Annotated in this window: 42 protein-coding genes and 9 pseudogenes; 25 read left to right on the plus strand and 26 right to left on the minus strand. The window is 68.8% G+C overall.

What is annotated here, in order from left to right; all coding sequences use genetic code 11:
* Positions 1-156: 156 nt before the first annotated feature.
* The 6 genes and pseudogenes from ACZ51I_RS14840 to ACZ51I_RS14865 all read right to left on the minus strand — a co-directional run bounded on the left by ACZ51I_RS14840 (position 157) and on the right by ACZ51I_RS14865 (position 4100).
* A pseudogene (locus ACZ51I_RS14840) lies at positions 157-984 on the minus strand (DUF1295 domain-containing protein).
* A gap of 17 nt (positions 985-1001) precedes the next feature.
* Positions 1002-1428 (minus strand): annotated as a pseudogene (locus ACZ51I_RS14845) (class I SAM-dependent methyltransferase); the annotation flags it as partial.
* A gap of 717 nt (positions 1429-2145) precedes the next feature.
* The gene (locus tag ACZ51I_RS14850; RefSeq protein WP_468875524.1) at positions 2146-2484 is read right to left on the minus strand and encodes a hypothetical protein; all 339 of its coding nucleotides are present in this window, start codon (positions 2482-2484) and stop codon (positions 2146-2148) included.
* Between the two features lie 90 nt (positions 2485-2574).
* Positions 2575-3111: a hypothetical protein gene (locus tag ACZ51I_RS14855; RefSeq protein WP_468875526.1), complete on the minus strand. Its 537-nt coding sequence runs from the start codon at positions 3109-3111 to the stop codon at positions 2575-2577.
* Between the two features lie 107 nt (positions 3112-3218).
* Positions 3219-3311: pseudogene (locus tag ACZ51I_RS14860) on the minus strand (IS5/IS1182 family transposase); the annotation flags it as partial.
* Positions 3312-3896: 585 nt separating this feature from the next.
* Positions 3897-4100, minus strand: coding sequence for a cold-shock protein (locus tag ACZ51I_RS14865; RefSeq protein ID WP_215030177.1), 204 nt, complete (start codon positions 4098-4100; stop codon positions 3897-3899).
* 385 nt (positions 4101-4485) lie between these two features.
* Between ACZ51I_RS14865 and ACZ51I_RS14870 the strand changes: the two genes are divergently transcribed.
* Complete coding sequence (locus tag ACZ51I_RS14870; RefSeq protein ID WP_468875529.1) at positions 4486-4761, plus strand: early set domain-containing protein; 276 nt, start codon at positions 4486-4488, stop codon at positions 4759-4761.
* Between the two features lie 84 nt (positions 4762-4845).
* Positions 4846-5262 carry a CBS domain-containing protein gene (locus ACZ51I_RS14875; RefSeq protein ID WP_468875531.1) on the plus strand — a complete coding sequence of 139 codons (417 nt, stop codon included), beginning with the start codon at positions 4846-4848 and terminating at the stop codon, positions 5260-5262.
* Positions 5263-5686: 424 nt separating this feature from the next.
* Here the strand turns inward: ACZ51I_RS14875 and ACZ51I_RS14880 are convergent, their stop codons facing one another.
* Complete coding sequence (locus ACZ51I_RS14880) at positions 5687-6259, minus strand: ArsR/SmtB family transcription factor (protein ID WP_468875533.1); 573 nt, start codon at positions 6257-6259, stop codon at positions 5687-5689.
* Positions 6260-6333: 74 nt separating this feature from the next.
* Between ACZ51I_RS14880 and ACZ51I_RS14885 the strand changes: the two genes are divergently transcribed.
* A complete protein-coding gene (locus ACZ51I_RS14885; RefSeq protein WP_468875534.1) occupies positions 6334-7065 on the plus strand; it encodes a hypothetical protein in 732 nt (243 codons plus the stop codon).
* A gap of 527 nt (positions 7066-7592) precedes the next feature.
* On the opposite strand, the gene ACZ51I_RS14890 is transcribed toward ACZ51I_RS14885, so the two are convergent.
* Positions 7593-7802, minus strand: coding sequence for a hypothetical protein (locus ACZ51I_RS14890; RefSeq protein ID WP_468875536.1), 210 nt, complete (start codon positions 7800-7802; stop codon positions 7593-7595).
* Between ACZ51I_RS14890 and ACZ51I_RS14895 the strand changes: the two are divergent.
* Positions 7784-7960 (plus strand): annotated as a pseudogene (locus ACZ51I_RS14895) (IS5/IS1182 family transposase); the annotation flags it as partial. The gene ACZ51I_RS14890 and the pseudogene ACZ51I_RS14895 overlap by 19 nt on opposite strands.
* A gap of 86 nt (positions 7961-8046) precedes the next feature.
* On the opposite strand, the gene ACZ51I_RS14900 reads toward ACZ51I_RS14895, so the two are convergent.
* Positions 8047-8487: a hypothetical protein gene (locus ACZ51I_RS14900; protein ID WP_468875538.1), complete on the minus strand. Its 441-nt coding sequence runs from the start codon at positions 8485-8487 to the stop codon at positions 8047-8049.
* A gap of 79 nt (positions 8488-8566) precedes the next feature.
* The gene (locus tag ACZ51I_RS14905; RefSeq protein ID WP_468875540.1) at positions 8567-8965 is read right to left on the minus strand and encodes a YybH family protein; all 399 of its coding nucleotides are present in this window, start codon (positions 8963-8965) and stop codon (positions 8567-8569) included.
* Positions 8966-9162: 197 nt separating this feature from the next.
* Between ACZ51I_RS14905 and ACZ51I_RS14910 the strand changes: the two genes are divergently transcribed.
* Complete coding sequence (locus ACZ51I_RS14910) at positions 9163-9780, plus strand: dihydrofolate reductase family protein (protein ID WP_468875542.1); 618 nt, start codon at positions 9163-9165, stop codon at positions 9778-9780.
* Between the two features lie 4 nt (positions 9781-9784).
* Positions 9785-10213, plus strand: coding sequence for an alpha/beta fold hydrolase (locus ACZ51I_RS14915; protein ID WP_468875544.1), 429 nt, complete (start codon positions 9785-9787; stop codon positions 10211-10213).
* A 117-nt stretch (positions 10214-10330) separates the two neighbouring features.
* On the opposite strand, the gene ACZ51I_RS14920 is transcribed toward ACZ51I_RS14915, so the two are convergent.
* Positions 10331-10588, minus strand: coding sequence for a hypothetical protein (locus ACZ51I_RS14920; protein WP_468875546.1), 258 nt, complete (start codon positions 10586-10588; stop codon positions 10331-10333).
* A 658-nt stretch (positions 10589-11246) separates the two neighbouring features.
* Here ACZ51I_RS14920 and ACZ51I_RS14925 point away from each other — a divergent pair.
* Positions 11247-12128: a hypothetical protein gene (locus ACZ51I_RS14925; RefSeq protein WP_468875548.1), complete on the plus strand. Its 882-nt coding sequence runs from the start codon at positions 11247-11249 to the stop codon at positions 12126-12128.
* Between the two features lie 257 nt (positions 12129-12385).
* Here ACZ51I_RS14925 and ACZ51I_RS14930 read toward each other — a convergent pair whose 3' ends face one another.
* Positions 12386-12817 (minus strand): ATP-binding protein, encoded by a 432-nt coding sequence (locus tag ACZ51I_RS14930; RefSeq protein WP_468875550.1) that lies wholly within the window; start codon positions 12815-12817, stop codon positions 12386-12388.
* Positions 12818-13075: 258 nt separating this feature from the next.
* On the opposite strand from ACZ51I_RS14930, the pseudogene ACZ51I_RS14935 reads away from it, so the two are divergent.
* Positions 13076-13867, plus strand: a pseudogene (locus ACZ51I_RS14935) (IS5 family transposase); the annotation flags it as partial.
* A gap of 66 nt (positions 13868-13933) precedes the next feature.
* Here ACZ51I_RS14935 and ACZ51I_RS14940 read toward each other — a convergent pair.
* Positions 13934-14674, minus strand: coding sequence for a class I SAM-dependent DNA methyltransferase (locus tag ACZ51I_RS14940; protein WP_468875552.1), 741 nt, complete (start codon positions 14672-14674; stop codon positions 13934-13936).
* A 703-nt stretch (positions 14675-15377) separates the two neighbouring features.
* Here ACZ51I_RS14940 and ACZ51I_RS14945 point away from each other — a divergent pair.
* The gene (locus ACZ51I_RS14945; RefSeq protein WP_467185656.1) at positions 15378-15656 is read left to right on the plus strand and encodes a GlsB/YeaQ/YmgE family stress response membrane protein; all 279 of its coding nucleotides are present in this window, start codon (positions 15378-15380) and stop codon (positions 15654-15656) included.
* 902 nt (positions 15657-16558) lie between these two features.
* Here ACZ51I_RS14945 and ACZ51I_RS14950 read toward each other — a convergent pair.
* Positions 16559-16843 (minus strand): hypothetical protein, encoded by a 285-nt coding sequence (locus ACZ51I_RS14950; protein ID WP_468875555.1) that lies wholly within the window; start codon positions 16841-16843, stop codon positions 16559-16561.
* Positions 16844-17148: 305 nt separating this feature from the next.
* Here ACZ51I_RS14950 and ACZ51I_RS14955 point away from each other — a divergent pair, with 305 nt between their 5' ends.
* The 3 genes from ACZ51I_RS14955 (at position 17149) to ACZ51I_RS14965 (ending at position 19722) form a co-directional block, all read left to right on the plus strand.
* Complete coding sequence (locus tag ACZ51I_RS14955) at positions 17149-17376, plus strand: hypothetical protein (protein ID WP_384149285.1); 228 nt, start codon at positions 17149-17151, stop codon at positions 17374-17376.
* A 48-nt stretch (positions 17377-17424) separates the two neighbouring features.
* Positions 17425-18414 (plus strand): cyanobactin maturation protease PatG family protein, encoded by a 990-nt coding sequence (locus tag ACZ51I_RS14960; protein WP_468875557.1) that lies wholly within the window; start codon positions 17425-17427, stop codon positions 18412-18414.
* Between the two features lie 369 nt (positions 18415-18783).
* Entirely contained in the window at positions 18784-19722 is a 939-nt protein-coding gene (locus tag ACZ51I_RS14965; protein WP_468875559.1) for a S8 family serine peptidase, read from the plus strand.
* Positions 19723-19788: 66 nt separating this feature from the next.
* Here the strand turns inward: ACZ51I_RS14965 and ACZ51I_RS14970 are convergent.
* Positions 19789-20058, minus strand: a pseudogene (locus ACZ51I_RS14970) (transposase); the annotation flags it as partial.
* A 935-nt stretch (positions 20059-20993) separates the two neighbouring features.
* Between ACZ51I_RS14970 and ACZ51I_RS14975 the strand changes: the two are divergent.
* The 6 genes from ACZ51I_RS14975 (at position 20994) to ACZ51I_RS15000 (ending at position 28943) form a co-directional block, all read left to right on the plus strand.
* The gene (locus ACZ51I_RS14975; protein WP_468875561.1) at positions 20994-21401 is read left to right on the plus strand and encodes a hypothetical protein; all 408 of its coding nucleotides are present in this window, start codon (positions 20994-20996) and stop codon (positions 21399-21401) included.
* Positions 21398-25186 carry a type VII secretion system-associated protein gene (locus ACZ51I_RS14980; protein ID WP_468875563.1) on the plus strand — a complete coding sequence of 1263 codons (3789 nt, stop codon included), beginning with the start codon at positions 21398-21400 and terminating at the stop codon, positions 25184-25186. The genes ACZ51I_RS14975 and ACZ51I_RS14980 overlap by 4 nt, the downstream gene beginning before the upstream one ends.
* Before the next feature lie 493 nt (positions 25187-25679).
* The gene (locus tag ACZ51I_RS14985) at positions 25680-26027 is read left to right on the plus strand and encodes a hypothetical protein (RefSeq protein WP_468875565.1); all 348 of its coding nucleotides are present in this window, start codon (positions 25680-25682) and stop codon (positions 26025-26027) included.
* Between the two features lie 248 nt (positions 26028-26275).
* On the plus strand, positions 26276-27211 hold the full coding sequence (locus tag ACZ51I_RS14990) for a hypothetical protein (protein ID WP_468875567.1): 936 nt from the start codon (positions 26276-26278) through the stop codon (positions 27209-27211).
* A gap of 89 nt (positions 27212-27300) precedes the next feature.
* Positions 27301-27750, plus strand: a complete 450-nt coding sequence (locus ACZ51I_RS14995) for a hypothetical protein (RefSeq protein ID WP_468875569.1) — start codon at positions 27301-27303, stop codon at positions 27748-27750.
* A 188-nt stretch (positions 27751-27938) separates the two neighbouring features.
* Positions 27939-28943, plus strand: a complete 1005-nt coding sequence (locus ACZ51I_RS15000) for a hypothetical protein (RefSeq protein WP_468875571.1) — start codon at positions 27939-27941, stop codon at positions 28941-28943.
* Here the strand turns inward: ACZ51I_RS15000 and ACZ51I_RS15005 are convergent.
* Positions 28903-29144 (minus strand): annotated as a pseudogene (locus ACZ51I_RS15005) (ATP-binding protein); the annotation flags it as partial. The gene ACZ51I_RS15000 and the pseudogene ACZ51I_RS15005 sit on opposite strands and share 41 nt — an antisense overlap.
* Positions 29145-29315: 171 nt before the next feature.
* Positions 29316-29870, minus strand: coding sequence for a hypothetical protein (locus ACZ51I_RS15010; protein ID WP_468875573.1), 555 nt, complete (start codon positions 29868-29870; stop codon positions 29316-29318).
* A 276-nt stretch (positions 29871-30146) separates the two neighbouring features.
* Between ACZ51I_RS15010 and ACZ51I_RS15015 the strand changes: the two genes are divergently transcribed.
* The 4 genes and pseudogenes from ACZ51I_RS15015 (at position 30147) to ACZ51I_RS15030 (ending at position 32627) form a co-directional block, all read left to right on the plus strand.
* Entirely contained in the window at positions 30147-30521 is a 375-nt protein-coding gene (locus ACZ51I_RS15015) for a DUF8189 domain-containing protein (protein ID WP_468875657.1), read from the plus strand.
* 714 nt (positions 30522-31235) lie between these two features.
* The gene (locus ACZ51I_RS15020) at positions 31236-31457 is read left to right on the plus strand and encodes a hypothetical protein (RefSeq protein WP_468875575.1); all 222 of its coding nucleotides are present in this window, start codon (positions 31236-31238) and stop codon (positions 31455-31457) included.
* A gap of 65 nt (positions 31458-31522) precedes the next feature.
* Positions 31523-31813, plus strand: a complete 291-nt coding sequence (locus tag ACZ51I_RS15025; RefSeq protein ID WP_468875577.1) for a hypothetical protein — start codon at positions 31523-31525, stop codon at positions 31811-31813.
* Positions 31814-31855: 42 nt separating this feature from the next.
* Positions 31856-32627 (plus strand): annotated as a pseudogene (locus tag ACZ51I_RS15030) (IS5 family transposase).
* 658 nt (positions 32628-33285) lie between these two features.
* Here the strand turns inward: ACZ51I_RS15030 and ACZ51I_RS15035 are convergent.
* Both ACZ51I_RS15035 and ACZ51I_RS15040 read right to left on the minus strand, forming a co-directional pair.
* A complete protein-coding gene (locus tag ACZ51I_RS15035; protein WP_468875659.1) occupies positions 33286-35538 on the minus strand; it encodes a DNRLRE domain-containing protein in 2253 nt (750 codons plus the stop codon).
* Positions 35539-37209: 1671 nt separating this feature from the next.
* A complete protein-coding gene (locus tag ACZ51I_RS15040) occupies positions 37210-37953 on the minus strand; it encodes a hypothetical protein (protein ID WP_468875579.1) in 744 nt (247 codons plus the stop codon).
* 209 nt (positions 37954-38162) lie between these two features.
* Between ACZ51I_RS15040 and ACZ51I_RS15045 the strand changes: the two genes are divergently transcribed.
* The gene (locus tag ACZ51I_RS15045) at positions 38163-39044 is read left to right on the plus strand and encodes a hypothetical protein (protein ID WP_468875581.1); all 882 of its coding nucleotides are present in this window, start codon (positions 38163-38165) and stop codon (positions 39042-39044) included.
* A gap of 34 nt (positions 39045-39078) precedes the next feature.
* The gene (locus ACZ51I_RS15050; protein ID WP_468875661.1) at positions 39079-39504 is read left to right on the plus strand and encodes an SMI1/KNR4 family protein; all 426 of its coding nucleotides are present in this window, start codon (positions 39079-39081) and stop codon (positions 39502-39504) included.
* Positions 39505-39617: 113 nt separating this feature from the next.
* Here the strand turns inward: ACZ51I_RS15050 and ACZ51I_RS15055 are convergent.
* The 6 genes and pseudogenes from ACZ51I_RS15055 to ACZ51I_RS15080 form a co-directional block, all read right to left on the minus strand.
* Positions 39618-39910: pseudogene (locus ACZ51I_RS15055) on the minus strand (tyrosine-type recombinase/integrase); the annotation flags it as partial.
* A gap of 235 nt (positions 39911-40145) precedes the next feature.
* A complete protein-coding gene (locus ACZ51I_RS15060; RefSeq protein WP_468875663.1) occupies positions 40146-41126 on the minus strand; it encodes a TniB family NTP-binding protein in 981 nt (326 codons plus the stop codon).
* 61 nt (positions 41127-41187) lie between these two features.
* Positions 41188-43299, minus strand: a complete 2112-nt coding sequence (locus tag ACZ51I_RS15065; protein WP_468875583.1) for a Mu transposase C-terminal domain-containing protein — start codon at positions 43297-43299, stop codon at positions 41188-41190.
* Positions 43296-44027, minus strand: coding sequence for a TnsA-like heteromeric transposase endonuclease subunit (locus ACZ51I_RS15070; RefSeq protein ID WP_468875584.1), 732 nt, complete (start codon positions 44025-44027; stop codon positions 43296-43298). Before ACZ51I_RS15070 ends, ACZ51I_RS15065 begins: the two co-directional genes overlap by 4 nt.
* 190 nt (positions 44028-44217) lie before the next feature.
* Positions 44218-45156, minus strand: a complete 939-nt coding sequence (locus ACZ51I_RS15075) for a DNA-binding protein (RefSeq protein WP_468875586.1) — start codon at positions 45154-45156, stop codon at positions 44218-44220.
* Positions 45157-45460: 304 nt separating this feature from the next.
* Positions 45461-45589, minus strand: coding sequence for a hypothetical protein (locus ACZ51I_RS15080; protein ID WP_468875588.1), 129 nt, complete (start codon positions 45587-45589; stop codon positions 45461-45463).
* Between the two features lie 63 nt (positions 45590-45652).
* Here ACZ51I_RS15080 and ACZ51I_RS15085 point away from each other — a divergent pair, with 63 nt between their 5' ends.
* Positions 45653-45991, plus strand: coding sequence for a hypothetical protein (locus tag ACZ51I_RS15085; RefSeq protein WP_468875590.1), 339 nt, complete (start codon positions 45653-45655; stop codon positions 45989-45991).
* Between the two features lie 204 nt (positions 45992-46195).
* On the opposite strand, the gene ACZ51I_RS15090 is transcribed toward ACZ51I_RS15085, so the two are convergent.
* Positions 46196-46597 (minus strand): hypothetical protein (locus ACZ51I_RS15090; RefSeq protein WP_468875592.1); only part of this gene is annotated, 402 nt, incomplete at its 5' end.

Below are 46597 nucleotides of genomic sequence, written 5' to 3' on the forward strand. Positions count from 1 at the left end.
CAGGTTGAGCGTGGAGGGTGTCTGCAGTGCGTCCGCGCGGCCGCCGTGGAGGACGAGGACGGCGGCCCGTGCTCCCGGTAGCGGGCGGTGGACGAAGAGCGGAGCCAGCGCCGGAGTGGTGCTCGTATCGCGGAAGGGCGGCGTCGGGGGCACGTCTCACCTCCTCGGCTTCGCGTGTGCGCGCCCTCGGCGGGGCGGCAGGGGCAGGAAGCCGCTGGTGCGGGCGACGTAGTCGTCGTATCCGGGATGGTGGGCCATGTGTCTTTCGAGGAGGCGTTTGCCGCTGCCGACGGTGAGCAGCAGTGTCATGACGATGGGCGAGACCGCGCTGATGAGGGCGGCCTGCCAGCTGGTGCAGGCGAGGAGGAACAGGCCCCACCAGACGAGGCTGTCGCCGAACTAGTTCGGGTGACGGGTCCACGCCAACAGCCCGCGGTCCATGATGCAGCCCCGGTTGGCCGGGTCGGTCTTGAAGCGGGCCAGCTGGTGGTCGCCCACGGCCTCGAAGCCGATCCCCACCGTCCATACGGTCAGCCCCGCGGCATCGAGCCACTCCCAGGGGCGCGGTGCTGTAGGAGGCTGTCTGGACGGGCAGGGAGATCAACCAGACCAACGCGGCCTGAAGGAGGTACACGGTCCGCAGCGCATGCCAGGTGCGGCTTCCGCGAGCTTTCCCGAGAAGCTCGGCGTACCGCGGGTCTTCGCCGTGGCCCCGCGAGCGGCGGGCGATGTGTGCAGACAGCCGCAGCCCCCAGACGATGGTCGCGACGGCGACGAGCAGGCGCCGGGCGTCGTTGCCTTCCCCCGCGGAGAGCAGATAGCTGACGGCCGCGACGGCACTGAAGGCGACACCCCAGGCGATGTCGACCATACGGTGCAGGTCCCGTCGTACGGGATAGCGAACGTGGCGAGCAGCACCCCCGCCGCCACAGTAGCGGTGGTCGCGAGGTCCGAGGCCGGTGGTCCCCATGCGAGGCCGTTCACGACAGCTCCTCCGTCGGCTACCGGGTGGCGGGGGTCGCGGGCATGGCGGAGCCGCCCCCGCGGGCGGGGCGGACGGAAAGGATCTGGTCGACGCCCATGCGGCGCTCGGCGAAGGCCAGGGACGCGTCGGCCAGGTAGAGGCGCCACGGCCGGTGGTCTCTCCGACAGGTCTTCGACCTCCGACCAGTGGTTTTCGAGGCGAGCGCGCCAGGCGTCGATGGTGAGCGTGTAATGCTCGCGATGGGACTCGACGAAGCGGACTTCCAGGCCGGCGGCCTCCAGCAGGCCAACGGTCCGGCCGACGGGTCGCATGTGCATGTCGGGAGCGATGTACGTCTCGATGAACGCGCCACCACCGGGCGCGTCGCCGCCGCGCGACATCTGCTGGATGAGGAGGCGTCCTTCGGGACGCAGAGCGTCGTGCAGGAGGGCGGCGAAGGCGGGAACCTTGCGGGCACAGTCCGGGCACAAGAGGTAGCCGGGGAGCCCTCCAGCGCCGTCAAAACTCGTCGACATGATGAGGTCCAGTGATCACTGATTGCTGCCCAAAGTCATCGACAAACGCTGTCCGCCTTCAGGTTCTGGCTCAGCCTTCGTGGGCGCGCTCCTTGCCACCGGCTTTCCAGCCGATCACTCGGAGTCGCTGCAATCCCCTGCTGCTACAAACGGCTCCTCACACTGACCATGTAGGACACGGCCAAAGCGGATTGTGGTGCGTTATCGACGCAGCAACCCGTCACCAGCACCGTCCGCCTCACGGTCGACGACATCCTCGGCGACGGGGCCACCGTCGCCGCCCGGCTGGGCGATCCGCGTCCCCGCTCCCGGAGCCCGTCGCTGACCTCATGCGGGCCTACATCCAGTCCCGCCAGCACCTGCCCTACGTCAGCAGCAGAAGTTCACAGTGGCTCTTCCCCGGCCGCCAGCCCGGACAGCGCATGAACCCGGTGAGCCTCCAAGTCCACCTGCGAGAGATCGGCGTCCCGCCGCAGCGCGGCAGGACCTCCGCGATCCGACAACTCGTCCTCCAGGCCCCGGCTCCCGTCATCGCGAAGGCACTCGGCTACTACGACAAGACAGCCACCCGCCTCCTTGCCGGAGCCGGAGGAACTGAAGCAGATATGCCCCTGGCGACCACTCACGGTGACGTCAGGATTGACCTCACTGAATCCAATTGTGGAAGCGCGCCCGCCTGGGACCGCACGCGCCGTCGGCGAGGGCCTTGTCGTAAGCCCGCTGCACGGCGGCGTCGGTTTCGGCCTTCGGCGCATTCATGGGGATGTATGCCCCAGAGTAGACGACGCACGACGAGTCGTAGACCGGCCACAGCGCCCACGAACCGAACGCGACGACGGCGGCCATCGCTGTGAGCACGGCTGTGAATCGGCGGCGCGGCGTGGAGAAGAGACGGGATATCACCAGCGGATGGTACGGAACGGCGCACAGGCAGCGGACAACCGGGGTCTTGTGCCAGCAGATGACGGCACCTTCGACGAACACACACGGTGACACCACGACTGACCTCACCGAGGAATACGCGACACCTCAACATGCGGCCTACCAATCCCGAGGCCGGAGAGGTCGGTGGGTTCAGGGAAACCGAAGTCTGTTCAGCGGAATCTCACGGGTCTGTCCGTGCGCATCAGCTGGGCGAATCCGTGGGTTCGGCGGGAACCGCGGGGTGGGCTGCGAGGCGGCGGGCTTCGGCCGTGACCTGGGCATTGACCTGGCCCACGGCTCTGTCACCATATTCGAGGAGTCGTACTCGTCGTCGAGTTCAGCGAGGCGCTCGGTCAAGGGCATCTCATGTCCATGGCGCTGATGGATCCGGAAGGCGAACTCCCGAGCCGTGAGCTCTCCGGCGAGCATGCGGCGGGCGAGTGTGCGGGCGGCGGCCTCCTGACCAGTCTCACTGCCGACCGGGTAAAAAGTGAGGGCGAGTTCGTCGAGTGCTGCGGGAAGCAGGTCGTGGACGTCGTGGCCCGCCTCGGCACGCGTGCAGGCGGCGAGGACTCGAAGGCCGGGGGTGTCGAGACCGGCGACGAGTGCATCACAGGCGGCACTCACGACTTCGCTCGCGCGGATTTCCCCCCTCCCGCTGACGGTGGTTCGCCGCCACCTGCGCACGGGCGACACCCTGCCGCCTTACGCCGGGACCTCACCGAGCAGTGCACGACGGCACTCGTCCTGGAACGAGGCGAAAACGTGTACTGCTCGCTGCCGTGGGCGTCGACTCGGATGCGTAGGAGTCGGAAGCCGTGGAGCCAGGCGATTGTGCGTTCGACGACCCAGCGGTGGGCGCCGAGGCCGTGCGGGACGCCCCGGCGGGGCGACTATCAGCCTCCGCTCGGCTTCCGCCTACGACTTCTGAACGATCTCCATGCTCCTCAGAACACCGAGATCACTGACGCAGCGTGACCGATCACATGTCTTGTGCCAGACGCCAAAGAGACCGCCCTCAACACAGCGGGGCGAAGTCGAGAGCCCGGAGGATTCGCCAACAGCGTCAGCACACTGGCCGGGCCAGAAGACGCACATCGGCATGAGTTGCTCACGGACCAGTCTCTGGTGAACTCACTCAGGTTTACGGGACAGCCCTTAACCTTCTGCTGTGGACCTCTGCTTCTATCCGGTACCTGTGCGCGGCGATGCCCAGCCGCGGGGCGAGGTGGAGGGCCGTCTCACGGATTGCCGGAAGACCGGTGGACGTGGTGTGGAGCCCTGGAAGTCGCAGCTCAGCCTCCAACGCAGCTGACCTGCGCCTTGGGGATGCTGAACAGCCGCCAGGATGCCCGCAGCCGCGCCTCCGGCCCGGGCGGCTCGCCATAGCGCGACCAGGCCATTGCACCGCTCCAAAACGCACGGCACCCGCCCGGCGGGCATCGCGGGGCGGGTGCCGTGTGGGCGCAAGGTCAGGCGGGGGTGATGTTCTCCGCCTGGGGGCCCTTCTGGCCCTGGGTGACGTCGAAGTTCACCTTCTGGCCTTCCTGGAGCTCACGGAAGCCCGAGCTGGCGATGTTGGAGTAGTGGGCGAAGACGTCGGGGCCGCCGCCGTCCTGCTCGATGAAGCCGAAGCCCTTTTCTGCGTTGAACCACTTCACGGTTCCGGTGGCCATGTCGTCCTCCAAGGGGACTGGGATTCGGTCCCGCACCGTGCGGGAACCGGAGGTGATCGCCCTGGTCCTCAGAGAAAACAGAAAAATCGCCCATGCATGTTGCGCTCACGGGCGACCGGTACTTCGGAACCATGACAGCTGCCGCCGACGCTACACGCACACTCCCGGCCCCACCATCAGAACATCCCCGAACGGGTGGCGAGAGCCGGCTCTTGTCACCCGGGCCCGGCTCGTTCCCCCACGAGCGAGGGGGCCGACTCCCGGCGCGGTTGCCAGTGCCCGCACGGGTGATGGGAGGACTGCATACGGCCGCGTCCGGCTGCTCGTCTTCGCAGCGGGATCGAGGATGAGTCGGAACAGTCCCCTGCCGACAGGAGTCCCTTCCATGCTGGAACGCAAGCAGCTCAAGGACCGCACTCAGGTCACCTTCGTCTTGCCTGCCGAGTCGCCTCCCGGCCCGGTCAGTGTCGTCGGCGACTTCAACGACTGGCAGCCCGGCACCCACATCCTTGAGCCCCGCGAAGACGGCATGCGCGCCATCACCGTCGCCCTGCCGGGCAAGAGCGTTCATTCCTTCCGCTACCTGGCCGCTGGCGACTACTGGTTCGACGAGGACCACGCGGATGAACACGACGGCGTCAACAGCCGTCTGCACACCTGACCCACCCCGGACGGGTCCACTCGACGTGCCGTCCCCGCCCCAGGAACACCACCCGTACGCGCACCCACAGCGAAGGAGCACCGAATGACCACGGCTCGCGAGATCATGACGGAAGGCGCCGAGTGCATCGGCGCGCAGCAGACGGTCCTTGAGGCCGCCAAGAAGATGACCCAGCTCGGAGTCGGTGCGCTGCCGATCTGCGGCGAAGACGACAAGCTCAAGGGCATGCTCACCGACCGCGACATCGTCGTGAAGGTCCTCGGCGTCGGCAAGGACCCGGCCCAGTGCAAGGCCGGTGAACTCGCCCAGGGCGAGGCGGTCACCATCGGCGCAGACGACGAGGCCGCGGAGATCCTGCGCACGATGACCGCGCACAGGGTCCGGCGCCTGCCCGTCATCGACGGCCACCGCCTGGTGGGCATCGTCGCGCAGGCCGACGTCGCCCGCGCACTGCCCGACCCGCAGGTCGGTGACCTCCTCGAAGCACTCTCCACCGACTGACGACCTTCCCACTTACGCAGCCCTCGGGCTGGGGGCGCAGCCGGCCGGCCGTGACGTCACCGCCCGCCCGGCTCCTCGATCGTGAAGGCGCTGCCAGTGTGGAGCAGCCGCAGTAGCCGGGCTGGGTCGTCATCGAGGGAGCCGCCAAGGTCGGCCTGCACACCCCCGAGTTCGCGCTGCAGATGACCCGCCGACCTCACCGGCCTCCTCCAGCCTGTGGTCGCTGAGGAGATCTTCTGGGGCAACGGCGGCACGGGCCAGGCCCTGCTGGGCACCTTCCTGCCCGCCGCAGCGCTGATCGGCGCCGTCGCCAAGGAGCAGATCGACACCTGGCTGCCCGCCTTCTTCGGCACCGCCGGTGACCTGGCCGTTGCCGCCCTGCGCGCCGGTCGGCCGATCAGACAGTTCGTCGGCCGGCTGCCGATCAGTCAGCGGGCAGGCCGAACCAGCGGAGGAGTACGGGTCGTGCGTCGTCGGGGGCATCCTCGGGGCCGCGGGCGTAGCGTGCGAGCAGGTCCAGATAGTCGTCATGGAACGCGTCCAGCTCGCCCTTCGTGAGATGAATGAGGCTGCGTGAACCTCGCATCCAACCTTCGGACTCCGCCTGCCCGGCGGTGAACTGTCGGGCGAGATCGACGTCCTCCTCCATCCTCATCCGGTCCAGCTCGGCCGACATGGCGCGCTCGGCCTCCGTCAGCTCGCCCTGCGGGGGTCTGCGGATGTCGAGGCCGCGCACACCGCGCCACCAGCGCTCACGCCCGGTGGAGCGCTCGGGGATGTCCTCGATGAGGCCACTGCGCTCCAGCATGCGCAGGTGGTAGCTGAGCGTCCCGGTGTTTTCGCCGAGGGCGGCGGCCAGCGTGGTTGAGGTGGCAGGGCCGACCGCGCCGAGGTGGCGCAGGATGCGCAGGCGCAGGGGGTGTGACAGGGCCTTGAGCACCTCGGGGCTGTCGAGGGTGCGCCGCGCTGGGTGTTCCGCTCTCCGCTCGTTCGTCATGACAGCAGCCTACCAACAGCAGCGATTCTTCTGCAGATGTTCCTATGCAGAGAAATCTCTGCGATGCTGGGTCCATGACACCGAACCGAGTGACCTTGAAGCGCACAGTCCACCGCTTCACAAGTACTGCTGCGGCGGCACTGCTTGCCGGACTCGCCCTGGGCGCCGCACCCGCGGATGGAGCTGAACAAGCGGCGGATCTGCCCCAGTTCGACTTCTCCGCCTGCCCGACCGTCGACGAGCTGCCTGCGGGTGCGGACCCCGGGACCTGGCGCTGCGAGGTCATGCACGCCACGGGGCATCTGCGCATGGGCGCCGTCGACGAGCCGCTCACCGAACCTATGAAGATCACCTTTGCGGAAGGCCGTGTGGACGGTGAATTCCGCCAGATCTTCGGGGAGATGACCGCTGCACCAATCCGGGTAGGACGAACCCCGTTGACCCTGACTCCGCAGTACGGCGGCTACTCGGACTTCCTGTCCGACGACACTCGGCGCGGCGAGTTCGACCTCAAGTTCGCCCTGGGCTCGGCGCACGGGCTGGCCCTGCCGCCGTCGGGCTGCTCGGTGGGCAGTGATGAGGACGCTGTCCACCTTGTGCTCAAGGACACCGTTCCCACCCGGGTGATATCCAAAGAACCCCTGGTCCTCGCCTTCGGCGCCCAGGACGCGGACTTCGCCGCCCCGGGGACCAGTGGCTGCGGTCCACTGAGCCGCGCGCTCGACCGGGCCCTGGGTTTGCCTTCCGCGACGGGGGCGAACGCCTTCGACATGGACGTGACCGTGGCCATCCGACCCTACGTGTAGGCCGGTTCGGTTGGGTCATCGCCAATACTTGAGAGTCATGTGAGGTGGTTCAGGCCGCGTGAGCCTTAGAGCGTTCTGCGAGGTGGCCGCGCTCGAAAAGGGCTCCGGCCCATCGCCGACGGCCACGACGGGAGCGCGCATCCAGCGTCGCCGGCAGTCCCGCAGCAGACACGCCCAGGATGCCGCCGCGCCGGATCGCCGCGAACGAATGGTTGGCTCAACCCATAACCGCCAGGACGGCTACCTGGGTACAGAGCCGTGTTGCACCCCTGATCTGCGGAGACACCCGATCTTCGCTGGGGCTGGGGGAGCGCGTTGCACTCTCGGAACAGCATCGGACCCTGGGCCTCCAAGAAGCCAGGGTCCGGTCATGACGTTGGGAGCGGTCAGAGGTTGTCCGGGGCGGCCTGGTGTCGTTTCGTGGGGGTGTTCCGTGTCCTCGTGTGGTCCTGCCTTCTAAAGGGCCGACGTGTGTTTTAGCTGGTCACAGCGTTGTGTGGTGTGAGGTCGTCGGACGGTGCGGGGGGTTACCGGTGGGGTGTGGTGAGTCGGTTCGGGGTGGGGTGGTGGTGGGTTTCGGCGAGGTGGTCCAAGCGGATCGCTTCGAGGCTGGTTTTGGTGATGCGATCGGTGCCGTCGCTGATGGCGGTGATGGCTGCTCGGCGGATGAGGCGGGTCCGGCCCCCGATACGTCCTGCGGTCCGCTGGTGGAGGTTGGCGGCGTGGCGGGGGAGCATGCCCGGCTGGTGTGGTTCCCAAGAAACGGAACACGGTCGAACGGGCTATCAACCGACTGAAGCAGCACCGGGCGGTAGCCTCCCGCTACGACAAGCGCGGTGACGTCCACCTCGGCACCGTCACTGCGGCAGCTCTAACGATCTGGCTCCGCACATGATCGACGGAAATGCTCCGTGGCACTGAGCCTGCAACGTTCCGCGCAGCCGTAGTCGAGATTCTGCACCTCACAACAGCCATCGACCGCTAGGCGGGGCGGAGGACGGAATCGATCTCTGCCAGGCTTTCGCGCAGCCGACGGGCCCCCCGGGCAACACGATCGTCGGTGTCACCCGACATCTCCTCGCAGAGCCGTAGCGCCTCGTCCAGGTCGTCCGAGAAGATGCTGAAGACATCGAAGATCGCGGTGTGGATGTAATCGGCGTGGTTGTCGCTGGCGACTGCCAGTGCGGACGCGACTATCGTCAGTCCGGCCCTGTCCTTTCGCCGAAGCAAGCCCTCCGCGGTCCGCCGGGTGACGAAGGTGTCACCACTGTCGAGCACAAGCCCCAGCAGCGGCTCAACGGCCTCCGGCATCTCCGCGAACCCTGCCAGGCTGTGACCGGCATCCGCCCGGTCACGCCAATCATCGCTTCGCCCGAGTTCGCCAAGCGTCACGACCACCGCGCGCCGCAGGTCACGGTCCACGGATTCACCCGCCCCTTCTCTCGCGATTCCGGTCAAAATATCACCGGGGCGCCCTACCGGATGATCGCCAGGACAGGTCCTAGTCGGTCAGCGTGTCGGCATGCCGGTGGGCGACCCGCCAGGCGCCGTCTTCCCTGCGGTACACCTGGGTGGCGCGCAGCGTGTACGTACGGGGCTGCCCGTCCACGGAGGTGGAGGTGTGTTCCAGGCCGACGGTGTAGGCCATGTCGCCTCTGACGTCGTAGGTCTGCAGCTCGAATGTGTACGAGGTGCAGTCGGAGAAGGTCTTTGCGAGGCCGGCGAAAAGGGCGTCGAGCTCCTCTAGGCCCGCGGCGCTGCGCCACGCTCCCAGGACGCTCACCGGCTCGGTGCGCGACCAGAGCGCACGTCGGGGAGCGGCGTCGCCGTTGTGCAGCGCGACCTCCGCCTCGTACAACGCGGTCCTGACCCACGTCAGGAAGTCGTCACGATCGGACATGCTTCCATCATCGCTCGGCGTTGCGCCTGCGGCCTGCGCCGCCCCGTACAGGGGAACGGATGTGTCCCGGCCCCGCGCGAAGCGCCTCCGCGAAACGTCCGGCGTGCCGCCTCGTGCATCGAGCCGTCTAGTTCGTGTCCGCCACGCGCTTCCTGCGTGAGCGATGACTTCGGTCGGCGGATCGGGTCTGCCCTGGTATGACTCGCATCATCGCTGACATCTCGGTCTCTCTCGACGGCTTCGTCACCGGGCCCGACCCCGGCCCTGACAACGGTCTGGGCACCGGCGGCGAGGCGCTGCACGCGTGGGCGTTCTCCGACGACCCCGACGACCGCCGCATCCTGCGTGAGGGCACCGCCCGCTCGGGCGCCGTCGTCCTGGGCCGTCGCCTCTTCGACGTGGTCGACGGGCCGGACGGCTGGGACGACACGGTCGGTTACGGTGCCGGCGAGGTCGGCAGACCCGCGTTCGTCGTCGTGACGAGATCGCTGCCGGAGTCGGTGCGGCTGGCCGATCTGGACTGGACGTTCGTCACCACCGGTCTGCCCGACGCCGTCGCCATCGCGCGCGAGCGAGCCGAGGCGGCGGCCTCTGCCAGCGGTAGGGACCTGGACGTGGTCCTCATGGGCGGCGGCGCCACGGTCGCCTCCGCGCTGGAGGCCGGCTTGCTCGACACGCTGGCATTGCATCTCGCTCCCGTGGTGCTGGGCGCCGGGACACCGCTGTTCACCGGGGGAGCACCGCGCACGCTGATGCAGCGGAGCGTGGTCTCGACCTCGACCGCGACGCACCTGACCTACGACGTCCTGCGGTGATCAGATGACCGCTGTCCGCGTCAATGGGGTCATCTTGGGCGTCGAGTCGTACGGTGAGGACGACGCGCCGCTCGTCTTGCTGGTGGGCGGGACAACGATGCTCTCCGGGCCCGACGCACTGTGCGAGCATCTCGCCGCAGGTGGCCGTCGTGTGGTGCGCTACGACCTGCGCGATCCGGAGGCGCCTGCCTATACCCTGCGCGACCTGGCCGCCGGCGCGGCGGCCCTTGCCGGTGCGCTCGGCAGGGGGCCCGCGCACCTGGCCGTCATACCCGCCCCGCGGACCGGACCCCGCCAATCCGCCACACCCGGCGTTGGATCGCGCATCGCGGCAGCGCCCTGCTCTCCAGCGCCTTACGCGGCGCCGCCCACGCCACCGGCGCTGGACTCGTCGGTCTCGGCTTCTACCTCATCCAGCAGCAGCTCTGACTGACCGAAGCCTCAGTCGGTCGCAGGACACGCGTAGGGCCCGCACCTATCAAAGGTGCTGCGCCCTTCGCGTAACCGAGGTAGCAGGTCAGGGTGAGGACGGTGCTGGGCTGTCCACCGGTTACGGCCTGGCGGCGTTGACGGCTTCGATGGGGGCGGTGTTTGCGAAGCTGCCGGTCGGGCTGAACGCGGTGAGTTCACGGCCCAGGCGTTCTTTGCAGGCGGCCTGCTTGGTGCCGAGGACGGCGGGGCTGGCGTAGGAGAAGGAGTACTGCAGGCTCGTCCAGGGTGCGGGTGAAGGTCTGCTTCCGGTCTCGGTGCGGGAGAAGGCGGAGCGGCGCAGTGCGTCGTCCCGGTCTTCGGCACCACGAGACGTCACCGGCAACGCCAATCAGCAGGAAGGCGCACAAGAGTGCGGCGAGGCCATCAAGAGCTGCCCGTGCAAGAGTCCACCCCACCCCGATCCGCCCCCGGCAGCACGCGCCGGGGGCGGGCGGCGTTCGCGCCCGAGCGATCGTACGGAGTGAGAAGGAGAGCGGAGGCGAGGCCTTGACGGGGCGTCCGATCGGGCGGAGAGCTGGGCCCGGGAGGCGTGGGTCGCCCTTCTCCGCCCCGTCCGCCCATACGCTCGCTGACGATCAAGGAGGTCGGATGCGGTACCGGACCGTCCGTGGCGTACGCGCCACAGTGCTCGCTTTGCTGATGCTGCTGGGTATGTCGGGTCTTGCCGCCTGCGATCCCGATAAACCAGACCCCGCTCCCACGACCTCGCCGACCGGGGACACCGACGCTCCAACGTCCGAGGAGCCGGATGCTCCTCCGGCGCAGGACACGGGCGGTCCTTCGACGGAGGAGCCGCGGGATCCGGCGAACACGTCGCCCGGTGGCTATGTCCCTCCCCCGCCTCCCCCGCCGGAGGAGACCGCCGACGAAACGACTGATCCGCCCTTCGAACCGACCCAGACAGCCCCTCCGCCGACGCCCGAGGAGCCCTCACCGGGAGACCCCGAACTTCCAGAGCCGGCTCCCGAAAGCACGTGAGCGGGCCCTTCGTGCACGGGACGGAGCAGCCCCCGCCCAGCGCCGGGAAACCGCCGCGTCAGGCCGGGGGCGATCTTCACGGGCCGTCTGCCCTCGTCAAGATCGTCGTCGCTCAGGGGACGTTCATCGCCGCGCTGATGTTCTACATCGGCGCGATCTACACCAGCACCTATTACGACTACTTCAATCTCCGCTGGGGTTCGCTGAACCTGGGGTTCAGCCAGGTCGCCCTGGAGAGCCTGAATCTGCTGAACCTGGACATCCTGGTGGCGGCTGGGTGCGTGGCCCTGCTGGTCTGTGTCCCGTGGAGCCGCCGCCCCCGTCGGGTGACGCGCATCGAGGCGGCCGCGGCGCGCTGGTACCCGCTCCTCGTGGTCGCAGGGATCGTGCTGCTCGCGCTGTGGCAGGAGATCCAGCCGTACGGCTGGGCCGGGCCCCTGACCATCGCTGTCGGGCTTCTTCTGAGCCAGTGCCGGGATGCCGAGGGGCGCCGCCCGCAAGGGTTCCGCCGCCAGGCTGTTCCGGTCTTCGCCGCCGGCATCTTCCTCTTCTGGACGGTGACCAACGTGGCCTGGCAGCAGGGCAGGCAGGACGCTCGGGCACATGCCGCTGCCGTCACCAGCTGGACGGGTGTCCTCGTTCTCAGCACCAAACCACTGAGTCTGCCGACGGGTTCGGTGCGAGAGGAGAAGCTCCCGAACGACCATTTGCACCCTTACCGGTACTCAAATCTGCGCCTGCTCACGGAGCACGACGGCCGCTACTTCGTGGTGCCACGCAACTGGAACGCGCGGGTGGACGAGATCTACGTCATTCGGGAGAGCGAGTCCATCTGGATCGCGCTGACCCCCGGCACGCGGCCCCGGCTGATGGACTGAATGAGCCGGGACGGCCGCTGATCAGCCAGCGGCGCGTACATCGCCCTAGCCACGGCCATGCCGCGCACCCGCTCGACCCTGCCCCGCGCGCAGGGGCGCCTTCACGGAGGAGGGCGTCGCCTTCAAGATCGGCAGTAGTGCCGTCGGCGCGGCCGTCCTTCTCGGCGGCAGTATCACCGGGCCGCCCCATCTTCCACTGCCGTCGACGTGGCTGGGCGGCGTGCGGGGGATGGCCCGGCGAGCCGTGACCGGGGGAGTCAGGTCAGGCGCAGGCATCCTGTGATGGTCTTGCCATGGGGGTGGCTGGTGATGTGGATGTGCTGGGCCAGGCGTTGGACCAGCGGCCATCCGTAACCACCCGGCTCGCCGGCCGTGACGGTGCGGGCTGAGGGGCTGCGTGGGTCTTTGTCCCCGACAGTCACGTGGAGGGTGTCGTCAGCGATGTTGCTGTGGAAGGCGGTGAGGCCGCCGCCGTGGCAGATCGCGTGGCTGACCAGTTCAGAGGTGATCAGGAGCGCGTCGGCAGCGATGACGCTGTCGAGGCTGATCCCCGCGCACTGCAGCAGGGCACGCACCCGGTCGCGGGCGGCGGCTGCGGTGGCCGGCAGCCCTGGTGAGTCACCTGTGGTACTGGCCCCGCGACGACCGGTGGAGCCGCAGGTCCCGTTGATAGTGGTGTGCGCATCCATACCGTCACCGCCTGCCCGTGGCCACGCCGACCATGCGCCCACAGCCGGGCGGACTTTCCGGGCCTCGTACAGGCCGGGGCAGGAGGTCGCCAATTCGCGAAGCACGTTCGGAATGAGCCGGCCACCATGGAGGAGCCCGACCACCCGACGAGGCTGCGGCTGCCCTCCAACCACAGTTGCGGGACAATTCTTAGACTCCTAACAAAATGATCCTCAAGGTGGTTGCATCACTCCGGGACCGACGATCCGGGGATTGGAGTGGCGCGGCCGAAGCCGTGGGAAGTCGACCACGAGCTGTGGGCAGTGATCGAGCGGCTGCTGCACAAGGTGGAGCGTCGGCCCCGGCACCCCGGGCGGAGGCGGCATCCGGACCGGCTGGTGTTCCAGGGCATCCCGTTCGTCCTGCACACCGGGGTCGCCTGGGAACGCCTGCCGCAGAAACTCGGCTTCGGTTCGGGCATGACCTGCTGGCGCCGCCTGGCCGAGTGGACCGAGGCTGGAGTCTGGCCCCGGCTGCACAAGGTCCTTCTGGCCAAGCTCCGCAGCGTGAACGCCCTGGACTTCTCCCGGGCGGCCGTCAACGGCTCCCACATACGGGCATTGAAAGGGGGAACCAAGACGGCACGAAGCCCTGTTGACCGGGGCAGGACGGGCAGCAAGCATCACCTGATCACCGACGCCACCGGTATCCGGCTCGCCGCCACCTTGACCGGCGCCAACCGCAACGACGTCACCCAGCTGATCCCGCCGCTCCAGACGGTGCGGCCGGTGAGGGGCAAGCGAGGCCGGCCCCGGCGCCGCCCGGACGTGGTGCTGGGCGACCGCGGCTACGACCACGACCAGTACCGCCGCCTCGTCCGGGATCTCGGCGTGCAGCCGCTGATCGCCCGCCGGGGCACCGAGCACGGCTCGGGCCTGGGCACGCAACGCTGGGTCGTGGAGCGAGCATTCGCCCACCTGTACTGGTTCCGCCACCTGCGGATCCGCAGGGAGATCCGGGACGACATCCACGAAGCCTTCCTCGCCCCCGGATGCGCACTGATCTGCTGGCGCCGCCTGAACTCCCGAAGAAGTTCAAGACAGGCACGACCAACGTTGATGGCCCAGTGGCCGACCTCAGGCCGGCTTGCGCCACACGGAGACGTGCTTCGCGGAGTCCTGGGTGAACGGAGACCCGTCCCAGTCCGCAACGCGACGTTCCAGCTCGAGCCCCGCGATCCGTGCCATCAGGTCGAGCTCCGCCGGCCAGGCGTACCGGTGCCGGGAGTTTTCGCGGCGGTAGTGGCCGTCGTCGCCGTCGCGGGTGAAGTGGTGCGAGACGAGGATCTGCTCGACCAGGTCGAAGGTGTCGAAGCCGAGATGCTGCTGCGAGACGTCGAACGGCACCGCGACCTGGCCGGGCGGCAGAAGCCGCAGCGGCGGCACGCCCAGCTCGATGACGAATCGGCCGCCGGGCTCCAGATGACGTGCGGCGTTGCGGAAGCACTCGACCTGCTCGTCCTGCGTGAGCAGGTTCGTGATGGTGTTGTAGACGAGATAGACCAGAGTGAACCCGCCTGGAACGACAGTGGTGGCCATGTCCCCGATGACCACCGGGAGGGTGTCCTCGTCGATCTTGCGCCGCAGCACCGCTGCCATGTGCTCGGACAGTTCGATGCCCACCACCGGCACGCCGCGTTCCCGGAGCGGGACACCCACGCGTCCGGTTCCGATGGCGAACTCCAGTGCCCGGCCGTCTCCGGCGAGCCCGGCGAGGAAGGCGAGGGTCGGTCCGAGAACGGCAGCCGAGGACGCTTCGGCCTCCTCGGCGTCGTAGCGGTCGGCGGTTGCGCGGGTCCACAGTTCACTGCTCGTCACGGGTGGCCACTTTGCCGGGTGCCGAGAGGCGCTGTCGACGCATTTAGGTTCTCCGCGGCGCAGCGTGCACCGCCCACAGTTCGTCCTCGCCTTGCCAGGACTTCGACCGAACCACCCGCACCCCGGATCATCAGTCCCGAAGCCAACCACCTTGAAGATCATTTCGTTAGGAGTTCTTATGGCCCGGCACCATCCGTCGCGTGGCTCGGTCCCGCCGGGGCCGTCCACGTCGGCGGCTCGGCCATGGCTCCCAGACGCCGGGCGAGGGCAGTCTCGATGTGAAACCTCAGCGCGTGGCGCGGCTGTCCCGCCTCGTACGGCCGCTGGTCTACAAGGTTCGGTTCGTCGTCCACCCCTGCACAACGAGCGAGGTGCTACCCGCGCTGTCGGCCGATCAAAGGCAGACGCCCGGAGTTGCCTGCCCCCTCCCGAGTTCGGGGCCCGTGCCGGCAGCTTGCCCTCGATGCCCTTCATTCCGCCCTCGGTCCGCTCGGCGAACGCTTCGCTCACCCGCCGGTGGGGCCGTCAAAGAAGCGGCCCTGGTACCCATGGAGAGAACTGGCTGTTGCAGAACGCGGAAGCGAAGTGCTTGCACCGGCTTCGTACTGTCGAGCATCCGATCGCATGAGTGGGGAGTTTGAAAACACTGTCGCGGTGCAGACGACCCCTGACAGCAGCTTTATACATCGAGGTAGGAGACGTCATGGGCATTCTGGCTTGGATTCTCATAGGACTGCTCGCGGGCCTCATCGCCAAGGCGCTCATGCCGGGCAAGGACCCGGGCGGCATCATCATCACCATGCTGATCGGCATCGCGGGCGGCCTGCTCGGCGGCTGGCTCGGCAAGGTCATCTTCGGAGTCGACTCCATTGACGGCTTCTTCGACCTCTCCACCTGGATCGCCGCCATCATCGGCTCCGTCATCCTCCTCGCCATCTACCGGCTCGTCACCGGCAACAAGCGCCACCACAGCCACGCCTGACCCAGACTTCCAACCGCATACGGCAAAGCGGCTCCCCCTCTGCGAGGGCGGAGCCGCTCTGTATCCCACGCACACTGCGCACCGTCCGGTACCCGGGGCGGTCGCGGGGTCCCAGGCGGGAAGCCTGCGCTCGGCCACTGATGAGCACAGGCGTAGGAGCGATCAAGGCCCCGGCCTCCTCATGGAGGTCGGGGCCGTTTGCCGTGGCGTCTTGCCGGCAGCCTGGGGGAGAACCCGCCAGGGCACTCCTCCCCGGTGGGAGTGGACCTCCAGGGGCCCCGGGTGCCGTCGCGTCCACCGTGAGCCTGGCGACCGCGCGGTGGTGCTTGAGGCGATTGATCTCGCCCTCCGTCGTGTGGCGCTGCTTGTGGTCGGACGTGTCGAACTTCGTCGGCCGGCCTATGCGGGGAACGCGCCTCTCGCGGTTGGCGATCTGGTCACGCTTCGCCAGAACTCCCCATGAGTCTGGCCAGGACATCCACGGCGCCGCTGGTGAGAGCCAGGACCGTCCGACCGAATTGGGCGTGATGAACCCTTTCATGCCGTGGAACGGGGCGCGTCAGTCGCCCGTGCTCCAGTGGATGCCGCCCTATAGCCGCTTCCCTCAGGGAAGTCGACGTACAGGGGGTGGCGGTGACGCCCTCAAGCTCGTCCCGCGCGAGCATGGATGCCGCCTCCTTGAAGGCTGGCAGGGTGGTGATGCCCAGGGCGCCCACCCGTCCCATGGATGTGTGGATGCGTCCCACGCGGGGCGCGTCGCAGGGCACGGCGTCCCGGAACATCGGGTCGCGGAAATCGACCGAGGTGACATCCGCCAGGCGGCGGACGAGATGCTCCGCTTGGACGCCATCGTCGGGGCGGCCGGACTGTCGGCCCTGCCATGACGCGGACGCGACGGGCGCCTACCATCCGAGCGGCGGATCGGCGACGCATTGGTCGTAGTACTCCCAGCAGGCCTGGCTGCACCGCTGCCACTCGTAGAAGTTGTCCGCCAGAGGTTCGCAGTCGCGCAGGCAGTTATCCACGCGCTGGTTGCAGACGATCAGCTGTTGACGCTCCTCCTCGCTGAAGCTGGGCACGATCCGCTCGGCAGCGGCGCGGCGCAGGATCTGGGTGGGCTGGCCTGTCGCGTACCGGCCAGAGATCCGGCGGACGGCCGCCTCGGCGTGGAAACCGGGGGTGGTCATGGTTTCGCTCCCGTCAGGGTGATCCGGACGGGCAGGCCGCGCCGACCGCAACTCGGCCGACGCCCCCGAGCGAGCAGCCCTCACTGTTCAGGTTACGCGCAGGGTGCGCGCGCCAAGGTGCACGACGGAGCGGGCTGGCGCAGTCTGGAATCAGCGCGAGTGTGTGTGAGTCCTCGTGCCCAACTGCCCATCCCCCGCCACTGTCCGTCCCGGATGATCTCCGTTTGCACCTGGTCGTTTGCGGGCGGTTCTCCCGGCCGGGCTGCCGCGGACCGCGACCGCCGCCACCCGAGGGGGTGAGAAGGATGACCGAGGGTGAGAAGCAGGACGGCACCGCCCGGGCCGGCGAACACCGCCCGCACCGGGTGCGCCTTCCCGGCTTCGTCACGGACGAGTCCATCGGACTCGGGGACGCCGTCAAGCGCGTGACGAGCACGATGGGGGTGAGGAAGCCCTGCGGCGGCTGCGAACAACGCGCGGCCGCGCTCAACAGATGGCTGGTGTTCTCGACGGGTCGCGGTCACCGATCGTGAGGCCCACGGCCGTACGGCACGAGCCCCGCAAGGCGCAAGGAGTCACCCATGGACCACCCGCAGGAACCCCCAGCGGACCTCCCGACAAGTTGCCCGACAGATCTCCCGGCGGACCTCCCGGCCGGTCCCGCGACGGACTCGCCGATCGCCCAGGAGTACCCAGCGCATCCGGACCCAGCCCTGGAGCTGGCCGCCACTGAGGCCGCCATCGTCCCGACGTGTGCCGAATGCGGGGCCGCGCGGTCGGAGCAGGTCACCCCGGATACCGCCAACAACTACGTGTACGTGATCGGCCAGGTCGACTTCCGGGCCCCGAGCCTGGCGGTCGAAAAGGAGGTCGCCCAGGCGGTGGCCCGGTCCGCGAACGCGAACATGACAGACCGGCAAGCCGTCTGCGCGGCCATCGCGCGGCCGGAGAACCGTTACCTCGCACGGCAGTTGTGCTACGTGCTGAGCGTCCAGGGCATGGAGACGTACATCCTCCGGCCCCGGGATCCCGTGGACTTCGACCGGCTCGTCGAAGCCGTCCGCCCCGAACCCAAGGGCACCGATCTGGATGTGGTCATCGGACACCGGGGGCCGCTCGCCCCGCCGTCGCTCTGCAACGGCCTGACCCTCCCGGTCGTGGCCTTCGAGCAGGTTTACTCCTTCACAAGCGACGAGCTGATCGCGGAGATCGGCAAGCCGGAGGGGACGAGCGACGAATGGTTCACCCGGTCGTCCAACGAACTGTTGCGCCGTGTCATGCAGTTGGGGGATAACGCGGGCGACACCGACGAGCACCGCGCCATCAACTACCTCGCGGTCCGGTACCCCCGCATCTATGAGAAGACTGTGGAGGCCTTTGCCGCCGACGCGGGCCTCAGCGGGGTCTTCTTCCGCGAGTCCCGGCTGAGCGGTGCCCGCCGGGTCCTCGACGTCGTGCTCTCCTACACCGGCCGCCAGACGGACGTAACCGAGAAGTTTTTCGTCCGGGTGGACGTGACCGAAGTCTTCCCGTTCCTGGTGAACAAGCTTGCCCCCTATTACGACCGTTGATCTGTGCCGCCCGACCGGCGCCGGACCAAGGAGGTGTGAGATATGAGTGTTCCGGGCTTCACCGCCGAATCGGCGCTCCAGCGGACCGGTGGACACTATCGGACAGCCGACGGTGGCCGTGCCGGCCGCCGCGTGTCCGCCGTCATCCCTCAGGACGATTCGGCGGGATTCTGCAGCATGGTGGAGTGCCCCTTCATCTGCCGCTCGGCATGCCGTGGCAACCCCTACGGCTTCCGGTGCCGGGAGTGCCTGAAGGACTGCCGCCAGGGGTGCACCAATCCCGGCTCCGACGGTCCGTCGCACCGCGTCGCCGTGAACGTCTGGTGAGCACGGCCTGCCCGAGGATGACGACACACCCAGGACGGTGCGATGGCGGAACCGCTGGAACAGACCGGGCTCGCGCGCCTGATGGCGCGCGGCGCCGGCCGGCCGGAGATCGTCGTGGCGGTGGTCGACGGCCTCGTCGCCCTCAGCCACCCGGGACTCGCCGGCGGACAGCTGCGTGTGCTGCCCGGCGGGACCGGCGGCCAGGGCAGGCAGGGTGACGATACCTGCCGCCCGACTGGCGACGACGCATCCTGCCGCCACGGCACCTACGTCGTCGGACTCCTCGGCGCCGACCGGACCTCGCGGCCGCCCGGCATCTGCCCGGGCTGCACCTTTCTGCTGCGCCCCATATTCGGGGCGGCTCGCGTCACCGGCCGACCCGCCTCTCCTACCGTCCCGGTCACCCCGGCCGCGCGGCCGGAGGACCTCGCTGCCGCCATCGTCGAATGCGTCGACGCTGGCGCCCGGGTGCTGAACCTGAGCGTCGCGCCCGACCGCCCCTCAAGCACGGACCACCGCGATTTGGAGTGGGCGCTCGACCACGCGGCCAGCCGAGGCGTGATCACGATCGTGGCCGCCGGGAACCAGGGCGTGGTCGGCACCTCCGTCCTCACCCGCCACCCGTGGACCGTCCCCGTGGTCGCGTACGACCGGCGGGGCCGGCCGATGAACCTCTCAAATCTGGGCGGTTCGATCGGCGCACGCGGCCTCGGTGCTCCGGGCGAGGGAGTCGTCGGCCTCGGCGTCGACGGCCGCCCGCTGGCGGTCACCGGCACGAGCGCGGCCGCCCCGTTCGTGGCCGGCGCCGTCGCACTGCTCCTGTCCGCCTTCCCCGCCGTCCCGCCCGCCGACGTCCGGTCAGCTCTCCTGCTTACCGCCGTCGGCCCCCGCCGCACGGTCGTCCCGCCCTTCCTGGACGCCTGGGCCGCGTACACGGCACTCGCCCGCACCGGCGACGCCCTTCTCCCACACAGACCGTAGGCGGCCTGGTCGAGCCGGCAGCGGGTCTCGCCGCAGCGGATGCGACCGTTGATCTGGTTCCGGGATCGTGCAGGCAATGCCGCGTCGCCGCAGGTAGGTACGGATTTGGCGGGCCGAGAAGCCCTTGTCCGCGACCACACGGTCGGGCCGAGTGCGAGGGCGTCTTGGCCCAGGCCGGGCGACCTTGATCCGGGCCATGACCGCCTCGAACTGGGTGCAGTCGTTGACGTTCCCGCCCGTGCCCGTGAACGCGAGCGGGCGGCCCTGGTCGTCGCAAGCCAGGTGGATCTTGCTGGCCCGGGCCGGCTGCGGCCCCAGTGCGGCGGGCGCGTTCAGAAGGCGCTGAACGGCCCGGGAGCGGTTTGCGAGTCTGAGGCGACGTCGGTGCCAGCGCCATCAGCGGAGGATGGCAAGGAAGCCGGAGTCGCAGAAGGTGACCCGCGAGGTGTCCAGCGAGGCCCGTGTAGCCGTGGTCGGCGGCCGAGGCCAGCAGAGCCCACAGCGGTGCGGTGCTGGAGCGGTCGATGTTCCCGGCGAGGCGGACGACCAGGGTGTTGCCGAGGGTGGTGCAGGAGTCGATAACTATGAGCCGGGCGCGGTGTCCGCGCCCGAGGCGTGCACGGTGGGAGGGGTGGGGGCGGCGAGGATCGCGGGCAGTATCGGGGCGGTGGTTGAGGTAGTCACATCCCCATCAACGCCTTCCGCCCGGGGCCGGGAAACGGTGCCCTTTCACCCCATGTGACCAGCGCCGATCCCCGACAAGAGAGAAAGATTCCATCCGGACGAGGCATGTGGCCGTCTGGGACGCACCTACTGCTTCCAAGATCTTTTCCAGGCTGAGACCACGTCCGATGTAGTGAAGCGGCCGGTGTGCAGATCTCGGAGAACAGCTCGTCTTCCCCTGAACTGCACCGACCAGCTCGTCGGACGCCAAGGGGGCCGTAAGCGGCATCTACCCGTTCCGCAAAGCCGACCATCTGGCAGCGTGACTCGTGCAACCCCGCTTCCCATCGCCTCAAGCAGGGGGCGCGCCATCACCATCCACTACGACAAGGGTCCGACTGCTACTGCGCCAGCGCTCGCATCACGCTCGGCAGACGCTCCCTGGGGCGCCCCGGCCATAACCAAAACGGGCGCGTTCGCCCGGGGCTGCGGCCCCGGTGACGTGCTGGGGGAGTGGCTTCCCACAGGAGCCGGCACTACCGTGGAATGGCGAGGACCTGCGTGGTCCCTTTGGGACCGCGTCGTTCGAGTGGAGCGGGGGATCGCTTATGGATGCCAGCCTGACCGCAGCGGAGATCACGCCCTACGTCGTCACCGCGATCAGTACCTACGGGACCGCCGTACTCACCCGCGCCAGAGACCAGGCAGCGGACGCCACCGTGTCGCTCGGGCGGGAGATCCTGCAGAGGTTCACGCGCCGCAATCGGCGCCGGGCGGAACTCGAATCCGCCGTCCGAGACGTGGCAGAAGACCCTCAGGACGCGGATTCCCAGGCGGCCCTGCGAGGCCAGTTGCGCCGCATTCTCGAAGCCGAGCCCGAGCTGGCCGCCGAGCTCGCGACGCTGCTCGCCCAGTCGGGCGCCCGCGTCGCGGCGACCGGCGAGCGCGCCGTGAGCGTCGAGCAGATGTCCAACAGTGCCATCGTCACCGGCGACAACAACCGGATCAACAGGTGACCTCCGAGCCCTCGCCCACAGGTGGTCGCTGGGTCGCCGCCGAGCACATCATCGATTCCGTCGTGGTGACCGGCGACGGGAACATCGTCATCTACTACGCCGACGGCGGTCACGCAGAACCCGCCGCGCCCCGCTCTCGCGCCGATGCCGAACGCTTGCTCTTCGGCCCTGAACCTATCGCCCCGACGTCACGGCCCTGGACCTGGCTGACCCCCGAGGCCGCACTGCACCCCTTGGTGAGCCGGCCCGAGGAAGCGGACCTCGTGGAGTGGGCCCGCGAGGGCCGGGGCACCGTGGCACGGCTCGTCTGTGCCCCCTCCGGCCAGGGCAAGACCACCCTGGCGCGCCAGGTCTGCGCCCGGCTCAGGGACCTGGGCTGGACGGCCGGCATCCTCGACCTCGAGCGCGCCTCCGCCCCGCACACCGTCGGCGCGGAGGCGATGGTCGGCTCACTTTCCCGGGCGGCCCGCCGCTGGGACCGGCAACTCGCCGCCGTCGCAGCGCTGCCCCGTTTGTCGGGACGGGCCCTTCTCGTGGTCGACTCCGCAGAAGTACACCGGTCGCGGATCGAGGAACTGCTTCACACCATCACAGAACTTCCCGCCATGCACGAGGTACCACTCGTCAAGCTGCTCCTGCTCGCCCGGGACACCGGAGAGTGGTGGGAGGAACTGTCCATCGGCAGCCACCGCCATCACTGGATCGAACGACGAGTTGTACGGCTGCCACCCCTCACCGAAGGGATGGGGGCCACCGAACTGGGCGCGCTGTGGCGCGACGCGACCGGCGGATTCCTGCAGGCCGCGAAGCAGGCCGGCATGAGCGTGGCTGCAAGCTCGGCGCAGGGGATCGGCGGCGACCGCCCCACCACCGTCCCCACCACACTGCATCTGTACGCCGCGGCGTTGCTGCGCGTCCTCGACACCGTGGAAGGCCGGACCACTTCGCTGCCCGATCGGGAGCACCCGATCACAGGGCTGCTCGAACGTGAACAGCGTTACGTGGCAGGCGTACTCACCGCCACCGGTGTCCCCGTCAGCCACGAACACGCGCGTCTACTTCTCGCCCTGGTCTGCCTGCACGCCCCGCCGGACGAACCGTCCGCCCTGCGGACTCTGCGCCGCATCGACAAGACGACACCGGACAGCAATCTCGCCAGGATGGCGAGAGAACTCCAGGTCATCTACCCAGACGGTGACCGCTCGCTCTGGAGGGCACCCGGGCCGGACCGCCTGGCCGACTCGGTACTGCACACATTGGCGGCCGACAGCCGCTCAGACGGCGAAGCCGAGCATCTGTTGCGCGCCCTGTGCGCCACGGACGACTGGTTCGAAGGCAGGCACTGCGCACGCGTCCTCATCAGAGCACTGACGACGGCGGACGAAGAACCCACCACCTTGGCGGAGGTCTCCCGCTGCCTCGGCAACGTCGTACGCACCCTGATCCTCGAACACCCCCGCGGCTTTGCACCATCAGCGCTGGACACAGCCCCTGAAAGGTTCGAGCAGCAGATTCTGGCAGCGGTCGCAGCAGGAGGCACAGCCTCTGACATGTCCCGCCTGGCCTTCCCCGAACTGGAGGCACTCGACCTCCTCCTCGGTGCCGCCCCGGCCGGCAACAGCCGGACGAGGATTTCCCTCGCGATCTCCGACAAACTCCTCCACTCGGAGCGGCTGGCATGGCTGGGCACGGGGCCCTGGCAGACGAGCGACCGACTGGCGAGACTCGCCCAGCACGCCCGCGACCTGCGACGGATCGACGACGTCCAGGGCGCCTCCCGTGCCGCGGAGGAAGCAGTGGCCCTGGTGCGCCGGATGTGCGAGACCGGGGAGGCAGCGGCCAGTGGACACATCACCTTACGAATATCCCGGGCGAGCGGCGATCTGGCCACGGCCGGCCGGAACGACGCCGCGCTCGTACTCAGCACCGCGGCGGCCGAGAGCGCATGGGCGACGCTGTCTTCTCCCGACCCTCTGGACACCGCGCAACGTGCGGCAGTCTTGAGCCGACACTCCCAGCGGCTGTTCGACGTCGGACAGACCGCTGCCGCCGCCAACTGCTCCGGTGAGGCGCTGCAGCTGTACCACGACGCCGCAGAGAGCGACCCCGGCCGCCACGACCTGGAGCTGACCGCGGCCATGGCCGACTACGGCATAAAGCTCCGGGCGGTAGGGCGCCCACAGCAGGCGGCACCGCATCTCGCCGAAGCGCTCTCCGCCTACCGGCAGCATCTCGCGGTCGACAACCGGCCAGGCACCGGGTACGGCCTCGTGAGGACACTGCGCTCGTACGGAGCTGTCCTCCGCGATCTCGGCCGGGCAGACCAGGCCATCCCCCATGTAGAGGAAGCGGTGAACGTACAGCGGGGACTTGCCGCGCTGGACCCCGACGCCGTCCTGGACCTGGCGGCCGCGCTCGGCCAGTCTGGGGCGACGTTCGCCGAGACCGGTTCCGCCGAGGCCGCGCGCCGAGACTTGGAGGAGGCCGTCGACATACTTCGCAGCCTGCACGGCGAGCCGCGGGCAGCAGGGGAACTGGCGAACGCGCTGGCTAACCTCGGTGCATGGCACGGCGAGTTCGGCAACGCGGCGCACGCAGTGAGCCTTCTCGAAGAAGCACTGGTCCTCAAGGAGGACCAGGATCCGCAGGAAACGGTGGACGGCATCAAGACCACCGCGCACAATCTGTCGCTTGCCCTGCGCAGAGCGGGGGAGGACGGACGGGCGCGGGAGGTTCGCGCCCGATACCGCCTGGACACCCGGCAGGAAGAACCGTCCATGCCAGGCATACGAACCGCTGATGAGGTCAAGGCCGAGATCCCGCCGGTCACCGAGGAGATGAGGGCCGCTGCGCGACGGATGCCCGGAGGGCATCTGTACGCGGTCGACCCCGCCTTCGACCCGCAGGGCGAGGTACCTGGGCACGGTGTCCGAGGCGCGTTCCGCATCGACGCCGACGGTGAGATCACCGACTACATGGCCAACGAACGCTACCGCCCCACGCCTGTCGCACTCTGCTTCCCACCGCCTACGGATGCCGTGGACGAGGCCGTCCAGCTGGCCAGCACCGGCTATGGGTCCCAGGAGGCGGTGGTGCAGGCTCTCGAGCCCGCGACGGTCGCGGTGGCCAGCTCGGCCCTTTCCAGGAAGATGTTCCGGAGAAAACCCAGCGAGACAGCCATCTTCACCGCACCGATTCACGTGCCCGATGGGGTCGCGACCACCCAGATGTCCGGCGCGGAGCTGCTCTCGGCCCTCTCCCCGCAGGCTGTGATCCACATCAACCCGGGCTCCCCGGGCGCCTACCGCCTCAAAAGATCCGACGAGACCACGCCCCCTCCCGCACCCGCCAAGACACCCCATCCCACCGCCCCAGCGTCCTCACCAGCATCCTCTCCCCCCTCCGCCCTCGCTTCCCCGCCCTCAGCCCCTCCCGAGGACCAGATCGCCCGGCTGTGCGCCCTGCACGCCGCCGGTGAGCCGGTTCTGGGGCAGCTCACGGCCGCTTTGTGCACAAGCCGCGTCTGGTATGTCACAGGAGGTGACGAGAGCCGCGGTCTCGTAGTTGCTCAGGTGTACGACGGCCGCTCCGTCGTCTTTGTCTACAGTTCGCGCGTGTACGCTCCGGCCGGCGACGGGCTGGACTTCATCGAAGGGAGTCGGCTGTCCGAGGCGACAATGAGCGACCTCCTCAAACAGATCCCTTCCTCCACCTACGTAGTGATCAACAACGAGGGCCCGCATCCGCTGCAGATCGCGGCCTCTGCACTGTTGGCCTACGGCTGAAGCACGCCACAGCTGGTCACTTCAAGGAGTTGAGGCTGCCCGGTCTGATCGCGGCGAGTAGCTGGGAGGGACTGGCGACTGTGTCCCGTCCCTGGTTGGGCGATGATCTCCAGCCATGGCTTCAGCCGATCGGCAGCGCGACCCTGGAGGATCGGCGAGACGCCTCCAGGGTCGGCTCGCGTAGACACCCGATCCGGCGGTTCTGCGGCCTCCACGCCGCGTGTCAGCATCGGTTGAACCGGAGCAGGGGGAACGCCGTCGGGAATCTTCGGTACACCTGACGGCATGAAGCTGAAAGACCTCAGCCCCCAGATGAAGCGCCGCCGAGCCGGCGGTCTCGGCTACGGCTACGACCGCTTCCGCATCGACCCGGCCGTGGCCCCGCTTCAGTGACCGGACGACGTCCTGGAGCAGTTCCTCTACGCCTTCGGCGACGACGACTACTTCGTGACCCCTACGGCAGCAGTGACCTGGGCGAGACCACCCCGCCCCCGTGGGCCGCGTCGGACAGCTCACCCGCCCGGCCGGGCGGGTGTCCTTCACCGCGGCCACCGACACCGTCCGCGCGTCCCGCGTGCAGTTGTCCGGCGCGGAGACGATGCACGAACTGAACGAGACGCTCCGCGCGATCACCGAAGGCATGCACGCCCACCTCACCGGCCCCGGCGTCGCACTGGAGGTCACGCTCGGCCATCGGCAGGAGCTCCCGATCCACGCGGCCCACACTGCGGGCCTCACCCGGCTCTTCCGACGCGCCGCCGGCACCATCGGCGCCCGCAGCACGCCGGGAGGCGGCCGGTGCTTCCAATGCGACGGCACCGGGCTTGCCCAACCCCTGTGAGAGCCGGCTGCCGGGCACGCGTGAGCGGCACACAAGAACAACGCCCTCGCCCCCATACCGCCTTCTGGGCAGCCCGGGGCGTGGGCGGCGGCGGTGCCGTTCGTGGGCACGTTTCGAAAACCTTCGAAAGGCTGTCGGGCCGGCGGGCCGCCCCGCGAGACTCCTCGGTACCGGGGCAGGCCGCGACCGGTTCGCGGCCGGAAGGCATCGAGCCCTGGTAACCCACGTATGTCAGGAGCACATCAGTGATGAGGAGAGCGTTCTCCCGACGGCCGGGCCGGATCGGCCGGCGTCGGCTGACGACCACGGCGCTGGCGGGGACGGCCCTCCTCCTCGCCGTCACCGGCTACGTAAGCGCCGGGGCACCGGCAGACGAGGGCGGAGCCGCGGCACCAGCGGGGACCGCCGCCACCACCGCCGCTGGGCGGAGCCTGCTGCACGACGCGGAACAGGAACTCCAGCGCCGGTGTATGACGGCGGCCGGGTTCCGGTACTGGGCCAAGCCCGAGAACCCACTGCCCGAGGCGCGCGACTTTCCGTACGTCGTCGACGACGCGCAGTGGGCCGGGCGGTACGGCTACGGCAGCGTCCTCGAACCGCGGGTCGAGGCGCTCCGCCGCCAGGACCCGAATCGGGTGTACGTCGGCGGCCTGCCCCAGGAACGCCGCCACGCCGCCGTGACCGCCCTCAACGGCACCACCGACGGGCAGGAGCTGCGCGCCGAACTGCCCGGCGGCGCGGTCGTGGGACACAACGGCAACGGCTGCCGGGTGACGGCCTGGCGCGCCCTGTACGGAGACGCCGCCGACTGGTACGCGGCGAACACCCTCGTCAGCAACCTGGGCGGCATCAGGCGGCAGCGGGTCGCCGCCGAACCCGGGTTCACCGCAGCCGTACGGGCCTGGTCGGCGTGCATGCGCGAGCACGGCTTCCCGTACCGGACCCCGCGCGAGGCCAGGGACGCCTTCCTCGGCGGGAAGAGCGCTCCCGACAGGGCCCGTGAGGTGCGCGTGGCCGTCCGGGAGGCGCAGTGCGCACACGACAGCGGCCTGGCGGCCGTCGCCCAACGCCTCGACCACCACCACGACCGGGAACTCCGTCGTGAGCACCGCACCGCCGTGGAGCGGGTGGAGCGGCTCCGGGCCGCCGCCCTGCCGCGGGCGCGTGCCGTACTGGGCCGCTGACCGGCGGTCCGCCACCCCAGGACCCCCGCGCGCACCAGCGCGGGTCGCTCACCCCTGCACCGACAGCCGACATCACACGAGGAGAGTCCATGTCCAAGAACCGCATCACCCACCTCATGGCCACCGCGCTGGCTACGGCCACGATCAGCCTGTTCCCGGCAACGGCGCATGCCGAGACCGCACCGACGGCCGGTACCGTGGCGGCCGGGGCCTCCACCGCGGCGGCCGACGGCTACCTGTACGCGTGGGAGCACTCGTGGAAGGGCGGCCGACAGGCCACCTGGTCCGACGACAGCGGCAACTGGGCCGACCGGAACATGCGCAACCAGGCGTCGTCGGTGCACAACAACGGCTTCGCCGGCGCCTACGAAGACGTGCGGCTCTTCTGGCACACCGACCAGAGCGGGGCCTGGTACTGCCTGGGCAACGGCAGCTACCTGATGGACATGCGCTACGACCGCTTCCCGTACAACGGAAACGGCGGCGGCGAGCCGCTGAACGACAACATCTCGTCGCACGACTGGGTCAACGCCTGCTGACCACCCCCACCGCACACCGGGCCCGACCGCTCACCGGCCCGGCCCCCTGCCCCCGCCGCCCGCGCGGCGGGGGTTTCGGTCGTTCTCCCCCACTATCCGGCCAACGCCCTTCCGCAGAGGAGCTGTTCCCCTAGGCTCCCAGCCGACCGGGACGACCGGTCACCCAGGGGACCCATCGGGGGATGGCCATGCCCAAAGAACCGACCGTGCCCATCGGCCCCACGGAAGACCTGCGACTTTCGGTCAGCAGGCTCCCGGGCACGACGCTCTTCTCCCTCATCGCCGACACCTTCGGCCACGCCGCCCACGGGATGCCACCGGAGTGGCGGCGCGTCATCCGGGACACGGCACCTCCCGCGGCCGCGGCGACCCTGCAAGCACTGCTCACCTCCAGCCATCCTTGGGCACCCGACTCGCTCGCCCTGACGTCGGGCGTCGGCACCGGAGGCGGAACGCGCACCGCGACCTCGATCACCGACGAGCTGGACCGCATCGAGCCGGACATCCTGCTCCGTGAGGTGGAGCACCGGTTCGGCAGCGCCATCCCCGCGCCGTGGCAGCACGTGGCCGAACGGCCGGGGGAGTTCCTTGACACCTACCGGACCCTCACGCGCGCCGTCTGGGACGCCTTCGCCCCGCTGTGGCACCAGGCGGACGCACTGCTGGGCCGCGAAGTGGAACGCGTCGGGGTCGCCTCCGTCACCGGCGCGCTCGACACGGTCATCAACGACCTCGGCGCCCCTGTCCGCTACGCCGACGGCTGCCTCCACCTGCCGCACCCGTGCCCGCAGCACGCCACCGGACCGGGGCGGCGCCGGTTCGTCCTCGTCCCGCTGGTGTCCGGGTTCGGCGCCTGCACATACAGCGCGGAGGACCCGGACCTGATCTGGGTTGGCTACCCGCTCCCGGGACTGGGCCGGCTCGCACACCGGTCCACCGACCCGCACCCCCCGCCCGCGCAGGACCGCCTCGACCTCGTACTGGGACCGGTCCGCGCCGCCCTCCTGCGCCACGCACGCCGGCGACCGTCCGTGTCGGAAGCCGCGAGTCTCGCCCACATCACCGTCAGCACCGCCACCTACCACTGCGACCGGCTCGCCCGCTCGGGCCTGCTGCGGCGCCTGCGTCACGGCCGGGAGATCCGCCTGTGCCTCACGGATGACGGTGCAGCTCTGCTCGACCTGCTGGCATGAGCGTCATCGGCGGGTCGCGCGGTGCAGTTTCGATGATGTGGCCGCCGAAGGTGAGGCGGTCGACGCCGCGCAGAGCCAGGGCTTGGTGAAGGTCTTGGTCCAGCCGGAGAACCACTCGTTGGAGGCGATGGCCACGCTGTTCTTCTCCTCGCGTTCGGGCAGAACCTGGAAGAGGAGTTCGGCGCCGAGTTCTTGCAGCTCAGTGGCTTATGGCGATGCCGGGCCACTGATATCAGGTGGTGCCTTGTTTCCAGGCGACCGACGTGGAGCGGAATATCCGCAGGTGGCTCACTGTCATGAAGGCGATACATTGCATACGTCGCATTTCAGCCCTCGAGCGTGCTCCATTGATGTGGGCGCCGTCGACTGCACCTAATTGATCTGGATTCTGCCGAGCTGATTATTGGGGACGTTCCTCCAGTGGACCGTTACGGTGGCGTGGTCGTCGGGCTCACCTTCGGCGTTGTTCTCGACGTAGTAGGACTGAGTTATTGCTTCGCCGCGCGGCACGATGGGAGAGGGTCCGGGGAAGCCGAACGCAAGGCCGCCGTCCTGATCGCGGGTGTCCTCACTGGTGCCCTCATAGAAGACGACGCGACCGTATTTAATGGTGATGGACGAATCCGAGTTGATGTAGGCCCGATAGTGAATCTCGACCCTTATTTCCCCGCCGCACTTTGCGGAGTGAGAGAAGTCTTGAGGTAGCGTCCGGACTGTGTTTCTCGTCTCTACGGAGCGTGTGCAATGCCCGTTTTTTCCAAAGTCCTCGTGATCCGTTATTTGAAAGGTGACGCTGCTGATGAGAGTCGCCGTAGGTGGTCGCTGACTCGAGTTGGCGGTTGTCCCCAGTGCGGCAGTGAGCGCCATAGCCATTGCGGCTGGCGCGACCACGAGGGCTTGATTCCGTCTGCGAGATGACAGGTTCATACCTGCTGCCCTCCTCGAACCTTGCCGTCTAGAGGTCTTATCTCCAGTAAAGCCGTTCCATGTCAACTCGTCACCCGGGAGAAACAATTTCTGTTTCAACCTCTACGGGCGTTAGAGGCCCCATCGGTTCCTCTCTACGGGACGGGTGCCTTCTGCTTGAACGCGTGAACCGAGGTATGAAATTGCGGCGTTGTCGTCTCCATAAAGCGTGGGTTCCGATGGCAGACGCGTCCGGGTCCTGGACACAGTCAACGGCTCCGACCGCCTCCAAGGCGCCTGCGGGACACCTGCGTCCGCGAGAACTTCTACCGCGGCACGGACCAGGCCGCCTGGCAGATGAGCCAGACCGACGACTACCAGTCCTTCACCACCGCCGAATCGCTCAACGGACAGATCCTGCAGCGCCCGACCGCCGCGCTGGGCTGGGACGGACGACTCAACGTGTTCGTCATCGGCACCGCCAAGGCCCTGTGGGTCGCGGTACGGGCTGATGAGAACAGCGACGACTACACCACCTTCCAGTCGGTGGGCGGCACCGTCGGCCGGCGAACCCGCCCGCACCGGACTGCAGCACCGGAGCATGGGCAGGAAATCCATGACGAAACACTGCCGGGGCTGCGCCGAACAGCGACCCCTGCGTCACGTCGATGATGCGCGCAGGCGCTGATGCGGCGCGGCCCCGGCCGCGGTGTGACCAGGATCAGGCTGGAGTCGTTTCCTGAGCGGCGCCACCTCCGGTGCCGGCTGAGACGCGATCTAGATGCGAAACAAGGCCGGCCGCCCCGGTTGCCGGCCGGGCAGGCAGAGTTTTCCCTGCTGTACTGGCCTGAGCCCGTACGGAGGCCGACTGGGCCCTGTACGTGTCCGGCTGGCTCAGTCATCGTTACGCAGAGCATGATCAGGAAACTTCCCTACGCTGTCCTCGCAGCCGGAGCGCTCCTTGCCGCAGCCCCCTGCGCACAGGCCGCCCCCGCTCCTGCCCCCGCGCCTGCTGTTGACCTTGGCCTCCCTGTCGTGGGGGGCCTCCTGGACCCCATCGTGGGCAGTTTGGGTGGCGGTGGCCTGGCCAACCCGACCGGCCTGATCGGTGGCCTGCTTCCCAACGGAATTCTTGGCGGTTGACCAATCGCGCCAGGGCTGGCGCGGCCCCTGGCTCCGCTGGTGGTTGTCGGCGGTCCGGGGGAAGCGCCATCCCCCGCTTCCCCTGCCCCGAGCGCGCGGTGAGCAGGTTCCGCGGGCGCGGGACCTGACAGCCCTTGTCACTCTGTGTAGTAATAAGGATACTCAAAGCTATTCTGTCGGAGGTGCCGTCCGCCGCGCGTCCTTGCCGGCCATGGCGGGTCGAACCTTCGAAGGGACATGATGATGAGCACGGTCGGTGTGACGCTGTTCAGCGAACCGGACTTCAAGGGCAAGAGCTGCTTCGTGGAGCCGAGTTCCAGGACCTATGCGCTTTCGGCGACGGGCCTGGACAAGATCGCCTCCGTAAAGTTCACCAAGCCGGCGGAGCAGACCGGTGACCGGTATGGCCCGCAGCCCTGCTTCCTGCGCCTGCACCTGGAGAAGCCGGAGAAGGCAGACGACTAGGCCGTTTCGTTTGGATCAGGGGGTCGGGTACTGAACCGGTCGTTCGTGGGTGGCAGTCTGGGGCGATGAAACCCGGGAACACCACCGCCGTGGACGGCCTGCGGCATCTGCTCAACGAGTGGGATCCGATCGGCGTCGCCGACGATGTGCAGGACGAGTACGACTGCATGGTCGCTCCTCTGCTCCAGCGGCTGCGTTCCGGCGCCGACCAGACCGCGATCGGTGAGTTCCTACGGCACGAGCTGAAAGATCATTTCGGTCTCGACCCTCTGGCCCTGCGGCCAGACGTAATGGCCGTCCGAGTGATCGACTGGTGGACGTCGACCGGCCGGGCCGGTGACGTGACCGGGGCATAGCCGCTCCCTCCCGATCGTCTGATCGCTGGTCTGGATGTGCCGATGACAGACGCGCAGTGGGCACGGATCGAGCCATTGCTGCCGGATCGGACGCCGAGACGGGGTGGCCGATGGCGCGATCACCGCGAAGTGATCGACGCGATCGCGTGGAAACTCCAGACCGGGTCGCAGTGGGTGCACCTGCCCGAGAAGTACGGCAACTGGCGGGGTGTCTACAACCGGCTGCGGATGTGGGCCCTCGACGGCACCTGGCAGCGGGTGTTCACCGCTCTGATAGCGCAGGCGGATGCTGGCGAAGACCTGGAGTGGGTCGTCTCGGTGGACTCCACCATCGTGCGTGCTCACCAGCACGCCGCCGGGACTGACCACGAAGATCCATCTCGCAGCCGACGGCGCCTGCCGGCCTCTGGCCTTCCACCTCACAGGCGGACAAGCCGACGACGCGCCCGCCTTCACGGACGTGATGGCCCGCCTCCGCGTTCCCCGCCCGCTCGGGCGGCCCCGGACCCGGCCGGAGGTTGTGCTGGCCGACAAGGCGTATTCGTCACGTGCGATCCGCGAGCACCTGCGCAAGCGCGGTATCCGGGCAGTCATCCCAGTCCCGGCGGACCAGCGCGGCCACCGGCTGCGGCGCGGCCGCATGGGTGGCCGACCGCCGGCCTTCGACCGCGAGGCGTACAAGCAGCGCAACACAGTCGAACGGTGCATCAACCGCCTCAAGCAGTGGCGCGGCATCGCCACCCGCTACGAGAAGACAGCGACTGTCTACCTGGCTGGACTGCACGTTGCGGGCTTCCTCTGGTCCGCCAGGTGATCCAAACGAAACGGCCTAGTCCGTCATGTCGAGCTCAGGGCACGGCCCCACCACTTTCGGAACTTTCGTCTGCTCGGCGTGGCGCTGCCCGACCGCGCAGAAGGCAGCCGGGCCGCACTCGGTCGCCCATCAGCCGGCCAAGGCGGGTGAGCAGTTTGGGGCGCGCCTCTGGCGACGAGCTGAGGGCCGGTAGGGCGCAGTGAGAAAATCCTTCCCAGGGCTGCGGGGGATTCGGGCAGCCGGTGAGGTGCTGCCAGCTCCGCCGGCGCTCCGGACCCTCGTGTTGGTTGTCCGGCCGAGGGGCGGAGCCTGCGGTCCCCCTGGGCGACGTGTGCGTGGCTTGTCCAGGCTGCGCTTGGCCGCGGGCTTCGCGCAGGCGCCGACATTGGCTGTGCCAATTACAGGCGCCGTTCCGCTCATCGGCTGGATGGGCGCCCGCCCCCCGAACCTCGCTGGTGAGTCGGTCGAGCCTTGGCCTCGAGTTTTCCCAAGATCGCAGCTCCGAGGTTTTCCGCTTCCTGGTCGAAGCCGTTGGCGTGTGCGTTGGTTGTGGGTCTGTGCCCGACTGGCACTTGGTGGTCAGGTCGGGAATTGGGGGAGGGGGAGGCAACCGTGGTTCGGTCGTTTCCCCCTCCCTTCGTCCTTTCGCCGTGGGGGTTTAGCCGAAGGCGAGGGTGCCGTTCCAGTTGATCCAGCTGGCGGTGGTGCGTGCGCCGTGGCTGGTGCGGGTTCCGGGGTAGAAGTAGAGGGTTCCGTCGGCTGCCATGGCCCAGATGTCGGGTGTGCTGTCGGCGTCGTGGTCGACGTCGGGGGTTCCGGTGACGAACTTCATCTGGTCTGTTGTCCATCCGCCGGTGCCGTAGATGGTGTCCTGGCCGGTCAGGGAGCTTGCTTCGGTGGCGAATGAGGCGAGGTCGACGCCTCCGCTGGCGGGTTTGCCCTTGCGGAGGATGAGTCCCTTGTCGGCGACGGGGCCGCGGAAGAGGAGGTCGGGGACGTTATCTCCGCTGATGTCGGCGACGGTGACGATGTCGCGGTCGGTCCAGGTGCCGCCGGTGATCAGGCGGGCCTCCTTGAAGGAGGCGCCGGTGTAGCCGGTGAAGGCCCACAACTGGTCGCCGGTGGTGGCGAACATGTCGGGGAGTTTGTCTCCGGTGACGTCTCCGGTGGCTGTGATCTGACTGAGGGATGAGGGGGAGGGGGCGTTGGCCGGGAGAAGGATCTCGCGGCGCTTGGTGATGTTGACGGCTCCATATCCGTCGCCGGGATACATCCACAGTTTGCCGTCGACGCGGACGATGAGGTCCTGCAGGCCGTCGCCGCCGTAGAAGTCACCGTTGTGGGTGATCAGCGCGCCGGAGAAGTGTCCTGCCAGGGGAGCGGTGAAGACGGGCTTTCCGTCGCCGCCATTGGGGTCCTTGTCGGGGTTGAGCCGGTAGGCGCCGGACATGGAGTAGTCGAACTTGCCCGAGCCCTTGGGCGTGGCGCTGCTGTCCCCTTGGGAGGGGAACAGGCGCAAGTTCTTGCTTGCGGTGATGGAGAAGAGGTCGGGCAGCCCGTCTCCGGTGAAGTCGCCTGCGGCGTCTGCTTGGTCTCTTGGAGTGACGTAGAAGAAGTATCTCCTTGGGTCGGAGACGTGGCCGGCGCCGTCGACAACGCGCACGTAGAGCACGTTGGGCCCGGCGGCGGGAGGCTTGGCGTTGAGGATGCCGACAGTGAGGGGGCTGCCGGCGGCACGGGTCAGGGTGAAGGGGTAGCTGTTGGCGTTGAACCCGTATTCGAAGCGGACGACGTCGCTGTCGAAGGCCTGGAAGGTGAAGGAACCGGGGGTGCCGAACTTCTTCTTCGACCAGTTGGAATCCTCGGGCTCGTTGCCGAAGGAGTTGTCGTTGGTGGTGCCGTCGGCGTTGGGGAAGTCGGTGGAGGTGACCTTGGGGGTTCTGGGGGCGAGGGTGTCGTAGATGAAGCGGCAGGGGACCTTGGGCGTGTAGGCGGAGGAGGAGCCGGCGGCGTCGATGGCCCGGACGTTCCACGAGTAGGTGACGTTGTTGGTCAGGCCGCTGGTGGAGAAGGCGGATGTGGTGCGTGTGGCATCGGAGGTGTTCGCGCCGACGGAGACCGTTCCGGTGGACTTGAGCATGTTGCCGGTGGTGGACCACTTGCCGGTGGGCCACATGGCGAAGTTGAGGGAGGCGAGGTTGTCGTCTTTGCCGGTGGAGCGGGCGGTGAAGGTGATGCTGGAGGCGCCGACCCTGACGTAGGGGGGTGTGGTGGTGCACCTGAAGTCGGGGTCGAGGTCGTGGCTCGTCGGAGGCGTCGGCGGGCGATTGTAGGTCAGCTCAAGGACCGGGGCGTTGTCGCCGTCGGCCGTGAACTTCTTCCACGCGTACTGGGTGTTCTCGTCCCTGGCGCGCATGCCGAAGGTGATCAGGTTCTTGCCCTTGTCGGCCGTCTTCTGGGCCGCCGCCTTCACGTCGAAAGTCTCGTACGCGTCCTTGCAGCCGGTCTTGTAGCCGTGGGCGAAGCTTCGCGGAGATGCGGCCAGGTTCGCGTCGGTCAGGGCGGGTGCGTTCCGCCAGTTGGTACGTGCGTCGATCGCGCCGGTGAGGTGCACGGACATGGACCGCGCGCTGCAGGACCAGGAGTAGGTTTCGAGCAGCCGCAGAGTCGCCTTCTGGATTTTGGCGCCCTGGAGGCTCTTGTCGAAAGCGATGTTGAAGTACGAGCGGGAGGTGCCCCAGGTGTCGGACTCGAATCCGACGCGGGCCTCGTGGGTGCCGCCCTTGTTGAAGTCCTTGCCGTTGAAGAAGGTGGCCTTCGGGTGGCGGCTGTAGGCGGTGGTCCAGTCCTGGGTGTGCTTCTTGACCGTCGGGTCGATGAAGACCGGGTAGACGGTGGCCGGGTCGTTCAGAAACTCCCGAACCGGGCGTCAGAAGCCAAGTGCCGTCCCCCAGATCGCTTTCGACCACGTCGCCGCGGGACTCGGGCGAGGGGCCATTGAGCAGCGGCAGGCTCAGCGTGGCGACGGACCCGGTCTGGGAGGGCTCCGGGGTGGGCTCGGCAGGAGCCGTGGGCAACGGAGCGTCGGTCAAAGTAGGCGCCGGTTCGTCCGTGGCGGTGGGCAGCACCTCGGCCTCGGGGTCGATGTTGTCGTCCGCCAGCTCTTCGGTCGCGCTGGAGCTGGGCTGTGGGGCGGAGCTCGTGCTGACCGGCTCGACGGACTCCGGCGCGGTCGGCTGCGATGACGCCCCGAGCTGACCGTCGGTCACGGCCGGAGGACCGCTGCTGTCCCACATCACCGGCGTCGGCGACAGCGCCACTTCCCGGCCGTCCGCGTCCTCGGCCCCCACGATGCCGGAGGCGGGGTCGAGACGGAAGGACAGCGTGGACGAGGACAGCCCGTACGACAGCTGCGCGACGTGCGGGTCGGCTGCGGCCTGCCGGTTCTTCAGAACGAGCAGCTGCGCGAAGCCGTCGTCCTCGGCCGTCAGCACCAGGTCGGCACCGGGGAAGATATCCGGATACAGCGCCCGCGATCCGTCGATGACCGGCGCGGGAACGGGCCCGGGCCAGGTCAACTGGATCTCGTGAAGCTCGGGAATCTCGACCGTGCCGCCAACGGTGAGCGTGACCAGCGGAGTCCCCGTGCCGGCCTCGGCCTTGTAACCCTTCACCAACGAGATACGGCGCACGTGCGCGCGCGACGCCCGCTCCGCGCCGCCGGCCTTGCTGCCGGCGGAGAACACCAGGGGGGTATTCGTGGCCGCGGGCGCCCAGCCCTTGCCCGTCCGCCGCAACGTGGTGTCGATCGCCTTCCACTCCTGGCCGACCTTGGCCCAGATCGGAGAGGCGTACAGCTTCTTCGTCGTCAGCCCGTCCGGACGGGCCCACGTCGTCGAACGGATCGTCCGCAGCGCCGTGACCTCTACCGGCTTGCCCGTCTTACGGGCCAGCGAGGCCGCGGACGCCTGACTCACCGTCCGGGGCCCGCTTTCACCGTTCCGGCCCGCTTCCGTCCCCGCGGACCCACCGTCGGGAGAGACGGCCTGGAAGCCCGCGTACGCGAGGCCGCCCGTAGCGAGTGCGGCCGCGGTCACCAAGGCGCTCACGCGCCGGGTCACGGGCCGTTGCCATATCTGTCTCATCAGGAGAGAACCCCTTAACTTCCCAGAATCCGGGGCTCTCAGGGCACCGGCTGAAACCACGAAGCCGGCCATGACGTCATAGCGGGGGAGTCCGGGGCGGAACACCTTGCGCGCAGGCATGGCCGGGCGAGCCGATGATGTCCCATCAACCGCGCGCCGTCACCTGCCTCCCCGGGGACGGGCGGACACCGCGCCGTGCCTCCCGAGCCCTGCCAGTCCGGCCCCTGGCCTCTCCATGTCTGCTCCGCTCGTGCCCGTGCCGGGTACAGAAGCTGCGAAATCTGCCTGAAGTGAAGCCGGGGTCGGGTGTTTCACTCCTTGATGTAGTCATCACGCAGTTTGACGGTCTTCTTGATGCTCTGACCAGCTGATTCGCCGGAAGAAACCCTTACCGACAGGCTTGCCCGTAGCTGAATGGTTACGTTCCGTGAAGATAATCACAGCAGTGTCATAACCTCTGGCTTTCCTTCACGATCCACCCGCAGAATCTGCCGATCTGAACTGTCATCACCTGCGGTCCGACTCCGGTTCCCGCTCCCAGTGGTCCGGAGGACCCCGCCTTGTTCGCTCGTCACCGCCGCACCCGTCGGGCCCGCCGCACCGCCATACCCGCCATCGGAGCCGCACTGCTGGTGGGCCTGCTGCCCGCCCAGTCCCTGGCCATGCCGCCCGACCCGGCGAACGTCGACACCGGACGCGAGACCATCGTCGACACCGACCCTCTTGCCCTCGAAAAGATCGAGGTCGACAAGCCCGCCGACGGCCAGACGTTCGAAAAGGACCTCAACACCCTCAAGGCCGAGGTCCCCACCGATCTGCAGCAGGCACCCGCCGGCACCACGACCACTCCGGCCCCTGACACCGAGCCATTCACCTTCGGCTCCGCCGTCAGCCCCGCCTCGGCAACCACCGTCATCACGACGACGACGGCCGAAGAAGGCCCGCTCACTCAGATCTCCGACCTCCCCATCCTCGCCGGAAAGGCGGCCGATCAGCCCGCCCCGACCGGCACCTGGCAGTTCAGCGTCCTCGACCGCAGCACCGTCGACCGCAGCACCGACACCAGCAAGAACGTCGAAGAAGCCCTCAAGGTCGGCACCCTCATCACGGTCCAGGCACCCGCCACCGGCTCCGTGCCCATCAACGTCGCACTCAACTACAAATCCTTCGAGCTCCTCCACGGAGCCGACTGGGCCTCACGCCTGCGCCTGGTGCAGTTCCCCGAGTGCTACCTCACCACGCCCCTCGACGAGTCGTGCCAGGCCTACGAGGAACTCGAGACCGTCAACGACCCCGTCACCCACACCGTGAAGGCGACGGTCGACACCGCCGCCGACGGAACGTCACCCCCACCTCCACGACCAGCACCACCCAGTCCGGCCCCGCGGTCATGCAGGCCTCCTACACCACCGCCACCCCCACCACCACGGGCGGCGACAAGGCCGTCATCGGCGCGGTCGACTCCGGCGCCGGCCCCGGCGGATCCTTCAAGGCCACCCCGCTCGCCTCCAGCGGCACATGGAGCGCGGGCGGCTCCTCCGGCGCGTTCACCTGGTCCTACCCGATGACCATGCCGCCCGCCCCGGCCGGCCCCGCACCGAACGTCACGCTCTCCTACAACTCGCAGACCGTCGACGGCAAGACCGCCGTCTCCTCGCCCCAGGCGTCCTGGATCGGCGAAGGCTGGGACTACAGCCCCGGCTTCATCGAGCGCCGCTACCGCACCTGCAAGGACGACACCCACAAGCTGGACGACGAGACCCCCAACAACACCGCCAAGGCCGACAAGACCAGCGACCTGTGCTGGGTGTCCTACAACGCCGTCATGTCCCTCGGCGGCAGCACCACCGAACTCGTCCGCGACGCCCCCACCGGCAGCGACCCCGAGGCCGACACCGAGATCTACCGTCCCCAGCGCGGCGACGGCACCCGCATCCAGCACCACACCCGTGCTCTCGAAGGCGGCACCGCCAACGGCGACAACAACGGCGAGTACTGGACCGTCACCACCACCGACGGCACCAAGTACCACTTCGGCCTCAACAAGGTGGATGGCGGCCACGCTGACACCAACTCGGTCTCCACCGTCCCCGTCTTCGGCAACCACCCCGGCGAACCCTGCAACGCCACCACCTTCGCCGCCTCGCGCTGCGATGCCGGCAAGCAGCAGGCGTGGCGCTGGGTCCTGGGCTCATGCAGCTCATCGAGAGGCAAATCCACGCCGACACCGGGCATACCGGAGGTTTCTGATGGTGGATGTGTTCGAAGATAGCGACTACTACACCGGACCTCGGCTCGACGGCGACATGATCCGTCGAGCCGAGGAGGACCTCGGAGTCGTCCTGCCACGCAGCTACATCGACTTGCTGCTCGTACGGAACGGAGGAAGCCCACGGCATCGCTGCTACCCCACGGCGTTTCCGACATCCTGGGCTGACGACCATTTCGAGATCAGCGGGATTAGGGGAATTGGCGGGGTCTGGGGAATTGACTCGCCATCCGGTCGGGGAAGCTCATACTTGATCGCCGAATGGGAGTATCCGCAAATCGGTGTAGTGATTTGCGATACGCCTTCAGCTGGACACGACACGGTAATGCTCGACTATTCCGAGTGTGGCCCAGAAGGTGAACCTGCCGTCGCGTACATCGATGAAGACCGCATACCTCGGCGAGTAGCCCAATCGTTTGACGAGTTCCTCGCGAGACTAGTTGATTGCGGTTCGACGGATTAAAGCCAGCGAAATTACGCGGTAAAGAACTGGCCGATCATTCCTTTGGTCGAATAACCGAAGACCCCGTCCGCGATGCTGTTGCGGAGGGGGTCTTCGATGTTTTGACGGCAACGTCAGCGGACGACTCCTGCGGCGGGTGGGTCGCCAAGGCCGTCGTTGTCCGTGCCGAGTGCGTCGTTGAAAGTGTCGATGGCTTGGTGTTGGAGACGGAGCCGTACGTGGGCGTAGCCGACGGTGACGCCGATGTTGGCATGCCCGAGCAATTCTTTGATGACGACGAGGTCGACGCCTTGCTCCAGGAGCAGGGTGGCGGTCGAGTGCCGTAGGTCATGATGCGGCGCAGCCCTGCTCGGTTGAGAAACGCCCCGAAGCGCTGGGTCATGTTGGCGGATCCAACGGGCCGCCCGCCGGTAACGCTGGGAGGGGGTTTTGTTGGTGTGCCGGGTCGTTGATGGCGTGGGATGTTGTGGGTCTGTTGAGAGGCGGTGTCGGTGGTTCGGCGGGGGTGGCCGGGGTGTGTGGGCTGGGGTTATGTGTTCTGCGCTGAGCGGGGCGCTGTCTGTTGTAGGTAGTTCTCGTGTGTAAAGGACCGGTTGGTGTTTGTGCGGGTCAGGCCTGTTCTGTCTGCCTGGTAGGTGGTTTTATCGGCTTCGGTGGGGGCGGTGGTGGGTTTCGGCGAGGTGGTCGAGTTGTACCGCGTCGAGGGCTGATTTGGTGATGCGTTCGGTGCCGTCGTGGATGGCGGTGATGGCGGCTTGGCGGATGAGGCGGGTGAGGGATCCGATGCGGCCGGCGGTGCGTTGGTGGAGGTATTGGGCGTGGCGGGGGAGGGTGCCGGGTGTGTGGTGGGCGAGATCGAGGGCGTTTTCGATGTCGGTGATGACGTCGCGGAAGGGGTGGCGGGTGCCGTGGCGGGCGGGGAGGGGGCCGCAGTCGACGAGGGTGGCGCGTCCGGCGAGTTGGGCGCCTCGCACGCCGGTGAACAGGGGTGTGTCGGTGACGTTGATGCCGGCATAGACGAACGTGGCGGGCAGGCGTTCGCTGAGGTCTTTGATCAGGTCGGCGGTTTGGGCGCCGGTGGTGGTGCGGGGGTTGAGGCGGTGGATCTCGTTGATCATCACCAGCTGGACACCGGCCTGGGTGTAGGTGTGGCAGACGGCGTCGGTGATCTGGGTCCGGGTCATACGCGCGGTTATGGGGATGCCGAGGTAGCGGGCGAATTCGGTGACGAGGGTTTTCGCGGTCGCGCCGGGCGGGACCAGGACATACGCGACGGGTACCACGGCGTGGGCTGATCCGGGCGGTGCGGGGTTCTTGCGGATGTGGGCGAGGTGGCAGGTACGCCCGACGTTCAGGAGCGCGGTCGTTTTCCCAGCTGCGGCGGGTCCGGTGACGATCAGCGAGGGCCGTGCGGTGGTCTGCTGATGGCGGCCGAGGATCATCAGGGTGCGGACCTGGGCGGCGAGGGTGTGGATAACGGGGGTGCGGATGGTGACGAACGCGGAGTGATAGGCCAGGCGCTCCTCCGTACTGCGGGGCGGGTCGTCGGGCTGGGGAGGGGCGGGCGGGTCGGTGGTGGCGAAGCGGTGCCAGCCCCGCCAGGTGGTCAGCGGCCAGGACAGCTCGGTCTCCCGCTTTCGTCGGTGCCGCCTTGTGTGCTGTCCGCGCTTGGCCGGCTCGGGTTCACCATGTGGCGGCTTCCTCGTGCGCGTTGTAGAGCCCGAATCCGGCGGCCGGGGAGGTGCTGACGCCGTCGGGCAGGTCGTCGAGGTCGTCGATGCTGTCGTCGCTGTCTCCGGCGTCTTGCTGTGCCGGGCTGTCGGCGGGTGCTTCGGTGTCGTGGTTCCCGTCGCGGGCTTCGGGGAGCGGGATGTGAGCGGTGCGGGCCAGGAGGGCCTGCTCCGTTTTGGTGGCGTGGCCGCTGTGGACGCGGCGCATGAGCTGGTCGAGGGCGTCGGCGAGGCCGGCTTCGTACTGCTCGGCGTCACCGTGGTTGCCGTCAACGGCCTGGGTGCGGATGTGCTGCCAGGTGCGTTCGTCGAAGGGCCGGTGGACGTGGTCGCGGTAGATCCACGGGATCTCGGTGAGTTCGCCGTCGGGTAGACGCACCCAGATCTGGCGGACGTCGTGGGGGTTGTAGTGGATCTCCCATTTCCCGCCGCGGCCGGCGACGGGGGAGGCCTGGCCGCGGTGCGGGGCGAGGAGGTCCGCGTCGTAGGTGCGGTGGTGGATGGTGATGCCGGCGGGGGTGATGGCCTGCCAGCGCACGGGCAGCAGTTCGAGGTAGTCACGCCCGGTCAACGGGACAGGGACGTGTCCGGCGACGGCGACGAGCGCGGCCCACATCTCATTCGGAGTAAGGGCCTTCCTGGGCATCATCGGGTGGCGCAGCCCTTCGTGGGGCCGGTGGTGGTAGTGCACCAGCCACTCATCGAGGAGGTCCTGGAGCTGGGCGACGCTGTAGCAGGCGTCTTTCGCGGTGTCGGGGCCGCGGCGGGCGACGTCGGAGCCGGTGTAGCCGGGCAGGTGCTGACAGAACAGGGCGTTGATAGAGCCGAAGGTCCGCTCGACGATGCCCTTCGCGGTGGGGGCGCGGGGCGGGGCGGGCTGGACGCTGATGCCGAGGGTCTCGCAGGCGGCGGTAAACGCGGCGGAGACGAAGACCTTGCCCCGGTCGACGACGATCGTCTCGGGCAACACGACCGGCCGGGCCGCCGCGCCGGCCAGGCGCTCGTCCAGCGTGGCCAGCCGCTGGTAGGGGAGCGCGCGGGCGTGGTCCATGCGCAGGATGTCCGGCCAGGTCGGCCTGGCCGGGTGCGGGACGGCCATCTCCGCCAGCAGCAGGGCCGCGTCCACGGCCTTGGTCGCGCTCGGGCACAGCACGGCGGCCAGGATGGCGCGGGTGGCGACATCGACGGCGATGGTCAGCTCGGGCCGGGACAGGCGCCCGTCGTCGAAGAGGGCCAGGACGTCCAGGCGGGTGGTGTCGATCTGGACCTGCTCGCCCGGCCGCAGCGCGGTGGCGGGCGTGAAGGCCCGCCCCTCGACGCTGGCGGGCACTTGCCGCACCGGACCACTGGGCAGTTCACCGGGGCGGGCGAGCGTCGTGACGAGACGGTACAGCGTGGCCTGGGACGGCACGGGCACTGTACCGGGCCCGTGCCGGTCGGCAAGGATCTGGTTGATCAGCGGGAACAGGCCGTTGACGGTGCCTTTGGAACGTCCGCGCCGGCGGCGCAGCGCCTCACGGACGGCTGCGACGACCCGTTCGTCGGAGCGCCCGGTAGGGCTGGAGGCGCGGGTGGTGCGGTGGTCCAGGAGCCCCCACAGGCCCTGCTTGCGGTAGGCCAGGCGCATGCGCTGCACCGTGGTACGCGACACCCGCCCGAAGCCGAGTGCGGTCAGCTCCTCGGCTTTGGCCTGCTCCCGCTCGGCCAGCGTGTGCCGTGCGGGGTCGTACTGCTCCCGCACCACTCCACCGCTGCCGGGCCCGTCGGCAAGGCCGCATTCGACTTCCCTCACGTGACCCTGCCAGGCCAGGGCCTTGTTCCGCGCTGCGGCGGGCGCGGTCTCGAACAGCCCCCACTGCGGGGCCGCATGCGGCTCGTCGGCCCCGATGACGCTGAAGCCGGGATCGGCGAACAGGTACCCGGCGAGCACCGCCTCGCCATCGCCGTCCGGGCCGACGAGGTGAATGGTCTGCCCGGACAGAGCGACCACCTGCCACTTCACGCCGCGGAACCGGACATGCGCCCCGACCGCCACGGCCGGCCGCGCATTGCGCCGCGCGCTCACCCGGCACCTCCCGTCTCCCCCAGACCGTCCCAGCCCCTGGGGCCGACGAGAACGCACTCGTGCAGCGGCGCCTCCAGGTCCGTCGTGAGCTGTCCGTGCCACAGGGCGTGGAAGACAACAGGAAGCACCTCGATCGGGTCACCGACAGCTTCGGCTCCCACGAGCAGCGGCCGCAGCCGCGCGAACGCCTCCAGAACCGAGGGCATCAGGCCCGGGCGGCCGGCGTTGCGGGGATGGCGGTAGCCGGCCAGCCACTTCAGATTGGCGGCTGGCACCTCGTCGAGCGGCGCAAGGCGCCGGTAGGTCCAGCCGATCTCCTCACACGCCGCGCCTATCGCTTCGGCAGCCTTCAAAGCACGTTCGCCGCCGGCTTCCGGGTGGCTGGGGCAGTCGGCCAGCAGACCCGTGCCGTCGCGGTACCGGGCGAACATCTGCGGCACCCAGGAACGCACCCGTCCCCGTCCATCGCGCCACAGCAGCCGTACCGGCCGTCCCGCGAGCCCGGTCACGTCAGGGTCGCGGTCCAGGACCATCAGCTGGGTACGCATCGCGTTCGACCCAGCCGCCACGTGCCGCCCGGTGGTCGCCGACCACCACAGGCCCGGCCCCCAGCGCCGCCCCGGGACCACCGGGAACGCCGACACCGGCGGCAAGTCCTCGAACGCCACGGTCATGGCGGCATCCGCCCACCGCTGCTGGACCGACTGCCCCACCGGGTCGAGGAACACCGCCTCGAACCCGCTCCCTCGATCCACGGCCGCTCGCCCTGCCCGGCCTCCAGGCCGGGGCGCTCCTGTGCTGATCACCTGCGTCAGCCAAGCCGCTCCCGCCGGCAGACGCCGCCGCTGTTTTCAGGATTTCTGCCACAAACAAGTGCCCTATCAGCTAACAGCCGACGCACCCGTCACCCCGTCGTTCTCAGCCGCCGTCTTCTTGTTTGCCCGACGCCAGCATGCTTCTGAGTACCTCGGCGGGCATGTCCGCCCACCGGGCCACCTCCTCCAACGGCACTCCGCCGTTCACCGTCGCCACCGCGGTTCGCTTCCAGGCCGCCTCGATCAGACCGGCACTGTGCCCCAGACCGCGCAGCAGCTGCCGGGCGACCTCCGCGGTCGGACCGCTCTGCACGCCGCGCAGCTGCAGCAGCTGCTCCTGGACGCTGTCGAGCGTGCTGGTGATCAGCATCCGCTGCTCCGCAGGTACCACCGCCCGCCACATCGTCCCCGAACCCGGCGCCCGCTTCTCCTTGCCCAGCACCCGCAACCGCCCCGCCATCGTCACCGGCTGATGCTCCTGGCGCACCCACCACGGATCGTCCGCGTACCCCGGCGGGCCGCCGGCTCCGCGGCGCCGACGGATGACGCCGCCCATCCACGCGATCAGCGGACCACCTTGATCCGTCGCCGCCAACGGCCCAAGCCACGCGCGCCCGAGGCGCTCCCCGAGCCGGCGGCAGAACATCCCGTCAGCCGGCAGCGCCCGCGGACGCCCCGCACCACTGTCCACCCACACCAGCTCCGCCATACCCGGATCCAGCAGCGCGTCGGCGACCGCCACCACCTCGGGGAAGACAACCGTGTCCCGCCCCACGATCCGCCACCACTCCAGATCACCCCCAGCATCACCGCCCGCGACCAGTCGCAGGCGCCGCGGCCAGATCGTCTCCCGCTCCCAGCCATAGGCCTGCTCCCACCACCGCGCCACCACCGCATGAGCCAAAGCGAACACCCGCTCCGGCTCGGCCCCGGCCCGCACGGCCCGCCGCGCCACCCCCGCCCACCGCCGCTGCGCCGCGGCGACCTCCGGCAGATGCCGAACGTCCAGGTACTCACGGGGCTGATCGGCGTCCGCGTCCAAGAGCCACCGCCCGTGCCGCACGCACACCCGCTCCCACCGCGGGACATATCGCACCACTCGCACGGCCGTCCCTGTGCGCTGCGCCGTACACAGGCGGCAGCCGAACACCACCGGCCCAACGACCACGCCGCCGATCCGCCACACTGCCGCCGGCGCTCCGTCCTGCCGCCCCCAGGACGGCAACGCCCGTGCTGCTACGTCCTCCCCAACGCCGCACAGGCTCGCCAGAAGGTGCCGTCCGGCAGCATTCAGCAGTACCTCGACATCAGCCCGGCAGGCCCCGCCTTCATGCTTGGGTTGCTGGTTAAGCCAGTGCCAGCACGACCGCAGCGAAGATCACCAGGCGCAACGCCTGTCGGAAGCGGCGGTGCTGTGCGGGGGTGAGGCGGTCCAGGTCGGCGGTGAACCGCGGCAGGGTCTCGTACGTGGGCACGGCGAACTCCTCCAGGATGCACGAAGCCCCCGGCCGGTTGGCCGGGGGCGGTGGTGGCTGTTCGTGTTGAAGGGCGCCGGTGACGTGGAGCAGCTGCTCGCGCCCGAACCGGCCGACCCCGAGCACGACGCCCAGGAGCCGGAGGCCGGGCGCCCAGAGGCGATCGACATGACGGCGCTGCGGGCCCTGCGGGAGTCCCGCACGGACGTGGAAGCCCTCGATCTCACCGCCGACCGGCTGCGCCGCATCCAGGAGGCGGCCACCAAGATGGTCAACGACTCCCGCGCCCGCGCGCACCGCCACACCGCACAGGCCGACGCCGACGCGGTGCGCCCGGCCGACCAGCAGGCGCACCGCCCAGAGCAACCCGGACCGCACCGCGGCCGGGAGGCCGGCCACTGAGTGGACCCGATGGTGCGCACCCGGTGCGGTGGTGCGCACCGACGACGCCCGGCTCCACTCCACTGAGTGGAGTCCACCGTCCGGGAGTGGACGCCACCGTGCTCGCCATCCACTCCACCGAGTGGAGCCCACCGAGCGGAAGTGGACGACATCGACGTGAGTGGAGCCGCACATCCACCCGGTGCGTTTCTCCTTGACCTCGGCTCAGGTCAAGGAGAAACGCACCGCCTCCACCGTCTCCACCCGGGCCCACTCCACCGCACCGAGTCCACCCGGTGCGCACCACTCCCGCGCGCCGGCCGCACCGGTGCGCGCACCGGCGGCCAGGACGCTGCCGGCGGTGCCCACCGAGTGGAAGCGCACCGGATGGACGATGGTGCGCACCGGATGGACTCGGTGCGCACTGGATGGGTGCACCACCGCACCGGTGCGCACCGGTGTGAGTTCTCGTTCCCTGTCGGGCAATTGAAGTGGCTCTGATCTGATGTTCCGTGTCTCGGGTTGGACGGTTGCAAAGGGACGAGGGAACGCGCCTGACCAGGGGATCTTGAGCGGTGTCTGCAGCCGAGGGTGTGTGAGCTGCAGCTCCGTCGAATGAATGGGATT

The sequence above is a fragment of the Streptomyces sp. NPDC034084 genome (genome assembly GCF_055575535.1).

Excerpts from the sequence above, each read along its gene's own strand:
- ACZ51I_RS15025 (WP_468875577.1), top strand. The coding sequence starts at position 31,523 with ATGAAACCCGGGAACACCACCGCCGTGGACGGCCTGCGGCATCTGCTC.
- ACZ51I_RS14910 (WP_468875542.1), top strand. The coding sequence starts at position 9,163 with ATGACTCGCATCATCGCTGACATCTCGGTCTCTCTCGACGGCTTCGTC.
- ACZ51I_RS15000 (WP_468875571.1), top strand. The coding sequence starts at position 27,939 with ATGCCCAAAGAACCGACCGTGCCCATCGGCCCCACGGAAGACCTGCGA.
- ACZ51I_RS14990 (WP_468875567.1), top strand. The coding sequence starts at position 26,276 with ATGAGGAGAGCGTTCTCCCGACGGCCGGGCCGGATCGGCCGGCGTCGG.
- ACZ51I_RS14865 (WP_215030177.1), bottom strand. The coding sequence starts at position 4,100 with ATGGCCACCGGAACCGTGAAGTGGTTCAACGCAGAAAAGGGCTTCGGC.
- ACZ51I_RS14995 (WP_468875569.1), top strand. The coding sequence starts at position 27,301 with ATGTCCAAGAACCGCATCACCCACCTCATGGCCACCGCGCTGGCTACG.
- ACZ51I_RS14880 (WP_468875533.1), bottom strand. The coding sequence starts at position 6,259 with ATGACGAACGAGCGGAGAGCGGAACACCCAGCGCGGCGCACCCTCGAC.
- ACZ51I_RS14975 (WP_468875561.1), top strand. The coding sequence starts at position 20,994 with ATGGATGCCAGCCTGACCGCAGCGGAGATCACGCCCTACGTCGTCACC.
- ACZ51I_RS14905 (WP_468875540.1), bottom strand. The coding sequence starts at position 8,965 with ATGTCCGATCGTGACGACTTCCTGACGTGGGTCAGGACCGCGTTGTAC.
- ACZ51I_RS14945 (WP_467185656.1), top strand. The coding sequence starts at position 15,378 with ATGGGCATTCTGGCTTGGATTCTCATAGGACTGCTCGCGGGCCTCATC.
- ACZ51I_RS14870 (WP_468875529.1), top strand. The coding sequence starts at position 4,486 with ATGCTGGAACGCAAGCAGCTCAAGGACCGCACTCAGGTCACCTTCGTC.
- ACZ51I_RS15050 (WP_468875661.1), top strand. The coding sequence starts at position 39,079 with ATGATCCGTCGAGCCGAGGAGGACCTCGGAGTCGTCCTGCCACGCAGC.
- ACZ51I_RS14965 (WP_468875559.1), top strand. The coding sequence starts at position 18,784 with ATGGCGGAACCGCTGGAACAGACCGGGCTCGCGCGCCTGATGGCGCGC.
- ACZ51I_RS14960 (WP_468875557.1), top strand. The coding sequence starts at position 17,425 with ATGGACCACCCGCAGGAACCCCCAGCGGACCTCCCGACAAGTTGCCCG.
- ACZ51I_RS14875 (WP_468875531.1), top strand. The coding sequence starts at position 4,846 with ATGACCACGGCTCGCGAGATCATGACGGAAGGCGCCGAGTGCATCGGC.
- ACZ51I_RS14955 (WP_384149285.1), top strand. The coding sequence starts at position 17,149 with ATGACCGAGGGTGAGAAGCAGGACGGCACCGCCCGGGCCGGCGAACAC.
- ACZ51I_RS14885 (WP_468875534.1), top strand. The coding sequence starts at position 6,334 with ATGACACCGAACCGAGTGACCTTGAAGCGCACAGTCCACCGCTTCACA.
- ACZ51I_RS14930 (WP_468875550.1), bottom strand. The coding sequence starts at position 12,817 with ATGGATGCGCACACCACTATCAACGGGACCTGCGGCTCCACCGGTCGT.
- ACZ51I_RS14890 (WP_468875536.1), bottom strand. The coding sequence starts at position 7,802 with ATGCTCCCCCGCCACGCCGCCAACCTCCACCAGCGGACCGCAGGACGT.
- ACZ51I_RS14915 (WP_468875544.1), top strand. The coding sequence starts at position 9,785 with ATGACCGCTGTCCGCGTCAATGGGGTCATCTTGGGCGTCGAGTCGTAC.
- ACZ51I_RS15020 (WP_468875575.1), top strand. The coding sequence starts at position 31,236 with ATGAGCACGGTCGGTGTGACGCTGTTCAGCGAACCGGACTTCAAGGGC.
- ACZ51I_RS15045 (WP_468875581.1), top strand. The coding sequence starts at position 38,163 with ATGCAGGCCTCCTACACCACCGCCACCCCCACCACCACGGGCGGCGAC.
- ACZ51I_RS15010 (WP_468875573.1), bottom strand. The coding sequence starts at position 29,870 with ATGAACCTGTCATCTCGCAGACGGAATCAAGCCCTCGTGGTCGCGCCA.
- ACZ51I_RS14950 (WP_468875555.1), bottom strand. The coding sequence starts at position 16,843 with ATGACCACCCCCGGTTTCCACGCCGAGGCGGCCGTCCGCCGGATCTCT.